At 70.4% G+C, this 57,309-nt stretch carries 48 protein-coding genes and 3 pseudogenes (1 of these 51 only partly in view); 28 read left to right on the top strand and 23 right to left on the bottom strand.

The genetic code is table 11. The features are described from left to right. Positions 1-421: the 5' portion of a hypothetical protein gene (locus QQA02_RS06905; protein WP_284863810.1), read on the bottom strand. The gene continues 2,045 nt to the left of window position 1, outside the view; the window shows 421 of its 2,466 coding nt (coding positions 1-421); the start codon lies at positions 419-421; its stop codon lies off the left edge, out of view. Beyond that, a pseudogene (locus QQA02_RS06900) lies at positions 418-906 on the bottom strand (NUDIX hydrolase); the annotation flags it as partial. The gene QQA02_RS06905 and the pseudogene QQA02_RS06900, both read right to left, overlap by 4 nt. 193 nt (positions 907-1,099) lie before the next feature. On the opposite strand from QQA02_RS06900, the gene QQA02_RS06895 reads away from it, so the two are divergent. From QQA02_RS06895 to QQA02_RS06880, 4 genes are all read left to right on the top strand, one after another. Next, positions 1,100-2,542, top strand: coding sequence for a CCA tRNA nucleotidyltransferase (locus QQA02_RS06895; RefSeq protein ID WP_284775880.1), 1,443 nt, complete (start codon positions 1,100-1,102; stop codon positions 2,540-2,542). A gap of 23 nt (positions 2,543-2,565) precedes the next feature. Continuing rightward, entirely contained in the window at positions 2,566-3,171 is a 606-nt protein-coding gene (locus tag QQA02_RS06890) for a YqgE/AlgH family protein (protein ID WP_284863808.1), read from the top strand. 264 nt (positions 3,172-3,435) lie between these two features. Continuing rightward, positions 3,436-4,158 (top strand): AzlC family ABC transporter permease, encoded by a 723-nt coding sequence (locus QQA02_RS06885; protein WP_284863806.1) that lies wholly within the window; start codon positions 3,436-3,438, stop codon positions 4,156-4,158. Continuing rightward, the gene (locus tag QQA02_RS06880; RefSeq protein ID WP_284775839.1) at positions 4,158-4,514 is read left to right on the top strand and encodes a branched-chain amino acid transporter permease; all 357 of its coding nucleotides are present in this window, start codon (positions 4,158-4,160) and stop codon (positions 4,512-4,514) included. Before QQA02_RS06885 ends, QQA02_RS06880 begins: the two co-directional genes overlap by 1 nt. A 170-nt stretch (positions 4,515-4,684) precedes the next feature. Here QQA02_RS06880 and QQA02_RS06875 read toward each other — a convergent pair whose 3' ends face one another. The 10 genes from QQA02_RS06875 to QQA02_RS06830 form a co-directional block, all read right to left on the bottom strand. Then, positions 4,685-4,996: a hypothetical protein gene (locus QQA02_RS06875; RefSeq protein WP_284775841.1), complete on the bottom strand. Its 312-nt coding sequence runs from the start codon at positions 4,994-4,996 to the stop codon at positions 4,685-4,687. A 149-nt stretch (positions 4,997-5,145) separates the two neighbouring features. Continuing rightward, positions 5,146-6,141 (bottom strand): bile acid:sodium symporter family protein, encoded by a 996-nt coding sequence (locus QQA02_RS06870; protein ID WP_284863803.1) that lies wholly within the window; start codon positions 6,139-6,141, stop codon positions 5,146-5,148. Between the two features lie 187 nt (positions 6,142-6,328). After that, positions 6,329-6,700: a Rieske (2Fe-2S) protein gene (locus QQA02_RS06865; RefSeq protein ID WP_284863801.1), complete on the bottom strand. Its 372-nt coding sequence runs from the start codon at positions 6,698-6,700 to the stop codon at positions 6,329-6,331. A gap of 577 nt (positions 6,701-7,277) precedes the next feature. Further along, positions 7,278-8,144, bottom strand: coding sequence for a tryptophan synthase subunit alpha (trpA, locus tag QQA02_RS06860; RefSeq protein ID WP_284863799.1), 867 nt, complete (start codon positions 8,142-8,144; stop codon positions 7,278-7,280). Then, a complete protein-coding gene (gene trpB / locus QQA02_RS06855; protein ID WP_284775849.1) occupies positions 8,141-9,370 on the bottom strand; it encodes a tryptophan synthase subunit beta in 1,230 nt (409 codons plus the stop codon). The genes trpA and trpB overlap by 4 nt, the downstream gene beginning before the upstream one ends. 123 nt (positions 9,371-9,493) lie before the next feature. After that, positions 9,494-11,035, bottom strand: coding sequence for a bifunctional indole-3-glycerol-phosphate synthase TrpC/phosphoribosylanthranilate isomerase TrpF (gene trpCF / locus QQA02_RS06850; protein WP_284775850.1), 1,542 nt, complete (start codon positions 11,033-11,035; stop codon positions 9,494-9,496). Next, a complete protein-coding gene (trpD, locus tag QQA02_RS06845) occupies positions 11,025-12,053 on the bottom strand; it encodes an anthranilate phosphoribosyltransferase (protein WP_284863797.1) in 1,029 nt (342 codons plus the stop codon). The genes trpCF and trpD overlap by 11 nt, the downstream gene beginning before the upstream one ends. Before the next feature lie 58 nt (positions 12,054-12,111). Next, on the bottom strand, positions 12,112-12,765 hold the full coding sequence (locus QQA02_RS06840) for a glutamine amidotransferase-related protein (RefSeq protein WP_284775854.1): 654 nt from the start codon (positions 12,763-12,765) through the stop codon (positions 12,112-12,114). Beyond that, positions 12,762-14,324 (bottom strand): anthranilate synthase component 1, encoded by a 1,563-nt coding sequence (locus QQA02_RS06835; protein WP_284775855.1) that lies wholly within the window; start codon positions 14,322-14,324, stop codon positions 12,762-12,764. Before QQA02_RS06835 ends, QQA02_RS06840 begins: the two co-directional genes overlap by 4 nt. A gap of 257 nt (positions 14,325-14,581) precedes the next feature. After that, positions 14,582-15,001 carry an SdpI family protein gene (locus QQA02_RS06830; protein ID WP_284775856.1) on the bottom strand — a complete coding sequence of 140 codons (420 nt, stop codon included), beginning with the start codon at positions 14,999-15,001 and terminating at the stop codon, positions 14,582-14,584. Positions 15,002-15,137: 136 nt separating this feature from the next. Here QQA02_RS06830 and QQA02_RS06825 point away from each other — a divergent pair, with 136 nt between their 5' ends. Both QQA02_RS06825 and QQA02_RS06820 read left to right on the top strand, forming a co-directional pair. Continuing rightward, positions 15,138-17,981, top strand: a complete 2,844-nt coding sequence (locus tag QQA02_RS06825) for a Rib/alpha-like domain-containing protein (protein WP_284775858.1) — start codon at positions 15,138-15,140, stop codon at positions 17,979-17,981. Between the two features lie 239 nt (positions 17,982-18,220). Next, entirely contained in the window at positions 18,221-19,459 is a 1,239-nt protein-coding gene (locus QQA02_RS06820; protein WP_284775860.1) for a dicarboxylate/amino acid:cation symporter, read from the top strand. Positions 19,460-19,629: 170 nt separating this feature from the next. Here QQA02_RS06820 and QQA02_RS06815 read toward each other — a convergent pair whose 3' ends face one another. Together QQA02_RS06815 and QQA02_RS06810 are read right to left on the bottom strand one after the other, a co-directional pair. After that, a complete protein-coding gene (locus QQA02_RS06815) occupies positions 19,630-20,907 on the bottom strand; it encodes an alpha-hydroxy acid oxidase (RefSeq protein WP_284775862.1) in 1,278 nt (425 codons plus the stop codon). A 364-nt stretch (positions 20,908-21,271) separates the two neighbouring features. Next, positions 21,272-21,577, bottom strand: coding sequence for a DUF2316 family protein (locus QQA02_RS06810; RefSeq protein ID WP_284775864.1), 306 nt, complete (start codon positions 21,575-21,577; stop codon positions 21,272-21,274). Positions 21,578-22,009: 432 nt separating this feature from the next. Between QQA02_RS06810 and QQA02_RS11720 the strand changes: the two are divergent. Further along, positions 22,010-22,740, top strand: a pseudogene (locus tag QQA02_RS11720) (transposase); the annotation flags it as partial. Between the two features lie 218 nt (positions 22,741-22,958). On the opposite strand, the pseudogene QQA02_RS06800 reads toward QQA02_RS11720, so the two are convergent. Next, positions 22,959-23,362: pseudogene (locus tag QQA02_RS06800) on the bottom strand (YbaN family protein). 274 nt (positions 23,363-23,636) lie between these two features. On the opposite strand from QQA02_RS06800, the gene leuS reads away from it, so the two are divergent. Both leuS and QQA02_RS06790 read left to right on the top strand, forming a co-directional pair. Continuing rightward, entirely contained in the window at positions 23,637-26,498 is a 2,862-nt protein-coding gene (leuS, locus tag QQA02_RS06795) for a leucine--tRNA ligase (RefSeq protein WP_284775868.1), read from the top strand. Positions 26,499-26,507: 9 nt separating this feature from the next. Beyond that, entirely contained in the window at positions 26,508-27,302 is a 795-nt protein-coding gene (locus QQA02_RS06790) for a DUF364 domain-containing protein (protein ID WP_284775870.1), read from the top strand. A gap of 235 nt (positions 27,303-27,537) precedes the next feature. On the opposite strand, the gene QQA02_RS06785 is transcribed toward QQA02_RS06790, so the two are convergent. Continuing rightward, complete coding sequence (locus tag QQA02_RS06785) at positions 27,538-28,092, bottom strand: hypothetical protein (RefSeq protein WP_284775873.1); 555 nt, start codon at positions 28,090-28,092, stop codon at positions 27,538-27,540. 208 nt (positions 28,093-28,300) lie between these two features. On the opposite strand from QQA02_RS06785, the gene QQA02_RS06780 reads away from it, so the two are divergent. Together QQA02_RS06780 and QQA02_RS06775 are read left to right on the top strand one after the other, a co-directional pair. Beyond that, entirely contained in the window at positions 28,301-29,428 is a 1,128-nt protein-coding gene (locus QQA02_RS06780; RefSeq protein ID WP_284775874.1) for a DNA glycosylase AlkZ-like family protein, read from the top strand. A gap of 239 nt (positions 29,429-29,667) precedes the next feature. Beyond that, on the top strand, positions 29,668-31,182 hold the full coding sequence (locus tag QQA02_RS06775) for an FMN-binding glutamate synthase family protein (RefSeq protein WP_284775876.1): 1,515 nt from the start codon (positions 29,668-29,670) through the stop codon (positions 31,180-31,182). 88 nt (positions 31,183-31,270) lie between these two features. Here the strand turns inward: QQA02_RS06775 and QQA02_RS06770 are convergent, their stop codons facing one another. Then, positions 31,271-32,836 (bottom strand): NAD(P)H-hydrate dehydratase, encoded by a 1,566-nt coding sequence (locus QQA02_RS06770; RefSeq protein WP_284863793.1) that lies wholly within the window; start codon positions 32,834-32,836, stop codon positions 31,271-31,273. 797 nt (positions 32,837-33,633) lie between these two features. On the opposite strand from QQA02_RS06770, the gene QQA02_RS06765 reads away from it, so the two are divergent. Further along, positions 33,634-34,275 carry a VanZ family protein gene (locus QQA02_RS06765; protein WP_284776123.1) on the top strand — a complete coding sequence of 214 codons (642 nt, stop codon included), beginning with the start codon at positions 33,634-33,636 and terminating at the stop codon, positions 34,273-34,275. Between the two features lie 40 nt (positions 34,276-34,315). On the opposite strand, the gene QQA02_RS06760 is transcribed toward QQA02_RS06765, so the two are convergent. Then, positions 34,316-35,200, bottom strand: coding sequence for an Fpg/Nei family DNA glycosylase (locus tag QQA02_RS06760; RefSeq protein ID WP_284776125.1), 885 nt, complete (start codon positions 35,198-35,200; stop codon positions 34,316-34,318). Between the two features lie 330 nt (positions 35,201-35,530). On the opposite strand from QQA02_RS06760, the gene dps reads away from it, so the two are divergent. The 4 genes from dps to QQA02_RS06740 all read left to right on the top strand — a co-directional run bounded on the left by dps (position 35,531) and on the right by QQA02_RS06740 (position 38,768). Further along, positions 35,531-36,022, top strand: a complete 492-nt coding sequence (dps, locus tag QQA02_RS06755) for a DNA starvation/stationary phase protection protein Dps (RefSeq protein ID WP_075664716.1) — start codon at positions 35,531-35,533, stop codon at positions 36,020-36,022. 203 nt (positions 36,023-36,225) lie between these two features. After that, positions 36,226-37,716: a DUF1846 domain-containing protein gene (locus tag QQA02_RS06750; protein ID WP_284776127.1), complete on the top strand. Its 1,491-nt coding sequence runs from the start codon at positions 36,226-36,228 to the stop codon at positions 37,714-37,716. Between the two features lie 181 nt (positions 37,717-37,897). Then, the gene (gene panD / locus QQA02_RS06745) at positions 37,898-38,314 is read left to right on the top strand and encodes an aspartate 1-decarboxylase (RefSeq protein ID WP_284776129.1); all 417 of its coding nucleotides are present in this window, start codon (positions 37,898-37,900) and stop codon (positions 38,312-38,314) included. A gap of 52 nt (positions 38,315-38,366) precedes the next feature. Next, a complete protein-coding gene (locus tag QQA02_RS06740) occupies positions 38,367-38,768 on the top strand; it encodes an antibiotic biosynthesis monooxygenase family protein (protein ID WP_284776131.1) in 402 nt (133 codons plus the stop codon). A 179-nt stretch (positions 38,769-38,947) separates the two neighbouring features. Here QQA02_RS06740 and QQA02_RS06735 read toward each other — a convergent pair whose 3' ends face one another. From QQA02_RS06735 to QQA02_RS06725, 3 genes are all read right to left on the bottom strand, one after another. Continuing rightward, complete coding sequence (locus QQA02_RS06735) at positions 38,948-39,463, bottom strand: hypothetical protein (RefSeq protein ID WP_284776133.1); 516 nt, start codon at positions 39,461-39,463, stop codon at positions 38,948-38,950. A gap of 239 nt (positions 39,464-39,702) precedes the next feature. Then, on the bottom strand, positions 39,703-40,680 hold the full coding sequence (locus QQA02_RS06730; protein WP_284776135.1) for a universal stress protein: 978 nt from the start codon (positions 40,678-40,680) through the stop codon (positions 39,703-39,705). A gap of 203 nt (positions 40,681-40,883) precedes the next feature. Continuing rightward, complete coding sequence (locus QQA02_RS06725; protein WP_284776137.1) at positions 40,884-41,345, bottom strand: MarR family winged helix-turn-helix transcriptional regulator; 462 nt, start codon at positions 41,343-41,345, stop codon at positions 40,884-40,886. A 324-nt stretch (positions 41,346-41,669) separates the two neighbouring features. On the opposite strand from QQA02_RS06725, the gene QQA02_RS06720 reads away from it, so the two are divergent. The 9 genes from QQA02_RS06720 to dnaB all read left to right on the top strand — a co-directional run bounded on the left by QQA02_RS06720 (position 41,670) and on the right by dnaB (position 50,624). Beyond that, positions 41,670-42,035 carry a DUF5318 family protein gene (locus QQA02_RS06720; RefSeq protein WP_284776139.1) on the top strand — a complete coding sequence of 122 codons (366 nt, stop codon included), beginning with the start codon at positions 41,670-41,672 and terminating at the stop codon, positions 42,033-42,035. A gap of 117 nt (positions 42,036-42,152) precedes the next feature. Next, complete coding sequence (locus tag QQA02_RS06715; protein WP_502870981.1) at positions 42,153-44,354, top strand: transglycosylase domain-containing protein; 2,202 nt, start codon at positions 42,153-42,155, stop codon at positions 44,352-44,354. A gap of 86 nt (positions 44,355-44,440) precedes the next feature. After that, positions 44,441-45,976: a glycosyltransferase family 87 protein gene (locus QQA02_RS06710; RefSeq protein WP_423777806.1), complete on the top strand. Its 1,536-nt coding sequence runs from the start codon at positions 44,441-44,443 to the stop codon at positions 45,974-45,976. After that, positions 45,973-46,161, top strand: a complete 189-nt coding sequence (locus QQA02_RS06705) for a hypothetical protein (RefSeq protein ID WP_284776143.1) — start codon at positions 45,973-45,975, stop codon at positions 46,159-46,161. The genes QQA02_RS06710 and QQA02_RS06705 overlap by 4 nt, the downstream gene beginning before the upstream one ends. 64 nt (positions 46,162-46,225) lie before the next feature. After that, complete coding sequence (locus QQA02_RS06700; RefSeq protein ID WP_284863786.1) at positions 46,226-46,693, top strand: hypothetical protein; 468 nt, start codon at positions 46,226-46,228, stop codon at positions 46,691-46,693. A 302-nt stretch (positions 46,694-46,995) separates the two neighbouring features. Then, complete coding sequence (rpsF, locus tag QQA02_RS06695) at positions 46,996-47,283, top strand: 30S ribosomal protein S6 (RefSeq protein ID WP_075664706.1); 288 nt, start codon at positions 46,996-46,998, stop codon at positions 47,281-47,283. Positions 47,284-47,374: 91 nt separating this feature from the next. Continuing rightward, complete coding sequence (locus QQA02_RS06690) at positions 47,375-47,989, top strand: single-stranded DNA-binding protein (protein WP_075664705.1); 615 nt, start codon at positions 47,375-47,377, stop codon at positions 47,987-47,989. Positions 47,990-48,037: 48 nt separating this feature from the next. Continuing rightward, positions 48,038-48,490 (top strand): 50S ribosomal protein L9, encoded by a 453-nt coding sequence (gene rplI / locus QQA02_RS06685; protein WP_284776147.1) that lies wholly within the window; start codon positions 48,038-48,040, stop codon positions 48,488-48,490. Positions 48,491-49,118: 628 nt separating this feature from the next. After that, a complete protein-coding gene (gene dnaB, locus QQA02_RS06680) occupies positions 49,119-50,624 on the top strand; it encodes a replicative DNA helicase (protein WP_284776150.1) in 1,506 nt (501 codons plus the stop codon). A gap of 14 nt (positions 50,625-50,638) precedes the next feature. Here dnaB and QQA02_RS06675 read toward each other — a convergent pair whose 3' ends face one another. Next, entirely contained in the window at positions 50,639-52,978 is a 2,340-nt protein-coding gene (locus QQA02_RS06675) for a heavy metal translocating P-type ATPase (RefSeq protein ID WP_284776151.1), read from the bottom strand. Positions 52,979-53,163: 185 nt separating this feature from the next. Here QQA02_RS06675 and trxA point away from each other — a divergent pair, with 185 nt between their 5' ends. Next, complete coding sequence (gene trxA / locus QQA02_RS06670; protein WP_075664700.1) at positions 53,164-53,550, top strand: thioredoxin; 387 nt, start codon at positions 53,164-53,166, stop codon at positions 53,548-53,550. A gap of 297 nt (positions 53,551-53,847) precedes the next feature. After that, positions 53,848-54,735, top strand: a complete 888-nt coding sequence (locus QQA02_RS06665; protein WP_284776153.1) for a PspA/IM30 family protein — start codon at positions 53,848-53,850, stop codon at positions 54,733-54,735. Between the two features lie 97 nt (positions 54,736-54,832). On the opposite strand, the gene QQA02_RS06660 is transcribed toward QQA02_RS06665, so the two are convergent. Beyond that, positions 54,833-56,299: an NYN domain-containing protein gene (locus QQA02_RS06660; protein WP_284776155.1), complete on the bottom strand. Its 1,467-nt coding sequence runs from the start codon at positions 56,297-56,299 to the stop codon at positions 54,833-54,835. A gap of 262 nt (positions 56,300-56,561) precedes the next feature. Between QQA02_RS06660 and QQA02_RS06655 the strand changes: the two genes are divergently transcribed. Beyond that, on the top strand, positions 56,562-56,936 hold the full coding sequence (locus QQA02_RS06655) for a GntR family transcriptional regulator (RefSeq protein ID WP_284776156.1): 375 nt from the start codon (positions 56,562-56,564) through the stop codon (positions 56,934-56,936). The last annotated feature ends 373 nt before the right edge of the window (positions 56,937-57,309 follow it).

Genomic DNA, 57,309 nt, shown 5'->3' with positions numbered 1-57,309 from the left:
TCACGGTGACCTCGCGGGTCTCGCCGGGGCCCAGGTCGGCGGCCGGTTCGGCCGGCCCGGCGGGCGAGTAGGCGGAGCGGTCCTGGACCAGCGCGGTGCGCGCCTCGGCGACGTCGCCGACGGCGCCCGCGCGCAACGGGGTGAGGCTGACGGGGCCGAGCTCGTGGTCGGTGGCGTTGCGCAGCTGCACGGTGATCTCGGAGTCCGCGCCGGCGGCCACGGCGCGCGGGGCGGAGACGGTGTCGACGAAGAGGTCGGTCTCGCGCTCGTCGGCACGCGCCGCCGGGTTGACCCACGCCTCGCGCGACTCCTCGGCGGACGGGGACAGCGGGAAGCCCTGCCCGGCGGCCGGCGCGGCGAAGGTCGCGGCCAGGGGCAGCGCGACCAGGGCCGGGACGGCGAGTGCGGCCAGGCGCCTCATCGCGGCGTGTACCTCTCCTCCTTGAGCGCCAGCTCGGGCAGGAGGTCATGGGCGCGGCGGGCGAGCTTGCGCTCGTCGGCGTAGGCCAGGCGCTCGATGAGGCGGTCGGCGGGCACCCAGGTCACCTCGGTGACCTCGGGGTCCTCGTCGTTGAGGTAGCCGTCGACGAAGCGCAGCAGGTGGTGGTGGACGGTCTTGTGGATGCGCACGCCCTCGGAGACGAACCAGTAGTCGATCACGCCGAGGTCCGCGAAGACCTCGCCGTGGATGCCGGTCTCCTCCCAGACCTCGCGCTCGGCGGTCTCGTGCGGGCCCTCGCCGGGCTCGACGTGGCCCTTGGGCATCGACCACAGCAGGCGCCCGCGGCGGTCGAGCCGGCCGATCAGGGCGACGTAGATGCGCGAGAGGTCGACCTCGCCGTCGTGGACGGCCTCGCGCAGACCGGACACGACGAGGCCGCCGGCGGAGGTCTCGTCGCGCGTGGGCATCGGGGGGCGCTGCGGTTGGCGCCGCCGCCGCTTGTCCGACTGCTGGGGCCGCGGCCGACGCCGGCGCCGGCGCCGACGCCCGCCGTGGCGCTGGTCGTCGTTGGTACTCATCATCTGTAGATCGTATCCTGCAGGGGTGACTTCCCAGGACTCACCCGCCGCCAATCCCCTGCCCGCCGGTTCGGCGGCGATGCTCGCCCGCGCGGAGGCGACGGTTCTGGGGCTGAAGGACGTGCTCGGGCCGCTGGTGGCGGACTTCGCCGCCCGCGGCGAGTCGCTCTACCTCGTCGGCGGGCCCGTGCGCGACGCGCTGCTCGGCCGGCTCGGCCACGACCTGGACTTCACCACCTCGGCACGTCCCGAGGTCATCCAGGAGATCCTCGCCGCGCACTCCTCGGCCGTGTGGGACACCGGCATCGAGTTCGGCACCGTCTCCGCGCAGGTCGCCCACCAGCAGGTGGAGATCACCACCTTCCGCGCCGACACCTACGACGGCGTCAGCCGCAACCCCGAGGTGCGCTTCGGCGACAGCCTCGACGCCGACCTCGTGCGCCGCGACTTCACCGTCAACGCCATGGCCGTGGAGTTGCTTGACGACGCCGCGTCGGGTTTCTCCTGCCGGTTCCATGACCCGTTGGGCGGGTTCCAGGCGCTGGTGGACGGCGTGCTGGACACCCCGGACGCCCCCGAGCGCTCCTTCGACGACGACCCGCTGCGCATGCTGCGCGCGGCGCGCTTCGTCTCCCAGCTGGAGTTCCGGGTCGCCGACCGCGTGGTCGAGGCGATGACGCAGATGGCCGACCAGATCAAGCGCATCACCGTCGAACGCGTGCGCGCCGAGCTGGACAAGCTCATGGCGGGCCGCGCGCCCTGGCTGGGCTGGGACCTGCTGGTGGCCACGGGGCTGGCGGACCTGGTGCTGCCCGAGGTGCCGGGGCTGCGCATGACCCCGGACGAGCACCTGCAGCACAAGGACGTCTACGCCCACTCCATGACGGTGCTGCGCCAGGCGATGGACCAGGAGGAGGACGGCCCGGACCTGGTGCTGCGCTGGGCGGCGCTGCTGCACGACTGCGGCAAGCCCGCCACGCGGGCGGCCAAGCCGGGCGGCGGGGTCAGCTTCCACCACCACGAGGTGGTGGGCGCGAAGCTGGTGCGCCGGCGCATGCGCGCGCTGAAGTACTCCAAGCAGATGGTCTCCGACGTCAGCCAGCTGGTCTACCTGCACATGCGCTTCCACGGCTTCGCCGACGGCGAGTGGACGGACTCGGCGGTGCGCCGCTACGTCACCGACGCCGGGCTCCTCCTGCCCCGCCTGCACAAGCTGGTGCGCTCCGACTGCACCACCCGCAACCGTCGGAAAGCGGCGCGTCTGCAGGCCAACTACGATCGGCTGCAGGACCGGATCGAGGAGATCCGTCAGCGCGAGGACCTGGCCAAGGTGCGCCCGGACCTCGACGGCAACGAGATCATGAGCGTGCTGGGGATCGGCCCGGGCCCGCAGGTGGGCAAGGCGTGGTCCTTCCTCAAGGAGCTGCGGCTCGAGGAGGGCCCGCTGGAGCACGACGACGCTGTGGCCCGCCTGAAGGACTGGTGGGCCGGCCGGGACGACGCCTCGGGCGCCGACGACTGAGCGAGCGAAGGGAGCTGCAAGCGGTGGAGGACTTCTACTCCGACCGGCTGTTCAACGCGCTGGAGCGCACGGAGCCGGAGGCCGGCATGCTGCTGGTCGCCGCGCCCGGCATGCCCTCGCCCGAGTTCGCGCGCTCGGTGGTGCTGGTGGTCCAGCACACCGAGTTCATCACCTTCGGCGTGAACCTGGTGCAGCGCAGCGACGTCGCGATCGCCAACGTGCTGCCCGAGTGGGTTACCGCGGCGGTCAAGCCGCAGGTGATCTACCTGGGCGGGCCGGTGCAGCCGCAGTCCGTGGTCGGCCTGGGGGTCACGCGTCCCGGCGTGGACATCGCGGCGAACCCGCGGCTGACGCGGCTGGCCAACCGGCTGGTGCACCTGGACCTGCGCGCCGAGCCCGAGGAGATGGTCGAGGACCTGACGGGGCTGCGGCTCTTCGCCGGCTTCGCCGAGTGGGCGCCCGGGCAGCTGCAGGAGGAGATCGAGCGTGGCGACTGGTACGTCACCCCGGCGCTTCCCGGCGACGTGATCGCGCCGCCGCGGGCGGATCTGTGGTCCGAGGTGATGCGCCGCCAGCCGATGCCGCTGCCGCTCTTCTCCACCTTCCCGACGGATCTGGTGGACAACTAGGTTCCCTCTCCCCCGCCGGGTTCGAGGGTCTCGGGGTTCGGTTTCGTGGGGCTCGGCCGTCTCCGGATGCTGGGGTGTCTCGGGGTTGAGGTGTGCCTGAGACAAGGTGGATCGGGGCGCCCTGAATCTAAGGTCTCGCCGGACTGAACCGAGCGGTACACTGTCACGCACGTCTGCGCCGGATCCCGCCTGTCGGCGGTGCGCGGGGCGTGACTCCCCGTCCGCGGCCGACGGGGTGTGCCGAGGACGGAAGGGGTGGTGAGCATGCCGAGCGGCGTTTCACGTGAAACACTCTCGGAGATCAAGGGCGGCATCAAGGAGACATGGGCGGTGGGACTCGGCCTCATCCCGCTGGGTCTCGCCTTCGGGCTGCTGATGGTCCAGTCCGGTTACGCGTGGTGGTGGACCCCGTTCTCCACCGTCATCTACGCCGGGTCGATGGAGTTCCTCGCGATCAACCTGGTCGCCACGGGCATCGGACCCGGCTCGGCGGCGCTGACCGGGTTCATGGTGAACTTCCGGCACATCTTCTACGGGCTGACCTACCCGCGCGACCAGATCGACTCCGCGGTGGGCCGGGCCTACTCCACCTACGCTCTGACCGACGAGAGCTACGCGATCGTCTCCGCGCGCCCGCCGGGACACATCTCCGGTACCCGGGTGCTGACGATCCAGATCGTCTGCCAGCTGCTGTGGGTCATTCCCGGTATCGTCGGCGCCCTGGCCGGCGAGGTGATCCCGGACGGGATCACGGGCATGGAGTTCGCGCTGACGGCGCTCTTCGTGGTGCTCGCGTGGGAGTCCTCCGCCAACAACCGCGACTGGTCGCTGCCGATCACGGCGGTCGGCCTCGGCGTGCTGGGCGCGGTCCTGGTGCCGGGCCAGATGCTCGTGGTGGCGCTGGTGGCCTACTTCGTGCTGCTGATCCTGCGCTACCGCATCCCGCGTCTGGACGAGGCGCTGAAGCTGAAGGCGGGTGAGGCGTGATGCTCGACTTCCATGTGGCCGGCCTGCCGGCGGACGTCACCCTCGGCATGGTGCTCGCCGTGCTCATCCCGGTCGGCGTCGTCACCGTGCTGATCCGGCAGGCGCCCTACTCCGCCCGGAAGCTGCTGAAGAACAACTACTTCGTCGGCACCCTCGCGCTGACCATGCCCGTGGGCGTGATGGTCGTCCTCGTCGTCTACACGCTCGTCGGCCAGGCCGAGGCCCCGGGTGGTCTGCTGGCGAGCGGCATCGCGCTTGCGGTGACCGTGGGCCTGCACGCCTGGCGCCGCGACTCGGGCCTGTCGATCCTCGGCGGGACCGCGACCTACATGATCCTGGTGAACCTCGTATTCTGAGGCTGCGGGCCCTCGGCAGGACAGCGGAAAGCGGGCCAGTGTTTCACGTGAAACACTGGCCCGCTTTCTTTGTGTCGGGGACGGGTTCGGTCGGCCGAGGCGGTGTGTCACCGGGCCGGGCCGGCTGCCCCTCCCCTGCTGCGTGAGGTGTCGCGGCTCAGTCTCGAGGCTCAGTTCAAGCCGGGGAGGATGGCCGCGGCCTCGGCCCAGAGCGCCTCGAACTCCTTCGCCTCCAGGCGGGTGGCCTTGAGATCCGGGTAGACGGAGTAGGTGTCCGGGTGCGGGACGGTGCTCCCGGGGACGGCGACCTCGCCGTGCGGGGTGCCTTCGACCCAGGCTCCGGTGACCGCGAACTCGGCGGTCTGCTGGACGAGGCGGACCATCCGGGCCGTCTTGGAGTCGATCTCCTCGACCTCGGCGGTGTGCACCATGGGCTCGGCGCCGGGGACGGACAGTTCGGTTCGCACGTAGATCTTGCTCATGGGCCCCGAGACTACCGCGTCGCGCCCGGGTTCACGTGGGTGGCCTCCGGGCACGCTACCGTCTGCATGGCACGCGCCCACATGACGGAAGCGCCGGCCCGACAACTTGCTGTGTCGGGCCGGCGCTCCGGTGAGCACTTCGACGCGTCTCAGGCGTTCGCCTTCTCGGCGCCGCCTTCGGCGGTGTTGTCGCGCGCGTATCGGGCGGCGAGCCAGGAGCACATCATGAGCTGGACCTGGTGGAAGATCATCAGGGGGAGGATGAGCAGGCCCAGTCCCCCGCCGGTGAAGATGACCGAGGCCATCGGTAGCCCGGAGGCGAGCGACTTCTTGGTCCCGCAGAACTCGATCGCGATGGTGTCCTTGCGGTTGAACCCCATCTTCTGCGGCACGAAGCGGGTCAGCCACAGCATGAAGGCGACCAGCACGACGGAGAAGACCACGAGGAACAGGACCTCCCAGACCCCGGTGGTGCTCCAGATGTTCTCGACCATTCCCTTGGAGAACGCCGCGTAGACGACCATGGCGATCGAGCCGCGGTCGACGATCTTGGTGCCCTTGTTGGCCGCGCAGTCCTTCACCCAGCGCCTGGAGAGCTGGCCCAGGATGAACGGCAGGAGCAGCTGGAGGGCGATGTCGCGGAAGACGGTGGCATCGATGTGGATGCCGCCCTCGCCACCGGTCATGAGCAGAAGCACCAGAACCGGGGTGAGGAAGACGCCGGCGAGGTTACTGGCGGAGGCGGCCACGATCGAGCCTGCGACGTTGCCCTTGGCGATCGACGTGAACGCCACCGACGACTGCACCGTCGAGGGCACGAGCGTCAGGAAGAGTATCCCCATGTAGAGGTCGTGGGAGATGAAGGTGGTCAGCGGCCGGAGAGCCACGCCGATGATCGGGAATACGACGAAGGTGAAGCAGAGGATCACCAGGTGCAGCTTCCAGGCCTTCACGCCCTCCAGCGCCTCGCGGGGCGATAGGCGCGCGCCGTAGAGGAAGAAGAGCAGTGCGATGCCGATCTTGGTGGCGACGTCGAAGGCGTCGGCGAAGGCACCGCGGGCCGGCAGGATGATCGCGATGATGACGGCCAGGATGATCAGGACGATCAGCGGGTCCGTGCGTTTGAGACGGTCGAGAAGATTCACTCCCCCATGGTAGGATGCGGGTCACGTTTCACGTGGAACCTTCGCGCCCGGGATGGAGGAATGCCTTCTTCCGCCGGGGCGTTGGACCGGGAATGCCGGGCGGCCGGAGAGGCACCCGGTGGGCGCGGGTTGCCGGAGAGATCAACCAGCGGGAGAGGACGGGGCGCCGGAGAGCACCCCGGCGCATCTAGTCGGTGACGGTGAGGGTGTCGCCGTTTGCGGTCACCTGGGCCTCGGTCAGCGGATCGCGGGCGGGGCCATTGAGGACGGCACCGTCGGAGATGCTGAACATGGAGCCGTGGCCCGGGCAGCGGACCTTGTCGCCCTGGACCTCGTCGATGTGTTGGTTGGCGTGGGGGCAGAGAGTCGAGTAGGCCTTGTACTCCCCCGCGGACGGCTGGGCGATGATGAAGTCATCGACGATGACGGCGCTGCCGACCGGGACGTCGGCGGCGGGGACCTCCTCGGGCTCCTTGGAACCACAGGCGGCGAGGAAGGCGCCGGCGAAGGTGGTCGCGGAACCCAGGAGGAAGAGGCGACGGGAACACTTGTGAGTCATGAATCCAGTATGCCCGCGGGGACGTGTAATAGAAAACGTCCGTGACAAAAGCTGTACATGCGGGGGCACTAACTGTGAATACGTCACTGTGACGGAGAGATAAGACTCGTCCGCGGGCGGTCGGGATATTGACATTCGCCGAATATTGAAGCACCCAATGGTTGTACTGCCCCGGTAGGAGCCGCGGCTCCCGTGACGGGAATCGTCCGGAGGTGTATCCGCGCGCCTCCCGTTGAGCCGTGCCGGCCGATCCGCACCTGCCGTGCCGTCCCTGCGGGGTCACCGGCAAGTCACCGAGAGCCTACTCCCCTGCCGGCGGTCCCGGCGATGCTTTCGCCCCTCCGCCCGTCTATGAGTCCGTTGACTGCCAACCCATGACGTGTCCGACCCCGCTCCCCCGAGGGGCGACCACTACCTTGCCCCATCCGCTGCCTGAATAACAAAAGAACCCCGAGGTTTCACGTGAAACCTCGGGGCTCTTTAGGACTATCGACGGCGCCGGGGGTCGCACCTCGGCGCTGTCACCGGCGCCCCGTGCCCACGACGGCGCGTCAGCGCCCGGCGCTAGAGACGCGGCCTACTCGGTGCGGGACGCCGCCTTCATCGCGGAGACGTACTCGCGCAGCTCTTTGGCCAGAGCGTCCCAGTCCCCGACCTTCATGGCCGGGACGTCGTGCAGGGAGTGCGACTCGCGGGAGTCTTCCACCAGGTGCTCGGCCACGATGTTCGTGATCGCCGAACCGGTGATGGCGCCCGAGGCACCCGAGGAGATGACCTCGCGCACGTGCTCCGGGCGCGAGATGCCGAAGCCCACCAGAACCGGCGGCGCGCCGGCGGCCTTGAGCTCGTCGATGACGGCGTCCAGGCCGGAGTTCGTCGCCGCCAGCTCGGTGCCGGTGACACCGTCGCGGGAGATCGCGTAGACGTAACCGGAGGATTGCGAGGCGACGTCCTCGAGGATCGCGCCGCTGGCGTGCGCCGGGGCGATGAAGATCGTGTCGACGCCGGCCGCATGCGCGGCCGGGACGAACGGGCCGGACTCGCGCAACGGGACGTCGGGAAGCAGCACGGAGTCCGCACCGGCCTCGTGGAACTCGCGGTAGAAGTTGTCCAGGCCGCGCGTGACGGGCACGTTGCCGTAGACGAGCATGCCGATCGGCAGGTCGGGGAACTCCGCGCGGATGGTGCGGATCTCCTCGAGCACCTGCTCGACGGTCGAGCCGCCGGCCAGCGCACGGGTGTGGGAGGCCTGGATGGTCGGGCCGTCGGCGCTCGGGTCGGAGAACGGGACGCCGAGCTCCAGGGCGTCGGCACCCGCGGCGACGACCTCGCGCACGATGCGCAGCGAGTCCTCGACGGAGGGGTCGGTGGCCATCACGAAGGGGACGAAGGCCCCCTCGCCGCGCTCGGCCAGTGCGGCGAACAGATCGGTGTAGCGGGTCATCGGTTCTCCTTGTAGACGAGTTCGGGGTTCTCCTCGAGGGTGCGGCGCACGTGGGCGACGTCCTTGTCGCCGCGGCCCGACAGGGAGACCAGGATATTGAGCTCCTCGGTGGCGGTCTTCGCGCGCTTGAGGGCGTAGGCCAGGGCGTGCGAGGACTCGAGGGCCGGGATGATGCCCTCCTTCAGGGAGAGCAGCTGGAAGGCCTCGAGGGCCTCGGCGTCGGTGATGCCGACGTAGGTCGCCCGCCCGCTCTCGGAGAGGTAGGCGTGCTGCGGGCCGACGCCCGGGTAGTCCAGGCCGGCGGAGATCGAGTAGGACTCGTCGATCTGGCCGTCCGCCGAACGCATCACGTAGGAGCGCGCGCCGTGCAGCACGCCGATCTGGCCGTTGTTGATCGTGGCACCGTGCTTGCCGGAGTCCAGGCCCGCTCCCCCGGGCTCGGCGCCGACGAGCTCGACGGACTCGTCGTCGATGAAGTCCGCGAACATGCCGATGGCGTTGGAGCCGCCGCCGACGCAGGCGACGACGACGTCGGGAAGCCGGCCGGTGCTCTCGAGCATCTGGGCGCGCGCCTCCTCGGAGATCACGCGGTGGAACTCGCGCACGATCGTCGGGAACGGGTGTGGGCCGGCGGCGGTGCCGAGCAGGTAGTGCGTGTCGTGGAAGGTGGCGGTCCAGTCGCGCAGCGCTTCGTTGACGGCGTCCTTGAGCGTGCCGGAGCCGGTGTCGACGGGCACGACCTTCGCGCCGTGCAGCTGCATGCGGTAGACGTTCGGCTGCTGGCGCTCGACGTCCTTGGCACCCATGTAGATCACGCACTCCATGCCGAGCAGCGCGCAGGCGAGCGCGGTGGCGGTGCCGTGCTGGCCGGCGCCGGTCTCGGCGATGATGCGGTGCTTGCCCATCTTCTTGGCCAGCAGGATCTGGCCGATGACCTGGTTGGTCTTGTGGGCGCCGCCGTGGACGAGGTCCTCGCGCTTGAGGAAGATGTTGGCCGGGCCGTCCAGCGGCAGGTTTCGGCAGCGCGTGATCGGGGTGGGCCGGCCGAGGTACTCGCGCAGCAGGCCGCGGTACTCGGCCATGAACTCCTCGTCCTCGAGGGCCTCGACGAAGGTGCGCTCGAGCTGGTCGAGGGCGGGGATGAGGGCCTCGCCGACGAACTGGCCGCCGAACTGGCCGAAGTAGGCCGGCAGAAGCGTCTTTCCGCCGATCGTCCGTTCAGTCATGGTGTTCTCTCTGTCTCGTGGTGTGTTCTAAGTAAGTGGTCTGTGGTGTGTTTCGCGTGAGTTGCGGTGCCGGGCCAGGCCGCGGCGCGGGATGGCCGCGCCGCGTGGGCGGTTCCCTCACCCTCAGGAGCGGCGCCCGCGGATGATTTCCGACGCCGCGCGCAACCGTGCGGCGTCCTTGTGCCCGGCCCAGGTGCCCGTGTCCTCGCCGTACTCGAACCCGGAGTTGAGGTCGACGCCGGCGCAGCCGGCCTCGAACGCCCCCGCGAGGTTCTCGGGGCTCAAGCCCCCGGCGAGCAGCGCGTGGGCCTTGACGTCGTCGGGGATGGCGGACCAGTCGAAGGCCGAGCCGGTGCCGCCGTTGCCGGAGTCGAGGACGAGGCGGTCAACCTCGCCGACGAGCGCGGCGGCGACCTCGGCGGGCGTCGCGGCCCCAGCGTCCGACGCAGTGCCGGAGGCCCCGGCGCCGTCAGTACTAATCGGGCTCTCCCCCGCCGGGCTCATGGACACCGCACGCCAGATCTCGACGCCCTCGGGGAGCTCGGCGCGCACCGAGGCGATGAACTCCTTCTCGGCCTCGATGGAGCCCTGGTACGGCGCGTGCAGCTGTGCTGCGTCGACTCCGGTCTCGCGGACGAGCTCGCCCCAGCCGGATGTTTCACGTGAAACGGCGGCGAAGCGCAGCCCCGACTCGGCGGCGATGATCTCCTTGGCGGTTTCACGTGAAACATTGCGCGGGGAGCCCTCGGCGAAGACGAGGCCGCCCCAGGTCGCCCCGCAGGCGCGGGCGACCTGGGCGGCGGTCTTCGTGCGCAGCCCGCAGACCTTCACGGTGCCGAAGACGAGCTCGCGCGCGGCGAGGTCGATGTCCGGCTGCGAGGTCAGCTGAGAGCCGACGAGGAACGCGTCAGCGTGGCTCAGCGAGCGCACCGTCCGGTTGTCCCGGATGCCGCTCTCGGCGACGATCACAGCGCCCTCGGGGACCAGCGGCGCCAGCCGCGCCGAGCGCGACAGGTCGATCGAAAGGTCGTTGAGGTCGCGGTGGTTGACGCCGAAGATCTTCGCGCCGAGATTCGTCGCGCGGGCGACCTCGTCTTCGCTGATGACCTCCGTGAGTACGTCCAGGCCGAGGCGGTCGGCCTCGGCGGACAGCTTCGCGTACTCCTCGTCGGAGAGCACGGAGAGCATCAGCAGGATCGCGTCGGCGCCGAAGTAGCGGGCGGCGTGGATCTGCACCTCGTCGACGATGAAGTCCTTGCACAGCACCGGCAGGTGCGTGGAGGCCGACACCGTGGCCAGGTGGTCGTAGTCGCCACCGAAGCGCTCCGGCTCGCAGAGCACGGAGATGCCGGAGGCGTAGCGCGTGTAGATCCGCGCGATGTCGCCGGGGCGGTAGTCCTCTCGGATCATGCCGAGCGACGGCGAGGAGGACTTGCACTCCATGATGAAGCTGGTGCCGGGCTGCGAGAGTGAGTCGAAGAGCGAGCGCGTCGAGCGCGGCAGCGCCTCCGGGTCCACGTGCGTGATGCGCGCGCGGATCTCCGGCAGGTGGGTGCGCCTGGAGGCGACGATGCCCTCGAGCACCGTCGGCAGCGCCCCTCCCCCGCCGTGCGCGCCGGCGGCACCGGAGGCCGCGGCGCCCGCTGCGTCGGAATCAGTTCGCATAGTCGGCCTCCTCGTGCTTGTGCAGCCAGGCGTTGACCTCGCCGGAGTCCATGAGATCCAGCGCCTTGTCCACGCCGGCGCGCAGGGACTCCGCGGCGTCGGAAATGTAGAACATGCAACCGGCGGAGGCGGCGATCGCGGCGCGGTGCGCGGCCGGGCCGGTGCCGTCGAAGGCGGCGTAGAGGTGCTTGGCGTTCTCGGCGCCGTCGCCGCCGACCATCTCGGAGAGGTCGTAGGTGTCCAGGCCGAGGTCGGCCGGGGTGATCTCGTACTCCTTGATCTCACCGTCGCGGGTGAGCTCCCAGACCTGCGTCGGGCCCCACACGGCGACCTCGTCGGTGCCGGCGCCGTGGACCACCATCGCGCGCCCGCGGCCCAGGTCGCGGAAGACCTCGGCGATCATGCGGCCGACCTTCGGGTTGGCCACGCCCATGATCTGGAACTCGGGGCGCGCCGGGGAGAGCACGGGGCCGAGGGTGTTGAAGAGGGTGGGCACCTTCAGCGCGCGGCGCACCGGCTGCACGTGGGAGACGGCCGGGTTGTAGGCCGGCGCGAACAGGAAGGTGAAGTTCGAGGCCTCGAACTGGCGCACCGCGCGGTCCGGGTCGAGGTCCAGCGGGATGTTCATCGCCTCGAGCACGTCGGCCGAGCCCGACTTGGAGCTGACCGAGCGGTTGCCGCACTTGATCATCTTCGTGCCGCCGGCCGCCGCGACCAGCGAGGCGGCGGTGGTGATGTTGATGGTGTTCTTGCCGTCGCCGCCGGTGCCGGCGGTGTCGAGGATGCCCTCGCCGGTGATCGGGAAGGGACGGCCGGCCTCGATGAAGGCGCGGGCCGCACCGAGCAGGTCGGCGTAGGTCTCACCGCGGGTGCGGATCATGGTCAGCAGCGCGGCGATGTGCACCTCGTCGTAGTCGCCGACGGTCAGCGGCGTGAAGACGGCGCGCGCCTCCTCGATGCTCGGATCGGGGTTGTCCAGGTACTTGACGAGTGCGTTCAGTGCGCTCTGGGAGGTCATTGTCTTGTGCGTCCTTGTCTGTTTCGTGTGGTTGTGGTTGTCGCTTGCCGACGCCGCGTCAGTCGCCGTCGCCGGTACCGTCGCCGCCTGCGTGGCCGGCTGTGCCGCCGCCCGGGTCGCCCGCGAGGCGGGCGACGCAGCGGTTGAGCAGCACAGGCCCGTCGGGGCTCAGCAGCGACTCCGGGTGGAACTGCAGGCCGATGGCGTTGGCGCTCTCGCCGGCCATGACTACCGGCCCCGTCTCGGAGCGGCAGTAGCCCAGCGCGGTCATGCCCTCGGGCATCTCGGTGGTGCCCAGCGAGTGGTAACGGGCCACCGGCACGTGGCGCCCGGTGGCCGGGCCGGCCAGGCCGGAAAAGAGCGGGGAGGCCACGCCCTCGTCGGTGAGCACCATGTTGTCGGTTACGCCGTGGACCGGCCCACAGGCCGCCACGGTGCCGCCGTGGTGCTCGAGCAGCGCCTGGAAGCCGAGGCAGATGCCCAGGACCGGCACCTGCGCGGCGTCGGCACGCGCGATGACGTCCATCAGGCAGCCGGCCTCGCGCGGGTGGCCCGGCCCGGGCGAGGCGACGATGAGGTCGGGCCCGAGGGCGAAGACCTCGTCGGCGGACACGGTGTTGCGTACGACAACGGTCTCGTGGGTGGCGGCGAGCGTGTCGACGAGGTTGTAGACGAAGGAGTCGCGGTTGTCCACGACGACGACCCGGCTCATCGGATCACCTCCAGTTCCTTGTTCTGTGCCTCGGCCAGTGCGTGCAGCACGGCGTAGGCCTTGTGCAGGGTCTCGTCGGCCTCGGCCTGCGGGTCGGAGTCGCGGACCACGCCCGCGCCGGCCTGGACGGTGGCGATGCCGTCCTGGACGAACGCGGAGCGGATGACGATGCAGGTGTCCATGTCGCCGGCACCGTTGAGGTAGCCCACGGCCCCGCCGTAGGAGCCGCGGCGCACGCCCTCGGCCTCCCGCAGCAGCTCGGTGGCGCGCAGCTTCGGGGCACCCGTCAGCGTTCCCATGTTCATGGAGGCGCGGTAGGCGTCCAGGGCGTCCAGGCCCTCGGCCAGGGTGCCGGCGACCTTGGAGACCAGGTGCATGACCGCCGAGTAGCGGTCCACGTCCATCAACCCGATGACCTTTCGGGTACCGGGCTCGCAGACCCGCGCGACGTCGTTACGCGCCAGGTCGACGAGCATGGTGTGCTCGGCGAGCTCCTTGGCGTCGGTGCGCAGGGTCAGCTCGTTGCGGATGTCCAGCTCGTCGGTGGCGCCGCGCGGGCGGGTGCCGGCGATCGGGTAGAGCCGCAGCGTGCGGTCGGCCGCGGTGTACTTCAGGTTCGACTCGGGCGAGGCGCCAAAGAGCTCGAAGGCCCTGTCGGTCGCTCCGCGCAGGTAGAACATGTACGGGCTGGGGTTCTCGGCGCGCAGGCGGCGGTAGGCCGCGAAGGCGTCGGGGCACTCCGTGGTGAAGGCGCGGGCGGGCACCACCTGGTAGATGTCGCCGGAGTAGATGTTGCCCTTCAGCCGCTCGACGGCCGCGCGGAACTCGGCGTCGGTCTGTGTCGCGCGCGCCGGGAGGGCGCCGACGTGGCCGCGCTCCCCCGCCGTGGTCGCCGCGGTGACGGCCGGGGTGCCGGCCTGGACGTCGGACGCGGTGCTCGGGGCGTCGGGGGCGTCGGTGAAGCCCTCGGCCAGCCGTGCCAGGCGTTCGAGCTCGGCGCCGAGGCGGGCCTCCTCCTTCTCGCCGTAGGCCAGCGCGTAGATGCGTGCCGAGCTGTCCTGGTGGTTGATCTCGAGGACGATCTCGGCGAGGAGGAACTGGTAGTCGGGGAACGTGTTGGGGCCGTCGGCGACCTCGGGAAGCTGCTCGAAGGTGCCCAGGTAGTCGAAGGCGAAGCCGCCGACGAGCAGGCCGCCGGAGTTCTGCAGGCGGCGCAGCGGCTCGACGGTGCTCGCCGCGGTGAGGCGCTCGCGCTCGTCGGCGGCCGTCGAGGCCGGGAAGGTGTAGCCGCCGGCGTCGATCGTGGCGGGGGTCCCGGCGAGTTCCTCGTCGAGGCCCGCGTGGCGGGTGGTGCCGCCGGCGGAGAACTCCTCGACGCTGACGTGGTCGCCCGTGCAGGTCAGACGCAGCGAGGAGGCCAGGATCCCGAGCGAGGAGATGCCGGAGCGGGTGGTGATGTCAGCGCTCTCGAGGAGCGCGGTGGTCGGTGCGGTGGCGCCGCCGAGGTGGGCGAAGAGCCCGGAGGCGTCTTCTCGGTAGGCGACGGTGCGTTCCAGCACGGTCGGTTGTGGTGCGGGCAACGGCGGACCTTTCTCACGTCGTCAGTTCGGGTCTGTGTGGCTCGGGCGGCCCGAATACGACGAAACGGCCCGCTGGATGATGCGTGCGAGCCGTGGAAGGTGTGGGTGCAACTGGGTGCAGGAAGTCGGTGGCCCGCCGATTAAGCGCGCCACCACCACTGCTGAAGAATGTTGCTCACGGGAAAGAGGATAGACCCCCGGTGTGCCGTGTGCAACACCGGGGGTGGCGGGGTGGATCAGTCGTCAGCGCGCTTCGCGGCGCGGCGCAGGGCGTCGAGGTCGACCTTCGGGGTGTCGTCGGTGCTCTCCTCGGCGATGCGCCGGGCGTCGAGCGCAGCGACGGTGTGCGCTCCCCTGCCGGCGCCGGCGCCCACGGCGGCGACCGCGCCGATGACGAGGACGACGGGGACGATCCAGCCCCAGCCGCTGACGATGGAGCTGAACGCGGCGGCGAAGCCGAGCAGCACGCCGGCGAAGACCCACATGGGCCCGGCGATGCGGTGGGCGGTGACCCACATGTCCTTCGAGCGGCGCACCTCGGGCACCCGCAGACCGACCACGGAGTTGCCGGGCAGTCTGCCGGTCCATGCCAGGGCCCCGACGATGAGGACGGCGACGGCGAGGACGACCAGGACTACGGTGACGGCGATGTTCATGTGGGTGAGTTTACGGGTCTGGGTGACGTGGACGGTCCACGGGTGGACGGGCGCTGATGCGGGGTCGGAGGGGGTGATGAGTGGGAAAATAAGGAGAGGGGGAGTTACTTGTTTAAAGTCACTGTGGCGATACTAGATGCGGAGAACGCCGTTCGTAGGAAACGACGGCGGCGTCGTTGCCGCGGACTCCTTCGTGGTGGCCGAGAAGCCGCCGCACAACGAGACTTTCCAGTCGGTCTACCCGGCCTCGGTCTACCTCCAGGGGGTCGGCGGCTCGGTCGCGCCCGTGGTCCGTGGCTCCTCCGGCGAGACCGTCGACCCGCCCGAGGGCACCAAGTACGCCTTCCAGGAGGGCACTTTCGTCCCGCAGGGCGTGACCATCGACCCGGCCACGGGCGTCATCTCGGTGGGCACGGACTCCAAGCCCGGCGAGCGCGGCCTCGAGGTCGTGGTCACCTACCCGGACGGTACCGTCGATGAGGTCATCGCCGACGCGCGCCTCGAGGCGAACGACGCGGCGAAGTTCCAGCCCGAGTACCCGCCGGCGACGCTGGAGCGCGGCCAGGAGGTCACGCTGCGCCCGGAGTTCAAGGACGCCGCCGACGAGCCCGTCGCGGCTCCCGGTGAGGTGAAGTACCGCCACAAGGACGGTGCCGTTGAATTGCCGACGGGCGTGTCCCTCGCCGAAGACGGTTCCGTCACCGTGGGCGCAGATACCCCCGCGGGCACGTACCACGTGCTGATGACGGTGACCTACCCGGACAAGTCGAGCGAGGACATCGAGGCGACGTTCACTGTCACCGAGAAGAATAACGAGACCTTCGGCGTCAGCTACCCGGAGACCAGGACAGTGCACGGGCAGCTGGCCACGGCCAGCCCGGAGTTCACGGACGCCGGCGGCGAAGAGGCGACGCTGCCGGAGGGCACGAGGTTCGCGCCGATCAACGGCCTGGCCGCGCTGCCCAAGGGCATGACCCTCAACGCCGAGACGGGTGAGTTCACCGTGGCCCTGGAGACCGCCAAGGGCACCTACGAGGGCATCGTGGTGGTCACCTATCCGGACGGATCGCAGGAGCAGGTCCCCGTCAAGCTCGACGTCGGCGACAACCAGGCCGACAGGTTTGAGGCGTCCTATGCGAACCTGACGCTGTCGGCGGGTCAGGGCGGCACGATGCCGTTGAAGATGACGGACGCCGAGGGCAACCCGGTCGAGGTGCCTGAGGGCACGACCTTCGTCCCCCGCTTCGCTGTCTCCTCGCTGCCGGCGGGTGTGTCGATCAACGAGTTGACCGGCGAGTTCACGGTGGTCAAGGACATGCCGAAGGGCACCTACGCCGGCTGGGTGCGGGTGACCTACCCGGACACGACCGTCGCCGCGGGCGAGCAGGCCCGGTCGCGGGTGTCCTTCACCACGAAGGGCAGCGAGGGCAGCGAGGCCGCTGCCCCGATCCCGGAGGGCACGCGCTTCTCCCTGAAGGAGGTGGACGGGGAGGTCGACCCGAAGGGGACGGTGGCGCTGGAGAACACTGGCGGTAAGTTGCCGGTCGGTGCGACGGCGGACGCCGGCGACAAGGCCTCGGCGTCGGTGGACCCGGAGACCGGGAAACTGACGGTGGTCGCCAACGAGAACGCGAAGCCGGGTGATGAGATCACGGTGACCGTCAAGGACGCCGGGGGCAATGTCATCGACACCGTCACGCTCACCGTGTCCGAGGGTCAGGCCGGAAAGCTCGAGCCGGGTTACGGCGCGGTTGAGGTCGCGGCTGGCACCGGTAAGACGGTCTCCCTTAACTTCACCGACAATGAGAACAACGGGGTAGCCGCGCCGGATGGTACGTCGTTCGCCAAGGGCGGCGGTGAGGATGTCCCGGACTGGGTGACGGTCAATGGAGAGGACGGGTCTCTGTCGGTTAGGCCGGATGCGGGTGTCGCCCCGGGTGACTATGAGGTCCCGGTGGTGGTGACGTATCTGGATGGGTCGACGGACACGGTCAAGGTGAAGGTGACGGTTTCTCCGGGGATCGTGGTCGTCAAGGACAAGGTGACTGTTGTCGAGGGCCAGGAAGCTGATCCGTTCGAGACCGTGAAGAATGTTCCGCAGGGTGGTTCGGTCGAGGTTTCCGGTCTGCCGACTGGTCTGACGGTTGATGCTGCCACCGGCAAGATCTCGGGTACCCCGCAGAAGCTGGACTGGAAGGACGGCACGGAGGAGTCCCGTGATGTCACTGTCACTGTCACGGTGACGGTCAAGGACAAGGACGACTATGTTGTCGTCGGTCCGGAAGAGAGGACCGTGACTGTTCAGCGTGACACTGACAGGGACGGTGAGCCGGGTGTCGCCGATGAGGATGATGACGGTGACGGTGTCCCTGAAGAGGTGGAGAAGGAGAAGGGTTCTGATCCGAAGGACCCGGACAGCAAGCCTTCCGACGAGGCTGACACGACGGCGGTCGACAAGGACAACGTCAAGCCCGTCGATCCGAACGCGGATGAGCAGGACACCGGTATCACGGTCAAGAATCCGGGTGAGAACGTTGACGGTCCGATCACGGTGATCGTTGAGGATCCGGATCTGCCGGCCGATGAAAACGGCGAGCACGAGGTCGAGATCGAGGCCCCGGTCAACGATCACGAGAAGGACGTCGACAACAACGGGGATGGTCATCCGACCGATCCGACGGACCCGACGGATCCCACCGATCCGTCTGAGCCCGCGGACATCGGCCGCTGCGTCGCCGCCGGTCTCGGCATCGGGCTGCTGCTCGCCGGCCCGGCCATCGGCGGGATCATGATGGAGGCCTGCGCCCCGGACAAGGGCAGCTCCGACGGCTCCTCCGAGCTTGACGGTCTCACGCCGCTCGGCTCCTCCGGGACCGCCGAGGAGCCCGGCACCGCGGACGAGACCGACGGCGTTGAGTCCGAGGCCGCCGGGGACGCCGCGGAGGCCGAGGACCCCGCCTCCGAGGACTCGGAGGCCTAGACCCGGTGCCGGACTCCGGCGCCGCCCGCGCCGGCCCACCCACGCCGGGCCGCGGGACGTCGGCAATCGCGGGCTGCCGTGGACATGTCCCGGAACCGCACGGGGGCGGCACCCGGGGGCGGCCCGCCAGCACCGATGGCGGATTCCTCCAGGACGCCGAGTAGTCTCTTAGCCACCGCACAACGAATCGTGCGAGTATCCCAAGTCATTTCAACCACCCGAGAAAGCACTTCCCCGCCATGGATCTCAAGCGCATCTCACAGTCGTTGCTCTTCCGCGTGGTCCTAGCGATCATCCTCGCGGTCATCTGCAGCCAGTTCTTCCCTGAATGGCTGGCCCGCGTCTTCGCCACGTTCAACGGGCTGTTCGGCAACTTCCTCAGCTTCTTCGTCCCCGTCCTCATCTTCGCGCTGATCACCCCGGCCATCGCCGGCCTCGGCCGCGGCGCGGGTAAGTGGCTGGCGATCACCACAGGCATCGCCTACACATCGACCATCCTCTCGGGTTTCCTGGCCTACGCGCTGGCGCGCGGGGTCTACCCCGCCATGCTCGGCGGCCAGACCGTCGCCGAGAACGTCACCGACGTCTCCGAGGGTGACCTCGAGCCCTTCTTCAGCATCGAAATGCCGCCGCCCTTCGAGGTCATGACGGCCCTGCTGCTCGCCTTCTGCGTCGGCTTGGCCATGACCGTGGTCAAGTCCGACACGATCTACAAGGCCAGCCGTGACCTCGAGCGCGTGGTCATGAAGGTCATCTCGGCCTTCGTCGTGCCGCTGCTGCCGCTGTTCATCTTCGGCATGTTCCTCGGCCTCGGCATGAACGACAACCTGCTGGGCACCTTCGTCCTCTTCGGCCAGGTGCTGCTGCTGTCGATCGCCATGACCGTCGTCTATCTGATCTTCCAGTTCGTCGTCGCCGGCCTCGTAGCCGGGGTCAACCCCTTCAAGGCGCTGGTGACCATGCTGCCCGCCTATGCGACCGCGCTGGGCACCGCCTCGTCCGCCGCGACCATCCCGGTCACGCTGCGCTCCTCCCTGAAGAACAACGTCGACGCCAACGTCGCCGGCTTCACGGTGCCGCTCTGCGCGACGATCCACCTCGCCGGCTCGATGATGAAGATCATGCTCTTCGCCTTCGCCATCGTGTTCATGGCAGACATCGACGTCTCCGTCGGCCTGGCCATCGGCTTCGTGCTCATGCTCGGCATCACCATGATCGCCGCGCCCGGCGTGCCCGGCGGCGCGATCATGGCCGCCGTCGGCCTGCTCGGCTCGATGCTCGGCTTCGACGACAACCAGATCGCCCTGATGATCGCCGCCTACGTCGCGATCGACTCCTTCGGCACCGCCGCCAACGTCACCGGCGACGGCGCGATCGCCCTGATCGTCGACCGCTTCGCCCGCGGCAAGATCAAGGCCACCCGCCCCGAGGACTCCGTCGCCGCGGACCTCGAGATCGAGGGCGCCGAGAAGGCCTAGGGCCTGAGGTTCGAGCCTCAGGCTCGAGCCCCCGCGCACGGCAGCGCCCCCGGACCACCCGGTGCGGGGGCGTTTCACTTGCCGACGCCGCGTCGCTCGCCGTGGGCGCACGGGTGCGCCGTGGGCGCACGGGCGCGGCGGGGCCGCGCCGCGCGGCGTCGGAAAGCGCGCTACCGGCGGGCGCGCTCGTACTCGCGCGCGGCGGTGCGCCAGTCCAGGTCCACGTGCTCCGGGGTCAGCGCGTGGATCGAGTCGACGCCCATCAGCGCCAGGGCCCGCTCCATCTCGTTGCGGAAGATGCCCAGTGCGTGCGAGACGCCCTCGGCGCCGGCGGCCATCAGCCCGTAGAGGTAGGCGCGGCCGATGAGCACGGCGTCGGCGCCCAGCGCGCAGGCGGCGACCACGTCCGCGCCCGACATCACGCCGGTGTCCAGCAGGATCGTGGCGTCCTCGCCGAGCGCCTCGCGCGTCTGCGGCAGGGTGTACAGCGGCACCGGCGCGCGGTCGAGCTGACGGCCGCCGTGGTTGGACAGCACCACCCCGTCCATGCCCTCGGCCATGCAGCGCACGGCGTCCTCGGTGGTCTGGATGCCCTTGACCAGCAGCGGGCCGTCCCAGTTGCGGCGCAGCCAGGCCAGGTCCTCGAAGTTGAGCGTGCGGTCGAAGAGCTTGCCGATCTCCGAGAAGGACTTCAGTCCCCCGCCGACGTTGGCGAAGCCGAGCGGCTCGGTGCTCAGGAAGTTCAGCCACCACTCCGGGCGGTAGGAGGCGTCCAGGAAGGTCTTCCATGTCAGCTGCGGCGGGAAGGTCATGCCGTTGCGGGTGTCGCGGTGGCGTGCGCCGGTGACCGGGCAGTCGACGGTGACCATCAGCGCGGTGAACCCGGCCTCCTTCGCGCGGCGCATCAGGTCCTCGGAGAGCCCGCGGCCCTCGGCCTTGGTCAGGTAGAGCTGGAACCAGTGCGCGCCGTCCGGAGCGGCCTGCTGCACCTCCTCGATGGTGGCGGTGCCCATGGTCGACAAGGTGAAGGCGATCCCGGCCTTCGCCGCGGCGCGTGAGCCGCCGACCTCGCCCTCGGCGTGCATCATGCGGGTGAAGCCGGTCGGCGCGATGGCCAGCGGCATCGACAGCTCCGAGCCCATCACGGTGGTCGCCAGGGTGATGTCCTCGACGTCGCGCAGCACTCCCGGGCGGAAGGACAGCTCCTCGTAGGCGGTGCGCGAGCGGGCCAGCGAGAGCTCGCGCTCGGCGGCGCCGTCGACGTACTCGAACGGGCCCGTCGGGGTGCGCCGGCGCGCGATGCGGCGCAGGTCCCAGATGTCGGCGGCCTTCTTCAGCCGGTTCGCCCGCGGGTCGGTTCCCGGCACGGCGAGGTGCAGGTAGCCCTTGAGGGTGTCGATGTCCGGCAGCTGGCGGGTCAGCGGGGCGATGCGTCGGGGGAACTTCATTTTCTTCTCTCAGTGTCTTCGGGGGTGGGGTGTGTCGCTTGCCGACGCCGCGCCTGCCTCCCTCCGCCGCCCGCTTGCGGGTGGGCGTCGGTTGCGGAAGGGGGGCGGGTCCGGTATGCCCCGGGGTGGTGGGGCGATGGCGGTGGTTGGCGGGTGCCGGTGGTTGGCGGCGGTTGGCGGATGCCGGTGGTGACTGCCGGTGGCGTCGGAGGCGGTTGGCGGCGGCTGCCGGTGAGGCGCCGGGTGACGCCTGCGCGGGTGGGTGTGCCCGGTGCTGGCGGGTGCGCGTGCTGCCGTGCGGGTGGGTGTGCCCGGTGACGGCGGATGCCCGTGGTTGCCGGCCGGTCCGGTGGGTTGCCGGAGGTCAGCGCTCGTCGCGTACGCCGAACCACATCGCCGCCGAGGCACGGGTGGCCTCGGTCAGCTTGTTGCAGGGCACCGGTTTGTAGGGCACCGGTTCGCGGCCGGCCGCGTGGACCGCGGTCTCGAGGCGGTCGCGCACGAGCCAGACTTCGCGCGGATCAGGCCGGTTCGTGGCGAGAATGGCGGGGATGCTGTCCAGGCCCAGCCCGGTGTCGGCGGCAAGGTCCTGTTCGGTCCAGCCGGAGGCATCGAGGTTGGCGCGCAGCTCTGCGGCGGTGTTCTGCAGTTCCTCGTGGGTCAGCGACACAAAACAAATGCTACGCCATCGTAAGGCCCCGTCAAGAGACGGTAGCGCTCCGCTGGCAGTCCTGGTGGAAGCGTCGCTGCAGCCTCAGGCACCGTAGCAAGCGGGCTATGCCCTTGCTACCGATGGCCGTCTGACCTTTCCCCGAAATCTGGCAGGGCCTGGGGGTCGTTAGCCAACAACGGTAGCCATGAGGCTTCAGCTGGCTAGGCATGCGAGGAGCTTCATCCGCCCCCTGCAGGCCTAGAAGCATAGTGGTCACCCCGGAGTTTCCCGGCTCTTCGTGTCTCGTCGTGCGTAGCTAAGGTAGGCCCTAGCGATGGCTGGGGAGGCACTAAATGTAGGGGTCGTGGCCGGTACACGATGGGAGCCAGTACACATCCATTTCACAGAACCAAGTCCCGTCATGAAACCTAACGGTAAGCCTCGCCGCCAATCGCCATCTACCGCACAGTCGAACTCAGTCTGACCATCCAGGTGCTCCTGATGCCGCGGATCGAACCGTAGACAACGCCGCAGTCGTCGCACCAGACGATACCTGCCTGGGCCGCGGGGCTGTGGAGTTCTGCGTATCACGTATGGCGCCGGCTTGTCGACCTGCCGGTCGCAGCCTTTCCCACCCGGCTTAACGGGGTATCCCGCTACCGGTGCGCCAACGCCTCCTGCCCACGGAAGGATCTTCCAGTCCCGCCTTACGTGTGCTGCCCCGAAAGCCACCGTGACCAAACGGGTGACCCGATGAATCCTTCAACGTCTGGCCCGCGATCGGATGAGTGCCTCCTCCACCGCCACAGCCCCGGGCTGGGCTGGCAGCTTGTCAACCAGATCGCCTTGGACGCTGCCCGCCGGCTGGTCTACACCGACTCCGACCACCTCGACGGGGTACGCGTGCTGGGAGTAGACGAACACGTGTGGAAACACACTCACCGGCCAGGCGAGCCTGATGCGTTGGTCACCGTGGTGGTGGATCTGGCCCCACTGGACGAGGCAGGTCCAGCCCGCTTGATCGACATGCGACCGGGCAGGAGCACCCAGGTGCTTGAGGGCCGGTTGTCTGACCGTGACGAGGGGTTCCGAAAGAACCTTCAGACGGTGACCATGGACGGGTTTCCGGTTACGTCACCGCCGTCGACCGCGCGCTTCCCACCGCGGTCAAGGTCATGGACCACATGGAAGGGTCCATGACCTTAAGGGCTTTTCGCGTCTCGTAAGGCATAGGTAGGCCCTAGCGTGGCCGAAAGGCACTGCATGGCGGCTCCCAGTTCCGCTAGATAGACGGGAGCTTGGTAATTGTCATCTTGTAACGGCGAGGAACCCTACATGTAGTGCTGCCCCGGGGCACCGTTCAGGTTTTCCTACGCCCTACGAGACGCGAAGAGCCGCTTTACGGTCGAGTATCGTATTTTTCTTCGGCGGGTCGGCGATTCTGTGCCGCCATTCTCGGCGTTAGTTTCTGTCTTTCCTCCCCCGGTGCCGCGAGGCCCGCCGGCGCCTTGTCCGGCCGGGGTTTCAGCAGCAGGATGTGTACGCTCAAGGCCAGCTCGATCGCCGCGAGCAACCCGACCAGCCACCATTTGCCCACCACATTGGCCACGATCACCATCGAGACCCCCATGCCGAGCCATAGCGCGGCCAGGGTGCGCGCCTTGTGCCTCGGCGTCATCTGCCGGTGGTAGTAGTTCGTGATGTACTCACCGAAGACGGGGTGGCCCAGCAGGTAGTCCTCGAGCTGCGCGCGAAGCAGAACAGCGCCAGCAGCAGAAACGGCGTGGTCGGCAGCACGGGCAGCGGGATGCCGATCGCGCCCAGGGCCAGCGCGATACACCCGACGGCGATGTAGAGGTGTAGAGGTAGCGCACGCGGCCAAGCCTACGACACAACCGGGGAGGGCAGCCTCGGCTATCCCGCCGCCCGCCCACGCCGCGCCGTGCTGCGCGCCGGGGTGGGCGCGGCGTCGGCAAGCGGCGGCGCCATACGGCGACCATCAAGTGGGACGGTGCGGCCGCACAATGGGACGCTCCGGGTTCCTGCCGCTCACCGCGGCCTACTAGACTTAACCACCATGGAAACGCCGAGCAGCACTCCCGCCACGCCCGCGCACCGCTACACCGCGGGGCTGGCCAACAAGATCGAGAAGCACTGGCAGCAGTTCTGGGTGGACAACGGCACCTTCGACGCGCCGAACCCCGTCGGCGACCTCGCGCCGGCCGACGGCAAGCTCCCGGACGACAAGCTCTTCGTCCAGGACATGTTCCCCTACCCCTCCGGCGCGGGCCTGCACGTGGGCCACCCCCTCGGCTACATCGCCACCGACGTCTTCGCCCGCTACAACCGCATGCTGGGCAAGAACGTCCTGCACACCCTGGGCTACGACGCCTTCGGCCTACCCGCCGAGCAGTACGCCATCCAGACCGGCACCCACCCGCGCACCACCACGATGGCCAACATCGAGAACATGCGCCGCCAGCTCGGCGCCCTGGGCCTCGGCCACGACCAGCGCCGCAGTGTGGCCACCACCGACCCGGAGTTCTACCGCTGGACGCAGTGGATCTTCCTGAAGATCTACAACTCCTGGTTCGACGCGGAGCAGCAGAAGGCCCGCCCCGTCGACGAGCTGATCCCCCTGCTCGAGAGCGGCGAGATGCCGCTTCCGGAGGGCTTCAAGGGCTCCTACACCGAGCTCTCCCGCCTCGACCAGCAGCGCGTGGTCGACGAGTTCCGCCTGGTCTACCGCGCGAACTCCACGGTCAACTGGTGCCCGGGGCTGGGCACCGTGCTCGCCAACGAGGAGGTCACCGCCGAGGGCCGCTCCGAGCGCGGCAACTTCCCCGTCTTCCGCCGCCGCCTGAGCCAGTGGATGATGCGCATCACCGCCTACGCCGACCGCCTCATCGACGACCTCGACCTGCTCGACTGGCCCGAGAAGGTCAAGACGATGCAGCGCAACTGGATCGGCCGCTCCCACGGCGCCGACGTCACCTTCGACGTCGCCGGCAACGACGTCACCGTCTTCACCACCCGCCCCGACACCCTCTTCGGCGCGACCTACATGGTGCTCGCCCCCGAGCACGAGCTTGTCGACGCCCTGGTGGCCGACGCCGGCGCGTACGGGGACGTCGATGAGCGCTGGACCTACGGCTGCGCCAGCCCGGCCGAGGCCGTGGCGGCCTACCGCCGCGACATCGCCGCCAAGTCCGACCTGGAGCGCCAGGAGAACAAGGAGAAGACGGGCGTCTTCCTCGGCGTCTACGGCACCAACCCCGTCAGCGGGGCCAAGGTCCCGGTCTTCATCGCCGACTACGTGCTGACCGGCTACGGCACCGGCGCGATCATGGCCGTGCCGGCCCACGACGAGCGCGACTACGAGTTCGCCCACGTCTTCGGCCTGCCCGTGGTCGAGGTGCTCTCCGGCGGGGACGTCGACAAGGAGGCCTTCGTCGGTGACGGCCCGCACGTCAACTCCGCCAACGACTCCGGGCTGGACCTCAACGGCCTGGGCAAGGCCGACGCGATCGCCAAGGTGACCGCCTGGCTCGAGGAGCAGGGCAGCGGTGCCACGAAGGTGCAGTACAAGCTGCGCGACTGGCTGTTCGCCCGCCAGCGCTACTGGGGCGAGCCCTTCCCGGTCGTCTACGACTCCGAGGGCGTGGCCCACGCGCTGCCCGAGTCGATGCTGCCGGTCGAGCTGCCCGAGGTCGCTGACTACACCCCGCCGACCTTTGACCCCGACGACGCCGACAGCGAGCCGCACCCGCCGCTGGCCAAGGAGAAGGACTGGGTCACCGTCGAGCTGGACCTCGGCGACGGCCCGCAGACCTACCGCCGTGACACCAACGTCATGCCGCAGTGGGCCGGCTCCTCCTGGTACCAGCTGCGCTACATCGACCCGACGAACTCCGAGGCCTTCTGCGACCTGGAGAACGAGCGCTACTGGACCGGCCCGCGGCCTGAGGAGCACGGGCCTGAAGATCCGGGCGGCGTGGACCTCTACGTCGGCGGCGTGGAGCACGCGGTGCTGCACCTGCTCTACTCGCGCTTCTGGCACAAGGTGCTCTTCGACCTGGGCTACGTCAGCTCGAAGGAGCCCTACCGCCGCCTGTACAACCAGGGCTACATCCAGGCCTACGCCTACACCGACTCCCGCGGCGTCTACGTCCCGGCCGCCGAGGTCGAGGAGCGCGACGGCAGGTTCTACCGCGACGGCGAGGAGGTCAACCGCGAGTACGGCAAGATGGGCAAGTCGCTGAAGAACGCGGTGGCCCCCGACGACATCTGCCGCGACTACGGCGCCGACACCCTGCGCGTCTACGAGATGTCGATGGGCCCGCTGGACACCTCCCGGCCCTGGGCGACCAAGGACGTCGTCGGCGCGCACCGCTTCCTGCAGCGCACCTGGCGCCTGGTGGTCAACGAGGACACCGGGGCCGCCCAGCTCTCCGACGCGGAGCCGACCGAGGACGACCTCAAGGCGCTGCACCGCACCGTCGCCGGCGTGCGCGAGGACTACGAGCACCTGCGCGACAACACCGTGGTGGCCAAGCTCATCGAGTACGTCAACCACCTGACCAAGGCCTACCCGGATGACGTGCCGCGCGAGCTGGTCACCCCGCTGGTGCTCATGCTCGCCCCGCTGGCGCCGCACCTGGCCGAGGAGCTGTGGCGCCTGCTCGGCCACGACGAGACCGTCGCCTACGAGCTCTTCCCCGAGTTCGACGAGAAGTGGCTGGTCGACGACGAGGTCGAGCTGCCCGTCCAGATCAACGGCAAGGTGCGCGCGCGCATCACGGTGGCCGCCGACGCCTCCAAGGAGGACGCGGTGGCCGCCGCGAAGGCGGACGCCAAGATCGCCGGCCACCTCGAGGGCAAGACCGTGGTCAAGGAGATCGTGGTGCCCGGCCGCATGGTCAACCTCGTGGTGAAGTGAGACTGGGCGGTGAGCTCCAACCCCTGGGCCCTCTACGAGGAACTCGCCGCGGGCGTGCCGGCGGACCTGACCGTCAAGGACTACCAGGTCGCCGGCCGCTGGGCGTGGGTCGAGGCCTCCGACGGGCAGGTCGGCATGGCCGCGGTGTACCCGGGCGACGGGCGGCCGGTGTCCTTCAACTCGATGGACGGGCTGTTCGGGCTGCCGCTGCGCGAGGCCGCCGGGCTGGCCAAGTCCTGGAACTTCACCGAGGCCGGCATCGGTGTCGCCGCGATGAACGCCTGGTACAACCACCCCGACCGCGGCGGTGCGGTGGGCACCGACGTCGCCGAGCTCAACCCGGGCCGCGCCGCCCGGGTGCTCGGCCGCTCCCACGGGGACTCCTTCCGCGTCTTCCGCGACCGCGTCGCCGGGCGCAAGGTCGTCGTGGTCGGCCACTTCCCCGGCCTCGAGGAGATGCTCGCCCCGGTCTGTGACCTCGCGATCCTGGAGCGCCACCCCCAGCGTGGCGACTACCCGGACTCGGCCTGCGAGTTCCTGCTGCCCCGGGCGGACTGGGTCTTTATCACCGGATCGGCGCTGGTCAACAAGACGATGCCGCGGCTGCTGGAGCTCGCCGCGCCTGCGATGACCGCGGTGGTCGGCCCGAGCACCCCGATGACGGGGCTGCTCTACGACCACGGCGTGGACGTGCTCTCGGGGTTCCTGCCGACCGACCGCGCGCGGCTGACGGTCAGCCTGCGCGGCATCGGCGGCGGCCGGCGCTTCAGCTACGGCCGGCAGGTGAACCGGGCGAAGGAGTAGGGGTCGGGTCGGGGCCGGTCGGGGTGCTTTTGCGCCGCCCAGGGCCCTTTTCCGCCGCCGGTGTCAGAATGTGCGACGGCTCGGCTGCACACTGTGACGGTCCCGCGACCGTTATGCGAAAACCCGCAGGTCAGCGCGTCGCTGAAAATCGGGGCGTCAGATTGTGCGACCGCGGCGTCGCACAATCTGACACCCGTGCCGGGGCCGGCCGGTCCCGCTCCCCCGCCCGGACCCCTCAGACAACCCCCGCGGCGTCGGGGATGAAGAGGGAGGCCAGCACCAGCAGCACCACGACCACCACGGCGACGATCCCCCACCGGCGCTTCTCCAGCAGCGGCAGCTCGGAGTCGGGGCGGGCGAAGAGCTCCTGCTCGTCGGCGGTCAGCAGCGCCCAGTCCTCGGTGTAGGCGTTGCGCCGGCGGGCCCACTCGGCGACCTGCCGGGTGTCGCGCCGGTTGCACCACAGCCAGTAGGCCCCCGGCACCGCGAAGGCCAGGAAGTAGAAGATCGACGCAATCCAGCTGTTCACTGCCTCGGACTGCGGGTACTCGCTGGACACTCCCCCGCCGCCGACCAGCATGATCGCGCCCATGACCACCGCGCCCCACGCGGCGACGCGCTTCCAGCCGGCCGGCCGGTAGGCGCGCAGGCGGGCGGCGGCCTCCCCGGCGCTGACCGGGGCGGTCGAGTCGGCGCCGCCCTTCTCGAAGTGGCGGTCGTTGTACTCGACGTAGGCGGCCGCCGGGTCCTCGTCGCCCCGCGCCGCGCCGTGTGCATCCCTGGTGCTCATACCCGCAGGCTACCGGTCCCCCGCGACCCGATGGGCCCCGAGGCCGCGCCCCCGCGCACACTCGTTCGATCCGTCGAGTCGGCTCGCGATGACGTCCGGGCCCGCCACCGCGCCACCACTGCGCCCCGCGCCGGTCCCATGCCGCCACTCCCCCACCCTCTCCGCCACCGCCTTTAAGGTAAGGGCAGCCACAGCTACACTTGCACACATGGATATGAACCGAGAGATCCGCGCGCGGCGCCTCGTCGCCCAGCATCTCGCCGGTTCCGCCGCGCGGCCGTCGACGGCGGGCCCCGTCGAGGTGCTCCGAGAACTGCTCGCCCTGCGCGCCCGCCGCTTCTGGCCCGGCGTCAACGCGCTGGCCGAACGCGCCGGCTGCCGCCCCGAGGACGTCCTCGACGGGGTGCGCGCCGGGCACATCGTGCGCACCCGCACCGGCTGGGGCAGCCCCGTGCTCGTCGCCGCGGAGGACGCCCGCTGGCTCAGCGCCACGCTGACCTCTGCCGGCGCCCACCTGGCCGACCTCGCCCGCGCCCGCCTGCTCGACCTCGACGCCGCGGACATCGAGACCGCCCGCGGTGTGCTCCTCGCCGAGCTTCGCGAGCGCCCGTTCGCCGACCCTCTGCACTCCGCCGAGGCCTTCGCGCTGCTCGCGGAGCACGGCGTCGACCCCGACGGCGGCCGTGGCCCCCACCTGCTGACCATGCTCTCGCGCGAGCCCGAGGTCGTCTGCGGCGCCACCCGCCGGGAGGCCACCTACGCCCACGTCGACTCGCTGCCCGTCGCCCAGCGCGAGCTCGCCGGCGACGCCGCCCTCGCCGAGCTCGCCGCGCGCTTCCTGCGCTCGCACGGCCCCGCCGACGCCGCGGATCTGGCCTGGTGGGCGGGCCTGAGCCCCGCCGTGGCCGCCCACGCCGTCGACGCCGCCGAGGGCGTGGTGCCCTTCTCCCCCGCTCAGGACGAGACGACTGCCGACGCCGCGTGCGAGTTAACCCCCGGCGGTTCCGTCACGGTGACGGGCGCCGACGCCGCGTGCGAGGCCGCCCCCGGCTTCGAGGCCGGCGTGCGCCGGGGCCGGTGGATGGCCGACTGGCAGACCGAGGTCACCTCCGGCGAGATCAAGCGCGCGCTGCGGCGCACCGTGGTGCTGCCCGCCGTCGACGAGTACGTCCACGGCTACGCCGACACCTCCCTGGTCCTCGGCGAGGCCGGACGCCCCGAGGCCTTTTACGGCGAGCGCGGCGTGCCCGCCGCCCCCGCCAACGCCGGGCTGCCGGCCGAAATCTTCGGCCAGCTCACCGTCGCCCACGGTGAGGTCGTCTCCCCCGCCGCCTGACCGCGGGCCCGGCCGGGCCGCCCCGTCTCCCCCGCCGCTTAAGCGCGCACCACGACGCGCACCCCCTCGCGGCCTGCGCCCCGCCTGACGCGGGAAAACACCCCCGGAAATCCACCCACATCTCACATCTGAACTCGCGGTGAGTTGCGCCCGGGTCTGCGTCGGAAATTGGCCCGGACTAAGCTGGAAGTTGACTGTGAACTCAAACTCCTTCTCCGGAAAACCAGAGGTGATCCACGGTGGGTAAGCGGACGGCGGGCGTCCTCGGTGCGGCGGCGGCAGCGGTCGCCGCACTGGCGGTACGCGACTACCGCCAGCCCAAGCACTCCATCCTGCGCAACTACCCGGTGCTCGGGCACGCGCGCTACGCACTCGAGGCGATCCGCCCCGAGCTGCAGCAGTACTTCATCGAACGCAACTGGGACGGCCGGCCCTTCGACCGCAACACGCGCAGCCTGATCTACTCGCGGGCCAAGGGGCAGACCTCCACCAAGGCCTTCGGCACCGAAGAGGACGTCAGCTCCCCCGGTCATCGGACCTTCGTGCACTCCATGCGCCCTGTCGAGGTCCCCGAGACCCCGCCGCGGGTGCACATCGGCGGCGACAGGTGCACCCAGCCCTACGACATGGCGCTGCTCAACGTCTCGGCGATGAGCTTCGGCTCGCTGTCCGGACGCGCGATCCAGGCGCTCAACAAGGGCGCGGCGATGGGCGGGTTCGCCCACGACACCGGCGAGGGCGCGATCTCGCCGTACCACCGCACCTACGGCGGCGACCTCGTCTGGGAGCTGGGCACCGGCTACTTCGGTGCGTGCACCCCCGAGGGCGGCTTCGACGAGAAGGTCTTCGCCGAGAAGGCCCGGGACCCGCAGGTCAAGATGGTCTCGCTCAAGCTCTCCCAGGGCGCCAAGCCGGGCCTCGGCGGCGAGCTTCCGGGCTCCAAGGTCACTGAGGAGGTCGCCGAGATCCGCGGCATCCCCGTCGGCAAGACCTTCCTGAGCCCGGCCGGCCACACCGTCTTCGACACCCCCGAGGGCCTGCTCGAGTTCGTCGACCTGATGCGCAAGGCCTCCGGCGGCAAACCCGCCGGCTTCAAGCTCTGCGTCGGCTCCAAGCGGGAGTTCCTCGCGGTGTGCAAGGCGATGCTGTCCACCGACCTGCTGCCGGACTTCATCATCGTCGACGGCTCCGAGGGCGGCACCGGCGCCGCCCCGCAGGAGTTCGAGGACCACGTCGGTCTGCCGCTGACCCAGGGGCTGACCTTCGTGCACAACGCGCTGGTGGGCGTGGGGCTGCGCGACAAGATCGCGATCGGCGCCTCCGGCAAGGTCGCCGCCGCCAACGACGTGGTGCGCCGCCTGACCCAGGGCGCGGACTTCACGAACTCGGCGCGCGCGATGATGATGGCCGTCGGCTGCATCCAGGCGCAGCGTTGCCACGTGGGCACCTGCCCGGTCGGCGTGGCCACCCAGGACCCGCGCCGCGAGCGCGCCATCGACGTCGAGGACAAGGCCATGCGTGTCAAGCGCTACCAGCAGGCCACCGTCCACGAGGCGCTGCGGCTGATGGCCGCGATGGGCGCCGGCGAGCCCGCTGACCTGCGTCCCGACATGATCCGGCTGAACACCGCCGCCGGGGTCTCGCGCACCTACGGCGAGACCTTCGACTGGCTCGAGCCCGGTTGCCTGGTCGACGGTGAGGTGCCCGAGACGTGGCGCGCCGACTGGGAGGCCGCGGACCCGAAGAGCTTCTGAGCCCCGGTTCCGGGGGGCCTTGCGCGCCGCGACTGGCGGTATTGCGCGCCGGGCCCGGCCTGCGGAAACTGGCGCTAGGGTGCGACCCTTAATGGTTGTTCGCCATTTCCGCGGCCGCCCACGGAAGTGCGGCCGCGATGTCCGAGGCCACGATCGGACCCGGCCCGAACGGCGTCTGTGCCGCCAGCCACGCCGCCCGGGCGTGCAGAGCGGCCGCGGTGACCGCCGCGGCGTGCACCTGCCCGCCGCGCGCGAGCCACGCCCCGCACAGCCCCGAGAGCACGTCGCCCGAGCCCGGCGTGGCCGCCCACGAGTGGCCGGAGCCGACCACCGTGACGAGCTCCGCCGAGGCCACGACCGTCAGCCGCCCCTTGAGCAGCACCGTCGCGTTGAGCTCGCGGGCAAGGTCCCGCGCCGCCGTGATGCGGTCCGGCCCGGCCGCGCCGCCGATGCGGGCGAATTCCCCGGCGTGCGGCGTGAGCAGGCAGTTGCCGTGCTTGACGACGTCGCGCTTGAGCGCGTCGTCGCCTGCCAGCACCGTGAGCGCGTCGGCGTCGATGACCAGCGGCTCGGGGCGTGCGAGCAGTCCGGCCAGTTCCGCGCGGGCGGTCTCGTCGGTGCCGCGGCCCGGGCCGACGACCCAGGACTGCACCCGCCCGGCCGCGGCGACGGTGTCACTGGCGACGACCTCCGGGTGGGCGCGCACGACCTCCCCACGGCAGGAACCGGCGTAGCGCACCATCGCCGGGGTGGCCCGCAGCGCGCCCTCGGTGGCCAGCACCCCGGCGCCCGGGTACTTCGCGGAGCCGGCTGCGATGCCGGTGACCCCGCCGGTGTACTTGTCGTCGCCGGCTCCGGGTTCCACCGCGTCGAGGAGCCGGTGGGCGGCGACCGGGCGTGCCGGGTTCGACGCCGACCACCGGAATGTGGGACGGTCGACGGCACGGGTGAGGAACTCGTCGTCGGAAATCGGCTGCTCAGCCAGGGGCCCGGAGAGCATCCTGCCGCCGAGCCCGATGTCGGCGAGCAGCACCTCGCCGCAGGCCGAGGTGAGCGCGTGGACGCGGCGCAGGCCGCCGAAGGTGACGGTCACGGTCGCGGTGACGTGGCGCGGCGCGCCGGTCTCCAGGTCGGCCTCGAGGCGCTCGGCGGTGTCGGCGGCGATTCCTGAAGGCACGTCGACGGAGATGACCGGCACGCGGTTGGCCGCGAGACCGGCGACCACGGCCGCGGCGTCGGGGCGCAGGCCGGGCCGCCCGCCGATGCCGGTGATGCCGTCGACGGCGAGGTCGACGTCGAGGACGGGGGAGTGGGCGGTGTCGTCGCCGGGGTGCTCGAGGACCTCGCCGCCGGCGTCGCGCAGGGCCTGCAGGGCGCGCTCGTGCGGGTGGGAGCCGAGAAGGACGGCCGCGACCCGGTGGCCGTCGAGCCGGAGGCGGGCGCCGGCGTAGAGGGCGTCGCCGCCGTTGCCGCCGGAGCCGACGAGCAGGACGACGCGGCCGGCGCGCTCGCCGACGAGGCCGGTGAGCATGTCGTGGGCCGTGGCGGCGACGGCCGCGGCGGCCTCCCGCATGAGCTCGTCCGGCTCGGTCTGGGCGTCAAGCAGGGGACGTTCGGCGGTGCGGACCTGTTCGACGGTGTAGAGCTGCTCCATAATCCCGACCTTACGGGGGTTGGGCGCGCCGCGGCGGGGTGGAGAACGCTGGCCCGCGGGGGTCGGGGCGGCCTGTCGGCGGGGGTCGGGGAGGCCTGTCCGCGGCGCCCGATCCGGCGGGGGAGCGGCACCGCCCCGGCAGGGGGAGTGGCACCGCCCCGGAACCCCGGCGAAAAAGAGAGATTAGGCAATCCTACCCCCGGGTGGGGGCGAAAGAAAACGCTGTGACCTGGGGTGATCGAAAATCGACGTGAGAATTCGGCTTAGCCCTAGTCAATCGAAAGAGGTAAGGATAACCTGTTCTTAGATCAGTGCAACGGGGACTGCCGGAGAGGTCCTCGGGAACCTGATCGAACGGGAAACCACAGTGAGTGCGTCCACCTTGGGTCGTGCAGTGCAAAAAACCCCGGTCCGAAATCCCACGCGGGTGACGGTCCGGGGTTTTTCTGTCGTGCGGTGCGCGGGGTGGTTTCTAGGGGTCGCCGCGACGGCGGGAGGCACCGGAAGCGCCGGAGGTGCCGGGAGGTGCTCAGGAGGGCTGGCAGGTGTCAGATAGTGCGACGGATCGGTCGCACACTCTGACGGTCCCACGACCGTTATGCGAAAACACGCAAGTCACAGCCTCGCCGAAAATCGGGGGGCAGAATGCGCGACGCCGCGGTCGCACACTCTGACATCGGCCCCGGAGACCGCCCCAACACCCGCCCCGGCGACTAGCCAGCCACCCTCCCCAGCCCAGACGAGCGCACCAGCTCGGCATCCGACCGCCACCCCGCGACGCCGCTAAGCTGTGCCCCATGTCCAGACCCGCTCACCGCCCGCTGCCGCTCGGGCCCGTGATCGCATGCCTGCTGCCGTACGCGGCGGTCGTCCTTTCGCTGACCACGCTCAAGGCGTTCTTCGCGATCGGCTACCTGTGGAACCCGGAGAAGCAGCGCGTCCGTGAGCTGCGGCTGATCCCCTTCGAGGACTTCTTCACCGCGAAGACCTGGTTCTCCCCGATCTTCGACGCCGTGGGCAACCTCGCCTTCTTCGTGCCCGTCGGCTGGCTGGTCGCCATCGCGGTCGAGCGTATCGCCTACAACGCAGCGGCCCGCGGCGGCCGGCTCGCCACGCTCAACCCCCTGCGTGTCGCGGTGTGGACGGGATTCGCGTTCTCGCTGTGCATCGAGGTCTCGCAGTTCATCTTCGGCCTCGGGCGCACGGACGTCGACGACCTGATCTTCAACACCCTCGGCGCGGTGCTCGGCGTGTGGCTCGCCGGCCTCGGCGGGCGACGGTGGCGCTGGCTGCTCGTGCTGGTCACGGCGGCGGCCGTGGTCGCCTTCGTGGTGCTGGTGCTGCTCGGCCAGCGCCTCGGCGACCCGGACAAGGTCGTCGAGACCGCCTCCGCCCGCCAATTGACGACGCCCGCGCCACCCGCCCCCGGCGCGAACTGACAGGCCCGGCGTGGGCGGCGCGCCGGGGGCGCGCCGGTCTTCAGCGCCGGTCGGGCTGGCAGGACGGGCACCAGAAGAGGTTGCGGCCGTCCATCACCCTCTGCTCGACCGGGGTGCCGCAGACCAGGCAGGGCTGGCCGGCGCGGCGGTAGACGTAGACCTCGCCGCCGTGGTCGTCCTTGCGCGGGGCGCGGTGCATGGCCTCGGGGGTGTGCTCGGGGCGCACCGTGTCGATGCGGCCGCGGTCCACTCCGACGGCCATGAGCTCGACCAGGTCCGCCCAGATCGCCTTGAGTACGGGGGCGGGCACGTCACGGCCCGGGGTGAAGGGGGAGACGCCGAGGCGGAAGAGGGTCTCGGCGCGGTAGATGTTGCCCACCCCGGCGAAGAGCTTCTGGTCCATCAGGAGTGCCCCGATGGCACGCCGGGAGCGGGCCACCTTGGCGAAAGTCGCAGAGGGGTCGGCGTCGGCGCGCAGGGGGTCGGCGCCCTGCTTGGCGATCTCGGCCTCCTTCTCCGGGACGCTGAGCAGGCGGCACCACTGCGGGCCGTGCAGGTCGGCGGCCACCGTCTCGTCCGCGTCGCCGATGCGCAGCCGGACCTGGCCGACCGGCTCGGCGAAGGGGGAGAGGTTGAACTTGCCGATCAGCCCCAGGTGGATGTGCACGACGGAGCGGGGGAGCCGGGTGCCGGAGCCGACGGGCGCGGCGGCGTCGGCGGGCGCGCCGTCCGCAGTCGACGCGGCGGGGGAGAAGTCGATGAAGAGGTGCTTGCCCCACGCCTCGGCGGAGCGCAGCACCGTGCCATCGAGCTGCGCGGCCTCGGCGGCGAAGCGGCCCTGCGGCGAGGAGACCTCCACCTCGCGGCCGCCGAACGCCTCGGTCAACTGACTCGCGAGGCGGTGGATGACGTGTCCCTCCGGCATCACGGCTCCTTTCGTTCTCGCATGACTGTCTGCGCCCGCGCGGGCACGCGACCGTGCCCGGGGCGCCCATGCGAGCGCGCGACCGCTCCCGGGTCGCCCGCCCGCTGGCCGGCGGCCCAGGGCCACCCCGCAACGGGGGTGGCTGAAGGGACGTCGTTAAGTACGGGAAAACGGACATTTCTGAAAGTGCCCGACCGGACATCTCGCAATGTCTATCAATGTAGTCATATCACCACGAAAACCCAATAAACGCAGGTTAGGCACCCCTTTAACTTCTTACGTAAGCCTTTGAGGCGTAGCCCGAAACCAAACTCGCGTTATACTGAGGGCATGTCGAATTTCACTGTTCCCGGAATCAACGAAAACGACGCCAAGAAGCTCATTGATGGGCTGCAGGAGCGTCTGACCGACTTCAACGACCTTCACCTGATCCTGAAGCACGTGCACTGGAACGTCACCGGCCCGTCCTTCATCGGTGTCCACGAGATGATCGACCCGCAGGTCGAGGAGGTCCGTGGTTACGCCGACGAGGTCGCCGAGCGCATCGCCGCCCTGGGTGGCGAGCCGATCGGCACCCCGGCCGGCCACGCCGAGGGCCGCACCCCGCTGCAGTACGACCTGAACAAGGCCGACACCCAGTCGCACATCCGCAAGCTCGCCGAGCTGTACACCACCGTCATCGAGCGCCTGCGCGAGTCCCTGGCCGAGGCCGGCGACATCGACCCGATCACCGAGGATATCTACATCTCCGAGGCCGCCGGCCTGGAGAAGTTCCAGTGGTTCCTGCGCGCCCACATCGAGGACGAGAACGGCAACATCTAAGTCCGTTTCCCCTCTGACAGCCCGCCCGCCGTGGCAGTGACGGCGTGAGGCGGCCTGAGCCTGAAGCGCCAGACCCCGGGCGACCCTGAAGAAGGGTCACCCGGGGTCTTTTGCGCGCTTTCACGCGCCCCACGCGCGCTTTAACGCGCCCCACCTCCGTAATTACCGCCGCGGTCCCCGCGCTGGACTAGAATAAAGGTCCCATGGACCTGGGATTTGACCGTCAGAAGTACATCCGCCTGCAGTCAGAACACATCATCGCCCGCCGTGGGGACATCGGGGGAAAGCTCTACCTGGAGATGGGCGGCAAGCTCTTCGACGACTTCCACGCCTCGCGCGTGCTGCCCGGTTTCGACCCGGACACGAAGATCGCCATGCTCGAGCAGCTGCGCGACGAACTCGAGATCCTGCCCTGCATCGGCGCCAAGGACCTCCAGCGCAAGAAGGTCCGCGCGGACCTCGGCATCAGCTACGACGAGGACCTGTTGCGCCTCATCGACGCCTTCCGCGAGCGCGGCTTCCTCGTCGAAAACGTCGTGATCACCCAGTTCGAGGAGACCAACGCCGAGGCCGTCGAGTTCGCCGAGCGCCTGACCAACCTGGGCCTGAAGGTCCACCGCCACTTCGTCATCGAGGGCTACCCCTCGAACGTCGACCGCATCGTCTCCCCGGAGGGATTCGGCCGCAACGAGTTCGTCGAGACCTCCCGCGACCTCGTCGTCGTCACCGCCCCGGGCCCCGGCTCCGGCAAGCTGGCGACCTGCCTGTCGCAGGTCTACCAGGAGAACCAGCGCGGCGTGAAGGCCGGCTACGCCAAGTTCGAGACCTTCCCGATCTGGAACCTGCCGCTGGAGCACCCGGTCAACCTCGCCTACGAGGCCGCCACCATCGACCTCGACGACGTCAACGTCATCGACCACTTCCACCTGTCGGCCCACGGCGAGTCCACCGTGAACTACAACCGCGACGTCGAGGCCTTCCCGCTGCTCAAGTCCATGCTCGAGCGCGTGACCGGCACCGTGCCCTACCAGTCGCCGACGGACATGGGCGTCAACATGGCCGGCTACTGCATCAGCGACGACGCCGCCTGCCGTGCCGCCTCCGTCCAGGAGATCATCCGCCGCTACTACAAGGCGCTCGTCGACGAGGCCCGCTCCGGCACCGAGGACACCACGCTTTCCGACCGCGCCGCCGTGATCATGGCCAAGGCCGGCTGCTCGACCTCGGACCGCGCGGTGGTCGCCCCGGCACTCGCGATCGAGGAGAAGACCGGCCAGCCGGGCGCGGCGATGCAGTTGCACGACGGCACCATCGTCACCGGCAAGACCACCCAGCTGCTCGGCCCGTCGGCCGGCATGCTCATCAACGCGCTCAAGCACCTCGCCGGCATCGACCGCGAGCTGCACCTGCTCTCCCCGGAGGCCATCGAGCCGATCCAGACGCTCAAGACCGAGCACCTCGGCTCGCGCAACCCGCGCCTGCACACCGACGAGGTGCTCATCGCCCTGTCGGTCTCCGCCGCCGCCTCCGAGGAGGCCCGCCGCGCGCTCGCCGAGCTGCAGAACCTCGCCGGCTGCGACGTGCACACCACCACCATCCTCGGCTCCGTCGACTCCGGCATCTTCCGCAGCCTGAACATGCAGGTCACCAGCGAGCCGAAGTACTGGAAGAAGCAGCTCTACCGCAAGAGCTAGGCGCCCGCGCCCTCGATTGACGACGCCGCGCCCATCCCCGTGGGCGGTACCGCGCAGCCACGGCGCGGGAACCGCGCGCCGGGGGCGCGCGACGTCGTCAATTGTCCCCTTATGGGTGACGCGCACTACCATTAGCGGCGTTTCGGGGCGCGCGCCCCGGCCCCGACCACAAAGGACAACCATGCTGCGAACCGTCCTCGGCGCGAAGATCCACCGCGCCACCGTCACCCAGGCCGACCTGCACTACGTCGGCTCGATCACCATCGACCCCGAGCTCTGCGACGCCGCGGGGCTCATCGAGGGTGAGAAGGTCGCCGTCGTCGACATCGAGAACGGCAACCGCCTCGAGACCTACGTCATCCCCGACGCCCCCGAGGCCGCCGGCGACGGGCGCATCTGCATCAACGGCGCGGCCGCGCACCTGGTCAAGCCCGGTGACCTCGTGATCGTCATGAGCTACGTGCAGGGCACCGAGGAGGAGGTGCGTGCCTGGGAGCCGAAGATCGTGCACGTCGACGCGGACAACCGCATCGTGGCCGTCGGCAACGACCCCGCCAAGGCCGTGCCCGGGGCGAGCGACCAGGTCTCGACCCGGTAGCCGGTTCCGCGGGCCCTGCCTCGAGGGCGCCCGCGCAGGTAGTCTCGGAGGCATGAGTATCGTCAAGATCAACGCACTGACCGTTCCCGAGGGCGCCGGAGAGACGCTCGAGCAGCGTTTCAGCCACCGCCTGCACGCCGTCGACGACCAGCCCGGTTTCGAGGGCTTCCAGCTGCTGCGCCCGACCGCCGGTGAGGACCGCTACTTCGTGGTCACCTGGTGGGCCGACGAGAAGTCCTACGACGACTGGGTCCACGGCCAGGACTTCGCCCACAGCCACGGCGACGTCGCCGACGCGAACAAGACCGGCCACGGCACCCACGACGTCCACGCTTCCGGCGGCGAGTCCCACGGCGCCTCCGAGTCCTCGGAGTCCGGTGACACCGCCCGCCGCCCCGCGGCCGTGAAGTCCGAGGTCCTCGAGTTCGACGTGGTCCTCGACTCCACCAAGTAGGCGCTCCCCGCAGCTGTGCCGGCCGGCGCCCGATCGCGGCGCCGCGCCGGGACCGCCCGGCGCAGACCTCAGCCCCCGTCCGGGATGCTCTCCCGCACGGGGGCTGCGTTGTGCCCGACGGCTCTGGGTCGGGGCCGGCGCTGCAGACTCTAGGCCGGCGCCGGGGGGGCTTGCGGGCTCTAGGCCGGGTGAGTGCCCAGGATCGCGACCTGGCCGACCGTGGTCATCCACAGCATCGCGTGCGGCACCAGGAACCAGAACGCGCCCATCCAGCTGCCCCAGCGGATGTAGCGCTGCAGCTTGCGCACCATGATGATGCCGCAGCCGATCATCCCACCGATCGGCACCACGCACGAGCCCAGCGACCAGATCAGCTCCCAGCGCCGGGAGCACAGCCACGTGTTGAGCCCGGCCTCGCAGTACTCGCCGCCGCTGAGCCGGGAGGTCATGGCCAGCACGAAGGACACCAGTAAGGACAGGATGACGGTGCCGGCGAACCACAGCCACGCCTGGCGGGTGGAGCGGCGGTTGGCCTGCGCCTGCAGGTACGGGTCCGGCTCGTCGGCGAGCTCGTCGAAGCTGTGCGCCTCAGGGCGCGGTTTGTTGTAGCGGTCCGCGTCCGCGATCAGGTCATTCTCCGGGTGCTCACGCTCGCGTTCCCGCCCGCGGCGCCAGGAGAAATCTTCCTCACTCATACCCCCGGATTCTACCCACACCCCGGGCATGTCAAGGCCACCCGGTACCCGGAACTCCCCGCGTACGGCACAGAGGGCGTCCACCCGGCAAGGCCGCGTAAAGCAAGGGCGGATTTCGACCCGGCAAAGCGTGCCCTTGCTATACGGGGCCTTGCTGGGTCGGCGGGGAGGATCGGGAACGGCCGGCGCCGGGCAGCGGGATCGCGGAGTGCGCGCCGCCCCGCCGGCTCGGCCGGCGGTTACGACCGCCGCATCGGGAAGATGACCACCGGCACGCCGACGTGCGGCAAAAACGCCGAGGTCGCCGAGCCCACGAAGACCCGCTCGAAGGGGCCCAGCGGGTTCGACGCCAGGCACAGCAGGTCGCCCTTCTTCCACTTCAGCGCGTCGACGGCGCCGCCCCAGCCGTTGCCGGTGGCCACGGAGCTCTCCAGCTCCAGGTCCGGCATCGCCGCGGCGATGCGGTCGCGCACCCGGTCGAGCATCGCCAGCGAGTGCTCCCGCCAGTCCGCGGAGAGCTCGCGGGAGAGATCCAGGCTGTCCTCGAGCGGGGTGTCGGAGATCCCGGTGGGGGAGAAGGCGAGCACGCGCAGCGGCACGCCCCACGCCCGGGCCCGGCCGGCTGAGCGCAGCAGCGCGGGGTCCTCCGGGTCGAACTCGCCCTCGAGGAAGGCGAAGTTGACCCGGCGCACGCCCTTCTTGGACAGCTTGACCTTGCGGGGGGACAGGCACACCGGCCGCGGCGAGGAGTGCAGCAGGGCGTCGGCGGTGGAGCTGACGAAGAACCGGCCCTTCGGCGCGGTCGCGTCGGAGTCCAGCGCGATGACGTCGGCGTCGAAGTCCTCGGCCGCGGCGGTGATCAGCGCGTGCTCGGAGGGGCCGTCGGCGAAGACGGCGACCTTGTCGTCCCACATCTCCTCGGGGATGCCGGACTCGGAAAGGGCCTGCTCGACGCGGCGGCGGGCGGCTTTGGCCTCCCGGGAGAACCACTTGCCGTACTTGCCGCCCATCTTCTTCAGAGAGGTCGCCGGCCAGGGGCGCACGAACGTGGTCACCGCCCGCACGGTCACGGGCGCGGTGCGGCCCAGCCAGGCCGCGAACTCGACGGCGTCGCGCGGCTGCGAGTCCGGTCGCAGTGCGATGAGGACGCGGGTGGACCGGTCGTCCGGCTCAGTCAACTGGGTGGGTCGGATCTCCGACCCGGAAGCGTCTGCCATACGTGAGGTGTTTGATGTGTCGGGAAAGTGGAGGTCGCCGCGGCGGGGCACTCACCCCGGCACCGGCGCGCGGAAGGTCGCGGGTACGACTCCGCCTGGCCTCAGATTACGCGGGCGCGCACCGCCCCCGTGCCAGAGGCGTCCACTTTTTCGCCCCGCAGGGCCCGGCCGCACCATCCGGCCGCAGCCCCCGCGCTCAGCCCCTAGTGGTTGCCGGAGTCCCCGACGCGGTTGCCGTAGGCCTCGGCCAGCCGGTTGATCACGTCGGCGGCCTGGTCGGCGACCTCGAGGTCCTTCTCGTCGAGGCTGCGCAGGAGGTCGGCGAAGTAGGCGTTGCGCTCCTCGCCGACGCGCTTGAGCTCCTCGGCGCCGTGGTCGGTCAGACGCACGCGCACGCCGCGGCGGTCGGTGGTGTCGCGCAGGCGCTCGACCATGCCGCGCTGCTCGAGCTGGTGCAGCGCGTTCGAGGCGGTGGGCATGCGGATGCCCTCCTCGCGGGCGATCTGGCTGATGCGCGAGGGGCCGTTCTCCGAGAGCCGCGACAGGATGGACAGCTGCGGCCCGGTCAGGTCCGACTGCTCCGCGACCCGGAAGTACATCACGTACAGCTTGGTCAGCGCCGGACGCATTCGCCGGGCGATAATCTCGGGGGTCAAAGCGTTCATGCCCTACCTTCGACGTCGACGGGTGCCGCGCCGCGCGGGGACCGGGGGCGGCGGCGATCACCTGAATACTACATTTCCTACAGTATGCCTATCTAATTTCAGGTTGCCCCGCAAAAGCCTCCCCTGCTCACCCCCGCTTGCCGACGCCCCGCCGGCCGCCGCGCCCGGTTCCCGCACCGTTTAAAGGGGGCGCCGCAGGCGCCCCCCTGCGCCGCCCTCCGGGCGGCGCCCGCGCCCACGGCGACGGGGTGTGCGCAGGCGTCGGCGAGCGGGACGTCGTCAAGCAAAGGGGGCGGGTACGCACACGGGGTTAGGCTGGTGGGCATGTTCGAGATCGTCCGTCCCGTCAGCCACCGGGTGCGTCGCGCGCGCGTGCTCGCGGCGCTGCGCGACGGGCAACTGCGCAGGCAGGCGGCCTGTGGCGCCGACGCGCGCCTGGTCGCCGCCGCACGCTTCCACGGCCGGGAGGCCGGCCGGGCCTGCCCGGTGTGCGGCTCGGACGAGCTTCGCGAGGTGCGCTTCGTCTACGGCGACGAACTCGGCGAGCGCGCCGGGACCGCGCGCGGGCGTCGGGAGCTCGAGGCGCTCGTCGCCGAGCTGGGGGAGGTCGGCGTCCACCTCGTGGAGGTCTGCCCGCGGTGTGTCTGGAATCACCTTCTCGAGTCAGGGGTCGCGGTACCTCAGCGCTGAGCGGCGCGCGCCGTGGTGCCGCCGTTCGACCCCACGGAAAGGGGGACGTAATCTCTTGGGGGAAGTGTGTACACGGCGCGCCGGGGCCCCGGCCCGCGCGTCGTGCCGTGCGAAGTGATGGGGACCAACGTGTCAGAAGAGAACAGGCCCGGCGCTACGCCGGCGACGTCCAGGGCGAAGGAAGGCCGTCGCAAGGGCGGCGCGCGTAGCCTCGAGAAGCCCGGCGGCGGGCGCGGCAGCTGGGTGAAGTGGACCGGCGGCATCCTGGCCGCCGTCGTCATCCTGCCGATCCTCGGCTTCATGGTCGCCTACCTGCTTGCGGACGTGCCCGAGCCGGAGGAGCTGACGAGCGCGCAGGTCTCGCAGATCTACGCCGCCGACAACGAGACCGAGCTGGCGCGCATCGTGCCGCCGGACGGCAACCGCCGCCAGGTCGCCCTGGAGGAGATCCCGCAGGGTGTGCAGGACGCGGTGCTCGCCGCCGAGGACCGGGAGTTCTGGACCAACCCGGGCTTCTCGATCACCGGCTTCGGCCGCGCGGTGCTCGGCCAGATCACCGGTGACGCCTCCGCCGGCGGCGGCTCGACGATCACCCAGCAGTACGTCAAGAACGCGCTGGTGGGCAACGAGCACTCCCTGGCGCGCAAGGCCCGCGAGCTGGTCTACTCCACCAAGATGGCCAACGAGTGGACCAAGGAGGAGGTGCTGGCCGCCTACCTCAACACCGTCTACTTCGGGCGCAACGCCTACGGCGTGGAGGCCGCGGCCAACGCCTACTTCGACAAGCACGTCTCCGACCTGACGTCGGAGGAGGGCGCGGTGCTCGCCGCGGCCATCCAGCGGCCCAGCGAGCTGGACCCGTGGGTCAACCGCGAGGAGTCCGAGGCCCGCTGGAACTACGTCATGGACGGGATGGTCGAGTCCGGCACCATCCCCGCCGAGCAGCGCGCCGCCGCCGTCTACCCCGAGGTCCAGGACCCGGCGAACTACTCCGCGTACACCGAGGCCTCCGGGCCCAACGGTATGATCAAGAACCAGGTCATCTCCGAGCTGGAGACCGTCGGCCTGACCGAGGAGGACGTGACCACCCGCGGTCTGCGTGTGACCACCACGATCGACCCGCAGGCCCAGCAGGCCGCCCTCGACGCCGTCTACGGCAACATGGAGGGCGCCGCCGAGAGCCTGCGCACCGCCGTGGTCTCCGTCGACCCGCGCTCCGGTGCCGTGCGCGCCTACTACGGCGGCGAGGACCCCTCCGGCTGGGACTACGCCAACGCCGGCCTGCAGACCGGCTCGACCTTCAAGATCTTCGGCCTGGCCGCCGCCCTGCAGCAGGGCATCCCGCTGTCGGCGGCGTACTCCTCGGAGCCGGTGACCCTGCCCGGCGGCATCCCCGTCGGCAACGTCGGCGGCGAGAGCTGCGGCACCTGCTCGATCTCCGAGGCGCTCAAGCGCTCGCTGAACACCAGCTTCATCCGCCTGCAGGACGACCTGGAGAACAAGACCCAGGACACCGCGGACATGGCCCACGCCCTGGGCGTGGCCCGCTCGATCCCGGGCGTGCCGGAGACCCTGACCGAGAACGGCCAGACCCCCTACGAGGGCATCGTGCTCGGCCAGTACCAGTCCCGCCCGCTCGACATGGCCGTCGCGCTGGGCACCCTGACCAACCGCGGTGTCTGGCAGCAGCCCCACTTCGTCAGCAAGGTCGAGACGGCCACCGGCGAGGTCCTCTACGAGTTCGAGGACAAGGGCGGCGAGCGCCGCGTCAACGAGACCGTGGCCGACAACGTCATCCAGGCCATGCAGCCGATCGCGGCCTACTCCAACGGCCACGTGCTGGCCAACGGCCGGCCCTCGGCCGCCAAGACCGGCACCACGCAGCTCGGCGACACGGGCAGCAACAAGGACGCCTGGATGATCGGCTCGACCCCGCAGCTGTCCACCGCCGTGTGGGTGGGCACCGTGGACAACTCGCCGATCTACATGTACGGCTCCGGGATGCCCTCGGACATCTGGAAGTCCACCATGGACGGCGCCCTCCAGAACCAGGAGATCGAGAGCTTCCCGCAGGCCAAGCCCGTCACCTGGGGCGAGGGCAACTACAACACGGCCTACACGCCGCCGGCCACCCAGGCCGACACCGGCTCGGCCACCCCGACCAGCGAGGCGCCCTCGCCGGAGGCCACGGAGCCGGAGCCCGCGCCCGAGCCCGGCCCGGCGCCGGAGCCGGTGCCCGGCGGTGACCCCAACGGCGACCAGCCGGCCCCGCCGGAGCTGCCCGAGCTCGAGGTGCCCGAGGAGCTGCTGCCGTTCTGAGTGAGACGTCGAGCCCCGCGCCGGGCGCGGCGGCGCGGCGCGGCGGGGCGCGCGCTGGGGCGTCCGCGGACCCGGCGGCCCGCGTCGTGCGCCCGGCTGCGCGCGTGCAGCCCGCCCGCACCGAGCCCGTCGCCCGCGGTGTGATCGAGCGCCTCGGCGGGCCCGTCGGCCGGCGCGCCCTGATCGGCCGCCAGCGCTGGTGGACCCCGCTGCGCGTGCTGCTGACCCTGGCGTTGACCTTCCTGGCCCTCGGCTACCTGTCGAAGGCCAACTGCCTGTTCGGCACCGCCGAGACGGGCGTGAACTGGTCGGGCAACCGGCCCTACATGTCGGCCTGCTACAACGACATCCTGCCGCTGTACTCCGGGCGCGGCCTCGACGATCCGGGCGACCCCTACGCCTACTCCTGGTCCGAGGACGGCCGGCTGCGCTACATGGAGTACCCGGTGCTCGCCGGGTGGTTCCAGGCGATCCTCGGTGCCGTCGCGCACTACACCTTCCCGGTGGTGCGCCTGCTCCTCGACGTCCCCGAGGCCTCCTGGTACTTCACCCTGACCGCCCTCGTGCTCGCCTGCATGTGGCTGGTGGTCATCCGCCTGGTCGCCGAGCTGGCGGGCAACCGTGTCTGGGACGTGGTGCTCGTCGCCGCCTCGCCGGTGATCGTCATGCACGCGTTCACCAACTGGGACATACCCTCGATCCTGTGCGCCGTCGCGGCACTCGTGGCCGTCAAGCGCGACGCGCCGGTGTGGGCCGGCGTGTGGATCGGCGTGGGCACGGCCGTGAAGCTCTGGCCGCTGTTCCTGCTCGGCGCGTTCCTGGTGCTCGCGGTGCGCTCGAACCGCTGGCGGCCCTTCCTGGCGATGACGGGCGCGGCCGCGGTGGTGTGGCTGGCGGTCAACCTGCCGGTCATGCTCGCCCACCCGGAGGCCTGGGGCGAGTTCAACCGCCTCAACAGCACCCGCGGCGCGGAGTGGACCACGATCTACCAGGTCTTCACCCGCGTCACGGGGGTGGACCTGAGCGTCGGCTTCCTCAACACCGCCTCCTTCGTCCTCTTCGCCGGCGCGTGCCTGGCCGTCGCCCTGCTGGGCCTGGCGGCGCGCCGCCGCCCGCGGGTGGCCGAGCTGGTCTTCCTCATCGTCGCGGCCTTCCTGCTGTTCAACAAGGTCTGGTCGCCGCAGTACTCGCTGTGGCTGGTGGTCCCGGCCGTCCTCGCGCTGCCGCGCTGGCGCCTGCTGCTGACCTGGATGACCCTCGAGCTGCTCATGTGGCCGGCGACGATGATCTTCATCGGCGCCGAAGAGGGCAACAAGATCCCCGCCGAGATGTTCAACCTGCTCATCCTCGCCCGTGACGGCTTCATCGTCGCGATGGCGGTGCTCGTCGTGCGCCAGATGCTCGGCCGCTCCCGCGACCGCGTGCTCGCCGCCCACCGCGGCGTCGACGTCCTCGCCGGCCCCTTCGGGATTGACGACGCCCCGTGGGTCGCCGCGCGCGCCCGCCGTTCCGGCGGGCGCGCCGGGTGGGCCGTCGAGGAGGACCCGACCGTGCGCGGGTGCTGGGGCTCCGAGGTTTCCGACGCCGCCGGCACCGACACCGGAGAGGAGGTGGGTCGGTGAGTTCCGTGATGTGGGTGACCGTCTGCTCCGTGCTGATCGCGTTCTTCTGCCTGCTCGGCGCCTTCGCCCTGTTCATGTACGGCAAGCCACGCAAGTGGGTGTGGCTGCTCGGCGGGCTGGCGTTCGTGTGCGTGACCGTTATCCCGGTCGGCATCGCCGTCTTCTACGCCTCGGTCAACAACTAGGGCGGGGGCACCCGGGAGAGCCCGCGCCCTGACGTTTCGGCGCCGAATACGTAGCGTGGCGGACATGACCACTAACTCGCTGACCAAGTTCTCCCGCGCCGCCGTCGCCGGCGTCGCCGTGATCGCCCTGCCCCTGCTCTCCGCCTGCTCCGGTGGGGGCACCGACGAGACCGTGACCGAGACCGCCACCGTGACCACCGCGGCCGCCGGCGACGACAACTCCGACGACCGTGACGACCGCGATGACAACGCCGACGACGCCCAGGAGACCGTCACTGAGACGGCCGGCGCCGGGTCCGCCGCCGCCCAGGGTGCCTCCCCGGGCGACCCGGCACCCTGCGAGGTCGCCTCCTTCTCCGACGAGGCCCGCAACGACATGGCCGAGGAGGGCCTCGACGAGCAGCGCGTGCGCGACGTCGTCGCCCAGGGCTGCGGCACCGCCGAGCTCGACGACGGCGTCTGGGAGATCGACGTCGAGGAGATCGACGTCGAGATCCTGCCCGACGGCACCGTCGTCGACGTCGACGCCTAAGGCCCCGAGAGGCACCTGGCCCGCGCGCCCGCGCGGGCCCGCCGTGCGGGCCATTGTTGTGCCTCCTTTGGTGTCACCTGGCCCGCGCGCCCGCGCGGGCCCGCACACCCGCACGGAAACCGCCGGCGGTGCGAGGCGCGACGTCGGCAATCGAAGGTCCGCCCCCTGACCGGGGCGGATTACTTTTTTCGGCCCCGATGCGCTACTCTTGTCGGGTTGCCTGACGCAGGCGACCCTCCTGCCCCACCCGACCGGGTGTGGCCGAAATTCGATTACCAGACCATAGGAGGTGATGAGGTCCCGTGCGTCACTACGAAATCATGATCATCCTGGATCCGAGCCAGGATCAGCGCAACGTTGCCCCGTCCCTGGAGAAGTACCTCGAGGTTGTCCGCAAGGAGAACGGCACCGTCGAGAAGGTGGATGTGTGGGGCAAGCGTCGCCTCGCCTACCCGATCCAGAAGCACGAGGAAGGCGTGTACGTCGTCGTCAACCTCGAGTGCGAGCCGGCGACCGTCGACGAGTTTGACCGCCTGGTCTCCCTCAACGACGCGACCCTGCGCACGAAGGTTCTGCGCACCGACAAGTAAAGCGGCACACTGGTGTAGAACGACGCGCCGGCCCGGAGCCGGCGCGGTACCGAACTGCCCGATGAAAGCTTGAAGGAAGGTCTGAACCACCATGGCTCAGGGAGACACCCCGATCACCATCGTCGGCAACCTCGTCGCCGACCCCGAACTGCGTTTCACCGCGTCGAGCATCCCCGTCGCCAGCTTCCGCGTGGCCTCCACGCCGCGGTTCTACAACCGCGACACCGGCCAGTGGGAGGACGGTGAGGGCCTGTTCCTCACCTGCAACGTGTGGCGCCAGTACGCGGAGAACGTCGCCGAGAGCCTGTCCAAGGGCATGCGCGTCGTCGTCAACGGACGGCTGCGCCAGCGCTCCTACCAGACCCGCGAAGGCGAGAACCGCACGGTCTACGAGATCGAGGTCGACGAGGTCGGTCCTTCCCTCAAGTACGCGACCGCCCAGGTCACCCGCAATCCCCGCGAAGGCGGCGGGGGATACGGCGGTGGCTTCGGCGGCGGCCAGAACCGCTCCGGCGGTCAGGGCGGAGCGCCTCAGGGCGGCTTCGGCCAGGCCCCGCAGGGCGGCTTCGGCGGGGGCAACCAGCCCCAGCCGTCCGGCCAGAACCCCGGCGGCCAGTCGAACCAGGGGCAGGACAACGACCCCTGGAACTCGGCCCCGCCCGTGGGCGGACAGTTCGGCGGCGGCGACGATGACCCGCCGTTCTAGACCAGCCGCGAATCACCCACCATTCCTCTTGAACGAAAGGCAGGGATCATGAAGCTGATCCTCACCGCCGCCGTCGAGAACCTGGGCGACGCAGGCGACGTCGTCGAGGTGCGTGACGGCTACGCACGTAACTACCTGCTTCCGCGCAGCCTGGCGATCCAGGCGACCCGTGGGGCGCTCAAGCAGATCGAGGGCATCAAGCGGGCCCAGGAGGCCCGTGCCATCCGCGATCTGGACCACGCGCGAGAGGTCCGCGAGCAGGTCGACAAGCTCGACAACGTCAAGGTCTCCGTCCGCACCTCGGACAAGGGCAAGCTCTTCGGCTCCGTCAAGCGCGACGACATCGTCGCCGCTGTGCGTGCCGTCGGCGGCCCCGCGCTGGACAAGCGCGCCATCGAGCTGCCGAAGACCATGATCAAGACCACCGGCAAGTACACGGTGCGCGTCCAGCTGCACCCGGACATCGCCGCGAACCTGAACTTTGAGGTCGTCGCCGCCTAACACGCGCGCGCACGACGGCGCCTTGTGAGGCGCCCAACGACAACAGCGGACCCGGCCCCCGCCGCATCCCGAATGGGACGCGTCGGGGGCCGTGGTCTGTCTCGGGGCGGGCGTGCGGGGCCGGGCCGGGCGGCCGTGTGGCGGGTTCGGTGCGCCCGCGCCTGTGCGGGGCTGTGGATGACTGGGGATGAATACGCGCCGGCTCACCGGATCTTCACCTCGTTCACGGCGATTTCATGCGACTATCACCTGCCGTGTGCCGCGTCAAACGCGCGCGGGCGCGGATTCCGGGGGTGGCGGGTCGGGGGTGAGATATCCGACAGAACGCGCTGACCTGCGGTGATGTCCAAAAGGCCTGGTCGCGACCGCCGCGTCGGCGAGTTCTCCCCATGCGCTCCACACGTTCTCCACAAGCCGCACTCGGCCGATGGGGAGTTGTGCACAACCCCTGTGGATCGATCTGTGGATAACGTCGGTCTGTGAGGCATTTTCCACCCTCGCGGGCGAGCCCGTGTGGTATGTCGACAGGTGGCCTACGGGTAATGTTGCGGGCGTTGGAGGACCCGCCCGCCGGCGGGTCCGGGGGAGCAGTGCGAGGGCCGCGGGGGCGGCCCGGAATAGGAGAGCGATGAGCCCGTCCAGCTCGGAGGCAAGCTTCGACGACCAGGCGCTGCCGCCGACGCCGGCGGCCCCGCCCGAGCCCGAGGACGACTTCCCGCGCTCCTCGGGTCGCGGGCGCTCCGGTGCGCCCGGGCGGCGCCGCGCCGAGTACGGCGGGCCCGCCTTCGACGACTCGCGCGCGGGCAACTCCGGCTTCCGCCAGCCCCCGCACGACCGCGAGGCCGAGCAGGGCGTGCTGGGCGCGATGCTGCTGAGCCCCAACACGGTGCTCGACATCGTCGAGATCCTCACGCCGGACGACTTCTACCACCCGGCCCACGCGCTGATCTACAAGGCGATCATCGACCTGTTCGCCGAGTCCAAGGACATCGACCCGGTCATCGTGGCCGGCCGCCTGGACCGCCAGAACGAGCTCGACCGTGTGGGCGGCGCGCCGTACCTGCACACGCTGATCTCCTCGGTGCCCACGGCCGCCAACGCGCGCTACTACGCCGAGATCGTCGACGAGAAGGCCACGCTGCGCCGCCTGGTCGAGGCCGGCACGCGCGTGGTCCAGCTCGGCTACGAGGGCTCCGAGGGCGCCGAGGTCGACGCCGTGGTCGACATGGCCCAGCAGGAGGTCTTCGCGATCAACAACGACCGCTCCGCGGAGGACTACGCGGTGCTGGCCGACATCCTGCAGCCCACCCTCGACGAGATGGACGAGATCACCGCCAACGGCGGCCTGGCCATGGGCGTGCCCACCGGCTTCATCGACCTCGACTCGGTGACCAACGGCCTGCACGGCGGGCAGATGATCATCGTCGCGGCCCGACCGGGTGTGGGCAAGTCCACCCTGGCTCTGGACTTCGCCCGCTCCTGCTCGATCAAGCACGGCATGACCTCGGTGATCTTCTCTCTCGAGATGTCGAAGTCCGAGATCGTCATGCGCCTGCTCTCCGCGGAGACTGAGATCAACCTGGCGGACATGCGCTCGGGACGCATGGACGAGGAGGCCTGGCAGATCCTGGCCAACCGTGTCGGCGACATCTCCGAGGCCCCGCTGTTCATCGACGACTCGCCGAACATGACGATGATGGACATCCGCTCCAAGGCCCGCCGCCTCAAGCAGAAGCACGACCTGAAGCTGGTGGTGCTCGACTACATGCAGCTGATGAGCTCGGGCAAGAAGGTCGAGTCCCGTCAGCAGGAGGTCTCCGAGTTCTCCCGTCAGCTCAAGCTCTTGGCCAAGGAGCTCGACGTGCCGGTCGTGGCGATCTCGCAGCTCAACCGTGGCCCCGAGTCGCGCACGGACAAGCGCCCGCAGCTGGCCGACCTGCGTGAGTCCGGTTCGCTGGAGCAGGACGCCGACATGGTCATGCTGCTCTACCGCCCGGACTCCCAGGACAAGGACAACGAGCGCGCCGGCGAGGCCGACATCATCCTGGCCAAGCACCGCGGCGGCCCGATCGACACGATCACGGTGGCCCACCAGCTGCGCTGCTCCCGCTTCGTGGACATGGCGCGCGGGTAGGCGCCGGTGCCCCCTTACCGCGCGAAGGCCGAGCGGAAGCCGCGCAGCCGCAGCGAGTTGCTCACCACGAACACCGAGGAGAACGCCATGGCGATCCCGGCGAACATCGGGTTGAGCAGGCCGAGGGCGGCGACCGGGATCAGGGCGACGTTGTAGGCGAAGGCCCAGAACAGGTTGCCCTTGATGGTGCCCAGCGTGCGTCGCGAGAGCCGGATGGCGTCGGCGGCCGAGCGCGGGTCGTCGTTCATCAGGGTGATGTCGCTGGCCTCGATGGCCACATCCGAGCCCGCCCCCATGGCCAGGCCCAGGTCCGCGGTGGCCAGCGCGGCGGCGTCGTTGACCCCGTCGCCGACCATCGCCACGGTGCGCCCGGCGGCCTGCAGCTTCTCCACCTCGCCGACCTTCTCGTCAGGCAGCACCCCGGCGATGACCCTGTCGATGCCCACTTCGCCGGCCACCGCGCGGGCCGCACCCGCGTTGTCGCCGGTCAGCAGCACCGGCTCAAGCCCCAGCTCGCGGAAGGCGCCCACGGCCTCGGCCGAGGAGTCCTTGACGGTGTCGCGCACCGTGAGCACGCCGGCGGCGGCGTCGTCGATGAAGAGCGCCACGGGGGTCGCGCCCGCGTCCTCGGCTGCGGCGACCAGTTCCCACGCGGCGTCGGAAAGCTCTCCGCGCACCGGCCGCCCGACGCGCACGCGGTGGCCCTCGACGCTCGCCTCGACGCCGTGGCCGGCGGTGGCGGAGAACGAGTCGGCCGCGGGCAAGGTGCCGGAGAAGCCCGCGACGATCGCGCGCCCGATGGGGTGCTCGGAGCCGGCCTCGACGGCGGCGGCCAGCCGCAGCGCATCCTCGTCGCTGAGCCCGCCGAGCCCGGTGGCGGAGTCGAGCGCCATCTCGCCGGTGGTCACGGTGCCGGTCTTGTCGAGGACGATCGTGTCGACGCGGCGGGTGGACTCGAGGATCTCGGGGCCCTTGATCAGCAGCCCCAGCTGCGCGCCGCGGCCGGTGCCCACGAGCAGGGCGGTCGGGGTGGCCAGGCCCAGCGCGCAGGGGCAGGCGATGATGAGCACGGCGACGGCGGCGGCGAAGGAGTCGGCCGTGCCGGAGCTGGCCGCCAGGTGCCAGACGAGCGTGACCACGGCGACGGCCATGACGGCGGGCACGAACCACTGGGTGATGCGGTCGACGAGCCGCTCGACGGGCGCCTTCTTCGCCTGCGCGGCGGTGACCAGCCGACCCAGCTGGGCCAGCGTGGAGTCCTCGCCGAGGCGGGTGACCTCGACGAGCAGGCGCCCGGAGGTGTTCAGTGTGGCACCGGTGACCTGGTCGCCTGCGGTGACCTCGACGGGCACGGACTCGCCGGTGAGCATCGACTCGTCGACGGCCGAGGAGCCGTCGGTCACGCGCCCGTCGGCGGGGATCTTCTCGCCGGGGCGCACGAGCACGGTGTCGCCGACGCGCAGCGCCTCGACGGCCACGCGTTGTTCGACCCCGTCGCGGATGACGGCGGCCTCCTTGGCGCCCATGTCGAGCAGCTCGCGCAGCGCCGCGGAGCTCTGCCCCTTCGCCCGGGTCTCGAACCAGCGGCCGAGCAGCAGGAACGTGATCACCACCCCGACGGTCTCGAGGTAGATCTCGTCCATCCCGGCGCCGGCGTGCGCGGTGATCGACATGTGCATACGCATGCCGGGATCGCCCGCGTCGCCGAGGAAGAGCGCCCACAGGCTCCACAGGTAGGCCGCCGTGGTGCCCAGCGAGATCAGCGTGTCCATGGTGAACGCGCCGTGGCGCAGGTTGGTCACCGTCGCCTTGTGGAACGGCCAGCCGGCCCAGAAGTACACGGGGCTGACCAGCGCGAAGACGAGCCACTGCCAGTGGTCGAACTGCAGGGCGGGCACCATCGAGAGCACCGCGGCGGGCACGCTGAGGACGGCCGCGCCGATGAGGTGTGTGCGCAGGTAGTCGGCGTGGGCGTCACGGGCCCGGGAGATTGCGTCGGTGCCGCCTCCGCTTGCCGACGTCGCGCCCGCCGCCTGGATGCTTCCCGCACCGTCGGCGGTGGATTGGGCGGCGCCCGCGTCCGCGGCGTCGCCGGTGCCGGAGCCGCTGAGCTGGAAGGCGCCGTAGCCGGTCTTCTCGACCACGCCGATCAGGTCGGCCGGGGTGGTCTGCGCGGGGTCGTAGTCGACGCCGGCGGTCTCGGTGGCGAAGTTGACGCTGGCGGTCACGCCGTCGAGCTTGTTGAGCTTGCGCTCCACGCGGCTGGAGCACGACGTGCACGTCATGCCGGTCACGCCGAGGTCGATGTGGGCCTGGGCGCTCGCGTCCTGTCCTGGTGCCTGCGCTGTCGTCATACCCCGGACTTTATACCCCCGGGGGGTATACGGCAAGGGTGGCGGGCTGCATGGGCCGGGCGGGGGCCTATAGGATTCGGGGCGGAATAAGGCGTAACCTCTCAACGTTGTTGAGGTTGCCCGACGCGGAACCGGTGAGGCTCCGCGAGGAACATGAACCCAAATCTTTAGGAGGCGCCCCGACCATGGCGACCATTGACGTGACCGAAGACACCTTCGAGAAGACCGTGACCGGCGAGGGCATCGTCCTCGTCGACGCCTGGGCCTCGTGGTGTGGTCCCTGCCGCGCCTTCGCCCCGACCTACGAGAAGGCCTCGGACAAGCACGAGGACGTCACCTTCGCCAAGCTCGACACCGAGGCCAACCAGAACCTGGCCGCCGCGCTCGAGATCCAGGCGATCCCGACCCTGATGGCCTTCCGTGACGGCATCATGGTCTACCGCGACTCCGGTGCCCTGCCCCCGGCCGCCCTCGAGGACCTGGTCAACCAGGTCAAGGGCCTGGACATGGACGATGTCCGCCGCCAGGTCGCCGAGCAGAACGCGCAGGCCGACCAGCAGGGCGACAAGTAAGTCCCCTGCCGCAAGGCACCGCACCGCCGCCCGGACCCGTTCCGGGCGGCGGTTCGCGTCCCCGGGCCGGTGCGCCCGGGAGGCGCCGGCGCGGGGCGGACGAGGGACCGGCGCGGGGTCGACGCGGGGCCGGCGCCGGGTCGGTGCGGCGGACCGGGGGTGCTGCGGGCGTGCGACCTCACATTTCGTGCGGCGCATGGGCGAAAGCGCACGTAGAATCGTCGGTGCATGAGCCCCGTTACGCGGGCGTGGCCGCGCGCCGGGCGTGCGGCGAGTGAAACAGAAAGGCTGACCACCGTGGCAAATCCCTTCAGCAAGGGCTGGAAGTACCTGATGAGCTCGTTCGACCAGAAGATCGACGAGAACGCCGACCCCAAGGTGCAGATCCAGCAGGCCACCGAGGAGGCCAAGCGCCGCCACGCGGAGATCTCGAAGCAGGCCGCCTCGGTCATCGGCAACGAGAAGCAGCTGGCGATGAAGCTGGACCGCCTGCGCAAGGACCAGGCCGACCTGCAGGACAAGGCCCGCCAGGCGGTGCAGATGGCCGACAAGGCCTCCGCCGCCGGCGACGCGGAGAAGACCCGCCAGCTCAACGAGACCGCCGAGGTCTTCGCCACCCAGCTCGTCGCCGTCGAGCAGCAGGTCGAGGAGACCGCGACCCTGCAGACCCAGGCCGCCCAGGCCGCCGAGCAGGCCCGCCGCCAGCAGGCCGAGTCCGAGGCCCGCCTCAAGGAGCAGCTCTCCCAGATCGACCAGCTGCGCGCCCAGGTCGACCAGACCCGGATGCAGGAGGCCTCCACCCAGGCCCTCGACAGCATGAACACCGTCGGCGGCGACGACTCGGTGCCCACCCTCGACGATGTGCGCGACAAGATCGAGCGCCGCTACGCCGACGCCCTGGGCGCCCAGGAGCTGACCCGCAACTCGGTGACCGACCGGATGAGCGAGATCGCGCAGGCCGGCAACGACATGCGCGCCGCCGACCGGCTGGCCCAGATCCGCGCGGAGCTCGGCAGCGAGGAGCGCGGCGAGCTCACCGCCGGTGCCGACGCCCCGGTCGACGCCGAGACCGAGGACGCCGCCGGGGCCGCCGACTCGGCGACCGACGCCACGGATGCCGCGGCCGACGCGGAGGACGCGGCCAAGGACGCAGCCACCGACGCCGGCGAGGACGCCGCCCGCTAGCCGGCGCGCCGGGCCCGGAGGGGCGGCCCGGCCGCAGCGCACGAGAAAAGCGCCCCGGTTCTCACCGGGGCGCTTTCGCCTTCTCAGTCCGGACGCGTCAGTTCTGGCGGCGGACGTTGATGAGCAGGCCGCGGATGCCGGCGTGGAAGCCGTCGCGCAGGTTCACGCGCTGCTTGTCGCTGAGCGTGTACTCGTGCAGCGTCTCGCAGGCGAACTGCAGCAGCGGGCGGTCCACCTCGGGCGGCAGCCCGCCCCCGGAGAGCATGTGGGCCTGGTCGCGCTGCTCGCCGGTGGCGGCGTTCTCGTACCACCAGGTCGCGTACTGCTGGCCGACGTCGAACGGCGTCTGGAAGCCCGCCGAGGCCCACACCTCGTTGGGCAGCGGCACGTAGCGCGAGCGCAGCCGGCGCTTCGGCGCCATCATCGACGGCTTCGGGCGCGGCTTCGGCTTGGGCTTGGCCTCGCCGGCCAGGTCGCGCTCGACGGCGGAGTCCGCGTCGGGTGCCGGGGTCTTCGGGTGCGTGGCGGCGGTCGCGGGGGCCTCGCCCGCCCCGGCCGCGGCACCGTCGGCCCCGGCGGCGGATGCCTGCTGAGCCTGAGCCTCCGGGCCCTGCTGCTCGGCCTGCTCCTTGCCCTCCGGGCCCGTCTCCTTCGGGGCCTCACCCGAGGCGCCGGCGTCCTTCGCCTTTTCGTGCTTGCCCGCCTCCGCGGAGGCGGCACCGGACGCGGCGGCACCGGAGGAGTCTGCGGCGTCGGACGCGCCGGACGCCGAGGCGTCCGCGCCCGTGGCGGCAGGTGCGGCGTCGGCAATCGAGGCACCGGCGCTCTCGGCGCACGCGGTGCCCTGCGCCTCCTGGTCGGCGGCGGTCGGGGTGGCCGGCGCCTCGGGGCGCTCGGGCGAGGTACTCGGCGGCTGGTCGCCCGTGGTCGCGTCGCCGGGCACGGAGTCGCCGTCGTCGTCCTCCGACCCGTCCTCCGCCCCCGCGGCGGGCTCGCGCACCACCGGCGGGACCGGACCCTCGAGGACCTCGAGGTGCATGGAGTCGTGGAAGTCCTCGCGCGGGTCGAGGATCGTGGTCGTGTCGCAGTGGTGGCGCAGCGCCGAGGACATCGAGTCCCAGCCGAAGCCGTAGAGGTGCACGCGCACGCCGCGCCGCGAGGCCTCGCTGACGCCGGGGATCATGTCCGCGTCGCCGGAGACCAGCACGATGTCCGAGCACTGCTGGTCGACCGCGGCGAGCACCATGTCGGCGACGAGCCGGGTGTCCACGGCCTTCTGCGTGCGCCGCTCGCCCCACTCGATGAGCTGGCCGGCGCGCAGCTGCACGCCGTCACAGGTGCGCAGGGCGCGCTGGTAGCGATGCGGGCCGGAGTCGGGGATGCCGTCGTACCAGAGCTGACGGTGGATGGGCTGGTGCAGTTGGTTCTCGATCATCTCCCCGAGCACGTGCACTACGTCGGGGAGGTCGATCTCTAGTTGTGCGCGGGCCCCCGTCTCCCACGAATTGTAGAAGCTCGCCAACAGATAGCTGGTGTCGACGAAGACAAGTGTGCGTTCAAGCATGGCTCCTAAAGTCCGTTCGCTAAGAGAGTTCTAAGACAGTTTCTGCCCCCAGCATGCACCACCGCCGCCGCCCGCGTCGACGCCTTGCGGAGTCTTCGCAGGGCAGGGCACAAAAAATTGACGACGCCGCGTGGGTCGCCGTCAACGGTACGGGCACCGTGGCCGGGGTTAGTTACTAGACTAACTAACCAAGGACGAAGTCCCGTTGCCGCGGGTGGTGGAAAGCATCTGTGGGCGCGGACGGTGATGAGGGAGGTGCCTCGTGGAGGATCAGGCGCAACCGTTGTTCCGGCAGATCGCCCGGTTCATCGAGGATGCGGTGGCCGAGGGAGAGCTCGCCGTCGGGGAGCGGGTCTCCTCGACCAACGAGCTCGCCCGCTTCCACTCCGTCAACCCCGCCACCGCGCGGAAGGGACTGGCGATGCTCGTGGAGCTGGGCGTACTCGAGCGCCGGCGCGGGATCGGCACCTTCGTCGCCGCCGGCGCACGCGAGCGGGTGCTGGCCCGCAGGGGCCGGGACTTCGCCCAGCAGTATCTGGCGCCCACCGTCGATGAGGCCGTGCGCCTCGGGATGTCGCGCGAGGAGCTGCACGGGCTTCTCGACCGCGTCGCCGAGAGCCGTGGTCTGTACCGGTGAGTGTTCTGAGTCGGTGAGTGCGTGGGGCGAGCGGCGTTGATCGGCGGCCGCGCGCCGGGGTGTGGCGCGCCTTCGCGGGTGCAGGGCGCTGAGCGGGGCTTTTGCGGAGGTGAAAAACCGCGTTGGCCAGCGGATTTGGCAAGTGTCGGGGCCGTGTGTAAATTGATGGGGGTCAGCGCGACCGACAGCGCCCCGCCGCGGAGAGAATCCAGCGGTGAGATGGCGGAAGGAAAACAGCGACTGGCCACCCCGAACCGTAACGGCAAGCATCCCGATCGGATGCGAACCTAGCGTGTTTGTGTTGTGTGAGAACTCGATAGTGTGTTGATGTACTTTTTGTGGTGCGTTTCTTGTGGCTTGTCCGCCGGCACTG

This window comes from Corynebacterium sp. MSK006 (genome assembly GCF_030232385.1).
GTDB lineage: Bacteria > Actinomycetota > Actinomycetes > Mycobacteriales > Mycobacteriaceae > Corynebacterium > Corynebacterium frankenforstense_A.
Note: the sequence above shows the minus strand (reverse complement) of the source record. Positions and strands in the feature narration are given on the sequence as shown.

Bases quoted from the DNA above. Each gene is read 5' to 3' on its own strand.
- QQA02_RS06740 (WP_284776131.1), top strand. From the start codon at position 38,367: ATGAGTATCGTCAAGATCAACGCACTGACCGTTCCCGAGGGCGCCGGA.
- trpB (WP_284775849.1), bottom strand. From the start codon at position 9,370: ATGACTGAACGGACGATCGGCGGAAAGACGCTTCTGCCGGCCTACTTC.
- trpA (WP_284863799.1), bottom strand. From the start codon at position 8,144: ATGACCCGCTACACCGATCTGTTCGCCGCACTGGCCGAGCGCGGCGAG.
- QQA02_RS06770 (WP_284863793.1), bottom strand. From the start codon at position 32,836: ATGGAGCAGCTCTACACCGTCGAACAGGTCCGCACCGCCGAACGTCCC.
- QQA02_RS06660 (WP_284776155.1), bottom strand. From the start codon at position 56,299: ATGCTTGAACGCACACTTGTCTTCGTCGACACCAGCTATCTGTTGGCG.
- QQA02_RS06875 (WP_284775841.1), bottom strand. From the start codon at position 4,996: ATGAGCAAGATCTACGTGCGAACCGAACTGTCCGTCCCCGGCGCCGAG.
- trxA (WP_075664700.1), top strand. From the start codon at position 53,164: ATGGCGACCATTGACGTGACCGAAGACACCTTCGAGAAGACCGTGACC.
- dps (WP_075664716.1), top strand. From the start codon at position 35,531: ATGTCGAATTTCACTGTTCCCGGAATCAACGAAAACGACGCCAAGAAG.
- QQA02_RS06675 (WP_284776151.1), bottom strand. From the start codon at position 52,978: ATGACGACAGCGCAGGCACCAGGACAGGACGCGAGCGCCCAGGCCCAC.
- QQA02_RS06715 (WP_502870981.1), top strand. From the start codon at position 42,153: ATGGGGACCAACGTGTCAGAAGAGAACAGGCCCGGCGCTACGCCGGCG.
- QQA02_RS06895 (WP_284775880.1), top strand. From the start codon at position 1,100: ATGCTCGCCCGCGCGGAGGCGACGGTTCTGGGGCTGAAGGACGTGCTC.
- QQA02_RS06735 (WP_284776133.1), bottom strand. From the start codon at position 39,463: ATGAGTGAGGAAGATTTCTCCTGGCGCCGCGGGCGGGAACGCGAGCGT.
- QQA02_RS06830 (WP_284775856.1), bottom strand. From the start codon at position 15,001: ATGAACATCGCCGTCACCGTAGTCCTGGTCGTCCTCGCCGTCGCCGTC.
- QQA02_RS06720 (WP_284776139.1), top strand. From the start codon at position 41,670: ATGTTCGAGATCGTCCGTCCCGTCAGCCACCGGGTGCGTCGCGCGCGC.
- QQA02_RS06820 (WP_284775860.1), top strand. From the start codon at position 18,221: ATGGATCTCAAGCGCATCTCACAGTCGTTGCTCTTCCGCGTGGTCCTA.
- QQA02_RS06785 (WP_284775873.1), bottom strand. From the start codon at position 28,092: ATGAGCACCAGGGATGCACACGGCGCGGCGCGGGGCGACGAGGACCCG.
- QQA02_RS06780 (WP_284775874.1), top strand. From the start codon at position 28,301: ATGGATATGAACCGAGAGATCCGCGCGCGGCGCCTCGTCGCCCAGCAT.
- QQA02_RS06700 (WP_284863786.1), top strand. From the start codon at position 46,226: ATGACCACTAACTCGCTGACCAAGTTCTCCCGCGCCGCCGTCGCCGGC.
- QQA02_RS06880 (WP_284775839.1), top strand. From the start codon at position 4,158: ATGCTCGACTTCCATGTGGCCGGCCTGCCGGCGGACGTCACCCTCGGC.
- QQA02_RS06815 (WP_284775862.1), bottom strand. From the start codon at position 20,907: ATGAAGTTCCCCCGACGCATCGCCCCGCTGACCCGCCAGCTGCCGGAC.
- panD (WP_284776129.1), top strand. From the start codon at position 37,898: ATGCTGCGAACCGTCCTCGGCGCGAAGATCCACCGCGCCACCGTCACC.
- rplI (WP_284776147.1), top strand. From the start codon at position 48,038: ATGAAGCTGATCCTCACCGCCGCCGTCGAGAACCTGGGCGACGCAGGC.
- QQA02_RS06760 (WP_284776125.1), bottom strand. From the start codon at position 35,200: ATGCCGGAGGGACACGTCATCCACCGCCTCGCGAGTCAGTTGACCGAG.
- QQA02_RS06765 (WP_284776123.1), top strand. From the start codon at position 33,634: ATGTCCAGACCCGCTCACCGCCCGCTGCCGCTCGGGCCCGTGATCGCA.
- QQA02_RS06865 (WP_284863801.1), bottom strand. From the start codon at position 6,700: ATGACTCACAAGTGTTCCCGTCGCCTCTTCCTCCTGGGTTCCGCGACC.
- dnaB (WP_284776150.1), top strand. From the start codon at position 49,119: ATGAGCCCGTCCAGCTCGGAGGCAAGCTTCGACGACCAGGCGCTGCCG.
- leuS (WP_284775868.1), top strand. From the start codon at position 23,637: ATGGAAACGCCGAGCAGCACTCCCGCCACGCCCGCGCACCGCTACACC.
- QQA02_RS06885 (WP_284863806.1), top strand. From the start codon at position 3,436: ATGCCGAGCGGCGTTTCACGTGAAACACTCTCGGAGATCAAGGGCGGC.
- trpCF (WP_284775850.1), bottom strand. From the start codon at position 11,035: ATGCGAACTGATTCCGACGCAGCGGGCGCCGCGGCCTCCGGTGCCGCC.
- QQA02_RS06690 (WP_075664705.1), top strand. From the start codon at position 47,375: ATGGCTCAGGGAGACACCCCGATCACCATCGTCGGCAACCTCGTCGCC.
- QQA02_RS06725 (WP_284776137.1), bottom strand. From the start codon at position 41,345: ATGAACGCTTTGACCCCCGAGATTATCGCCCGGCGAATGCGTCCGGCG.
- QQA02_RS06840 (WP_284775854.1), bottom strand. From the start codon at position 12,765: ATGAGCCGGGTCGTCGTCGTGGACAACCGCGACTCCTTCGTCTACAAC.
- QQA02_RS06730 (WP_284776135.1), bottom strand. From the start codon at position 40,680: ATGGCAGACGCTTCCGGGTCGGAGATCCGACCCACCCAGTTGACTGAG.
- QQA02_RS06825 (WP_284775858.1), top strand. From the start codon at position 15,138: ATGCGGAGAACGCCGTTCGTAGGAAACGACGGCGGCGTCGTTGCCGCG.
- QQA02_RS06750 (WP_284776127.1), top strand. From the start codon at position 36,226: ATGGACCTGGGATTTGACCGTCAGAAGTACATCCGCCTGCAGTCAGAA.
- trpD (WP_284863797.1), bottom strand. From the start codon at position 12,053: ATGACCTCCCAGAGCGCACTGAACGCACTCGTCAAGTACCTGGACAAC.